At 70.7% G+C, this 42237-nt stretch carries 40 protein-coding genes; 24 read left to right on the top strand and 16 right to left on the bottom strand.

Annotated features, from left to right (window positions below; translation table 11 throughout):
- The 4 genes from ABT08_RS01535 to ABT08_RS01520 form a co-directional block, all read right to left on the bottom strand.
- The coding region (locus tag ABT08_RS01535) for a phosphate ABC transporter substrate-binding protein PstS (protein WP_288113770.1) at nucleotides 1-953 on the bottom strand (953 nt) is incomplete at its 3' end.
- Between the two features lie 129 nt (nucleotides 954-1082).
- Nucleotides 1083-2018 carry an NUDIX hydrolase gene (locus ABT08_RS01530; RefSeq protein ID WP_056519162.1) on the bottom strand — a complete coding sequence of 312 codons (936 nt, stop codon included), beginning with the start codon at nucleotides 2016-2018 and terminating at the stop codon, nucleotides 1083-1085.
- The gene (locus tag ABT08_RS01525; RefSeq protein WP_048809303.1) at nucleotides 2015-4174 is read right to left on the bottom strand and encodes an RNA degradosome polyphosphate kinase; all 2160 of its coding nucleotides are present in this window, start codon (nucleotides 4172-4174) and stop codon (nucleotides 2015-2017) included. Before ABT08_RS01525 ends, ABT08_RS01530 begins: the two co-directional genes overlap by 4 nt.
- A 98-nt stretch (nucleotides 4175-4272) precedes the next feature.
- Entirely contained in the window at nucleotides 4273-4971 is a 699-nt protein-coding gene (locus ABT08_RS01520) for a response regulator transcription factor (protein WP_045246763.1), read from the bottom strand.
- Nucleotides 4972-5090: 119 nt separating this feature from the next.
- On the opposite strand from ABT08_RS01520, the gene ABT08_RS01515 reads away from it, so the two are divergent.
- The 4 genes from ABT08_RS01515 to ABT08_RS01500 all read left to right on the top strand — a co-directional run bounded on the left by ABT08_RS01515 (nucleotide 5091) and on the right by ABT08_RS01500 (nucleotide 8350).
- Nucleotides 5091-5378: a hypothetical protein gene (locus tag ABT08_RS01515; protein WP_045246762.1), complete on the top strand. Its 288-nt coding sequence runs from the start codon at nucleotides 5091-5093 to the stop codon at nucleotides 5376-5378.
- A gap of 169 nt (nucleotides 5379-5547) precedes the next feature.
- Nucleotides 5548-6150 (top strand): nitrobindin family protein, encoded by a 603-nt coding sequence (locus ABT08_RS01510; RefSeq protein ID WP_045246760.1) that lies wholly within the window; start codon nucleotides 5548-5550, stop codon nucleotides 6148-6150.
- The gene (gene ygfZ / locus ABT08_RS01505) at nucleotides 6147-7247 is read left to right on the top strand and encodes a CAF17-like 4Fe-4S cluster assembly/insertion protein YgfZ (RefSeq protein WP_056210290.1); all 1101 of its coding nucleotides are present in this window, start codon (nucleotides 6147-6149) and stop codon (nucleotides 7245-7247) included. The genes ABT08_RS01510 and ygfZ overlap by 4 nt, the downstream gene beginning before the upstream one ends.
- Nucleotides 7244-8350, top strand: coding sequence for an FUSC family protein (locus tag ABT08_RS01500; RefSeq protein WP_288113769.1), 1107 nt, complete (start codon nucleotides 7244-7246; stop codon nucleotides 8348-8350). Before ygfZ ends, ABT08_RS01500 begins: the two co-directional genes overlap by 4 nt.
- A 5-nt stretch (nucleotides 8351-8355) precedes the next feature.
- On the opposite strand, the gene ABT08_RS01495 is transcribed toward ABT08_RS01500, so the two are convergent.
- Nucleotides 8356-9186 carry a class I SAM-dependent methyltransferase gene (locus ABT08_RS01495; RefSeq protein WP_045246758.1) on the bottom strand — a complete coding sequence of 277 codons (831 nt, stop codon included), beginning with the start codon at nucleotides 9184-9186 and terminating at the stop codon, nucleotides 8356-8358.
- Between the two features lie 53 nt (nucleotides 9187-9239).
- Here ABT08_RS01495 and ABT08_RS01490 point away from each other — a divergent pair, with 53 nt between their 5' ends.
- Nucleotides 9240-9989, top strand: a complete 750-nt coding sequence (locus ABT08_RS01490) for a phosphoglyceromutase (protein ID WP_045246779.1) — start codon at nucleotides 9240-9242, stop codon at nucleotides 9987-9989.
- Between the two features lie 54 nt (nucleotides 9990-10043).
- On the opposite strand, the gene phoU is transcribed toward ABT08_RS01490, so the two are convergent.
- A complete protein-coding gene (phoU, locus tag ABT08_RS01485) occupies nucleotides 10044-10703 on the bottom strand; it encodes a phosphate signaling complex protein PhoU (RefSeq protein ID WP_045246757.1) in 660 nt (219 codons plus the stop codon).
- A gap of 169 nt (nucleotides 10704-10872) precedes the next feature.
- Between phoU and ABT08_RS01480 the strand changes: the two genes are divergently transcribed.
- Nucleotides 10873-12105, top strand: coding sequence for a sensor histidine kinase (locus ABT08_RS01480; protein WP_048809299.1), 1233 nt, complete (start codon nucleotides 10873-10875; stop codon nucleotides 12103-12105).
- A complete protein-coding gene (locus ABT08_RS01475) occupies nucleotides 12102-12785 on the top strand; it encodes a response regulator (RefSeq protein ID WP_045246756.1) in 684 nt (227 codons plus the stop codon). Before ABT08_RS01480 ends, ABT08_RS01475 begins: the two co-directional genes overlap by 4 nt.
- A 78-nt stretch (nucleotides 12786-12863) precedes the next feature.
- Here the strand turns inward: ABT08_RS01475 and ABT08_RS01470 are convergent, their stop codons facing one another.
- Complete coding sequence (locus tag ABT08_RS01470) at nucleotides 12864-13385, bottom strand: DNA modification methylase (RefSeq protein ID WP_288113766.1); 522 nt, start codon at nucleotides 13383-13385, stop codon at nucleotides 12864-12866.
- Between the two features lie 148 nt (nucleotides 13386-13533).
- On the opposite strand from ABT08_RS01470, the gene ABT08_RS01465 reads away from it, so the two are divergent.
- Both ABT08_RS01465 and ispD read left to right on the top strand, forming a co-directional pair.
- The gene (locus tag ABT08_RS01465) at nucleotides 13534-14016 is read left to right on the top strand and encodes a CarD family transcriptional regulator (protein ID WP_045246754.1); all 483 of its coding nucleotides are present in this window, start codon (nucleotides 13534-13536) and stop codon (nucleotides 14014-14016) included.
- Nucleotides 14017-14035: 19 nt separating this feature from the next.
- Nucleotides 14036-15223 (top strand): 2-C-methyl-D-erythritol 4-phosphate cytidylyltransferase, encoded by a 1188-nt coding sequence (gene ispD / locus ABT08_RS01460; protein WP_288113765.1) that lies wholly within the window; start codon nucleotides 14036-14038, stop codon nucleotides 15221-15223.
- 16 nt (nucleotides 15224-15239) lie between these two features.
- Here ispD and ABT08_RS01455 read toward each other — a convergent pair whose 3' ends face one another.
- Both ABT08_RS01455 and ABT08_RS01450 read right to left on the bottom strand, forming a co-directional pair.
- Nucleotides 15240-15704 carry a GNAT family N-acetyltransferase gene (locus tag ABT08_RS01455; RefSeq protein ID WP_048809297.1) on the bottom strand — a complete coding sequence of 155 codons (465 nt, stop codon included), beginning with the start codon at nucleotides 15702-15704 and terminating at the stop codon, nucleotides 15240-15242.
- 2 nt (nucleotides 15705-15706) lie between these two features.
- The gene (locus ABT08_RS01450; RefSeq protein ID WP_288113763.1) at nucleotides 15707-16627 is read right to left on the bottom strand and encodes a DMT family transporter; all 921 of its coding nucleotides are present in this window, start codon (nucleotides 16625-16627) and stop codon (nucleotides 15707-15709) included.
- 55 nt (nucleotides 16628-16682) lie between these two features.
- Between ABT08_RS01450 and cysS the strand changes: the two genes are divergently transcribed.
- On the top strand, nucleotides 16683-18071 hold the full coding sequence (cysS, locus tag ABT08_RS01445) for a cysteine--tRNA ligase (RefSeq protein ID WP_056210285.1): 1389 nt from the start codon (nucleotides 16683-16685) through the stop codon (nucleotides 18069-18071).
- Nucleotides 18068-19072: a 23S rRNA (guanosine(2251)-2'-O)-methyltransferase RlmB gene (gene rlmB, locus ABT08_RS01440; RefSeq protein ID WP_045246749.1), complete on the top strand. Its 1005-nt coding sequence runs from the start codon at nucleotides 18068-18070 to the stop codon at nucleotides 19070-19072. Before cysS ends, rlmB begins: the two co-directional genes overlap by 4 nt.
- A gap of 75 nt (nucleotides 19073-19147) precedes the next feature.
- On the opposite strand, the gene ABT08_RS01435 is transcribed toward rlmB, so the two are convergent.
- Entirely contained in the window at nucleotides 19148-20182 is a 1035-nt protein-coding gene (locus tag ABT08_RS01435) for a ketopantoate reductase family protein (RefSeq protein WP_056210283.1), read from the bottom strand.
- Nucleotides 20183-20223: 41 nt separating this feature from the next.
- Nucleotides 20224-21243, bottom strand: a complete 1020-nt coding sequence (locus tag ABT08_RS01430) for a ketopantoate reductase family protein (RefSeq protein WP_288113762.1) — start codon at nucleotides 21241-21243, stop codon at nucleotides 20224-20226.
- A 126-nt stretch (nucleotides 21244-21369) separates the two neighbouring features.
- On the opposite strand from ABT08_RS01430, the gene ABT08_RS01425 reads away from it, so the two are divergent.
- The 8 genes from ABT08_RS01425 to ABT08_RS01390 all read left to right on the top strand — a co-directional run bounded on the left by ABT08_RS01425 (nucleotide 21370) and on the right by ABT08_RS01390 (nucleotide 31923).
- Nucleotides 21370-22800: an amidohydrolase family protein gene (locus ABT08_RS01425; RefSeq protein WP_056210279.1), complete on the top strand. Its 1431-nt coding sequence runs from the start codon at nucleotides 21370-21372 to the stop codon at nucleotides 22798-22800.
- A 9-nt stretch (nucleotides 22801-22809) separates the two neighbouring features.
- The gene (locus ABT08_RS01420; protein ID WP_056210277.1) at nucleotides 22810-23121 is read left to right on the top strand and encodes a Dabb family protein; all 312 of its coding nucleotides are present in this window, start codon (nucleotides 22810-22812) and stop codon (nucleotides 23119-23121) included.
- Between the two features lie 5 nt (nucleotides 23122-23126).
- A complete protein-coding gene (locus ABT08_RS01415) occupies nucleotides 23127-24185 on the top strand; it encodes a zinc-dependent alcohol dehydrogenase (protein WP_249352719.1) in 1059 nt (352 codons plus the stop codon).
- Nucleotides 24182-25618 (top strand): amidohydrolase family protein, encoded by a 1437-nt coding sequence (locus ABT08_RS01410; RefSeq protein ID WP_056210275.1) that lies wholly within the window; start codon nucleotides 24182-24184, stop codon nucleotides 25616-25618. Before ABT08_RS01415 ends, ABT08_RS01410 begins: the two co-directional genes overlap by 4 nt.
- Before the next feature lie 154 nt (nucleotides 25619-25772).
- On the top strand, nucleotides 25773-27161 hold the full coding sequence (locus ABT08_RS01405; RefSeq protein WP_056210273.1) for an amidohydrolase family protein: 1389 nt from the start codon (nucleotides 25773-25775) through the stop codon (nucleotides 27159-27161).
- Complete coding sequence (locus ABT08_RS01400; RefSeq protein WP_056210271.1) at nucleotides 27158-28183, top strand: ABC transporter permease; 1026 nt, start codon at nucleotides 27158-27160, stop codon at nucleotides 28181-28183. The genes ABT08_RS01405 and ABT08_RS01400 overlap by 4 nt, the downstream gene beginning before the upstream one ends.
- Nucleotides 28184-28231: 48 nt before the next feature.
- Complete coding sequence (locus ABT08_RS01395; protein ID WP_056210269.1) at nucleotides 28232-29416, top strand: substrate-binding domain-containing protein; 1185 nt, start codon at nucleotides 28232-28234, stop codon at nucleotides 29414-29416.
- 20 nt (nucleotides 29417-29436) lie between these two features.
- Nucleotides 29437-31923 carry an ATP-binding cassette domain-containing protein gene (locus ABT08_RS01390; protein ID WP_056210267.1) on the top strand — a complete coding sequence of 829 codons (2487 nt, stop codon included), beginning with the start codon at nucleotides 29437-29439 and terminating at the stop codon, nucleotides 31921-31923.
- A gap of 14 nt (nucleotides 31924-31937) precedes the next feature.
- Here ABT08_RS01390 and ABT08_RS01385 read toward each other — a convergent pair whose 3' ends face one another.
- Nucleotides 31938-32639, bottom strand: coding sequence for a helix-turn-helix domain-containing protein (locus tag ABT08_RS01385; RefSeq protein WP_082483256.1), 702 nt, complete (start codon nucleotides 32637-32639; stop codon nucleotides 31938-31940).
- A gap of 163 nt (nucleotides 32640-32802) precedes the next feature.
- On the opposite strand from ABT08_RS01385, the gene ABT08_RS01380 reads away from it, so the two are divergent.
- Together ABT08_RS01380 and ABT08_RS01375 are read left to right on the top strand one after the other, a co-directional pair.
- Nucleotides 32803-34185: a M24 family metallopeptidase gene (locus ABT08_RS01380; RefSeq protein WP_056519155.1), complete on the top strand. Its 1383-nt coding sequence runs from the start codon at nucleotides 32803-32805 to the stop codon at nucleotides 34183-34185.
- A gap of 3 nt (nucleotides 34186-34188) precedes the next feature.
- The gene (locus tag ABT08_RS01375; protein ID WP_056210265.1) at nucleotides 34189-34896 is read left to right on the top strand and encodes an SDR family NAD(P)-dependent oxidoreductase; all 708 of its coding nucleotides are present in this window, start codon (nucleotides 34189-34191) and stop codon (nucleotides 34894-34896) included.
- Between the two features lie 9 nt (nucleotides 34897-34905).
- On the opposite strand, the gene ABT08_RS01370 is transcribed toward ABT08_RS01375, so the two are convergent.
- From ABT08_RS01370 to ABT08_RS01360, 3 genes are read right to left on the bottom strand one after another with little or no spacing between them, the layout of a single operon-like run.
- Complete coding sequence (locus tag ABT08_RS01370; protein ID WP_137878487.1) at nucleotides 34906-35769, bottom strand: NAD(P)-dependent oxidoreductase; 864 nt, start codon at nucleotides 35767-35769, stop codon at nucleotides 34906-34908.
- A gap of 57 nt (nucleotides 35770-35826) precedes the next feature.
- Complete coding sequence (locus tag ABT08_RS01365) at nucleotides 35827-36531, bottom strand: GntR family transcriptional regulator (protein WP_056519153.1); 705 nt, start codon at nucleotides 36529-36531, stop codon at nucleotides 35827-35829.
- A 22-nt stretch (nucleotides 36532-36553) separates the two neighbouring features.
- The gene (locus ABT08_RS01360; RefSeq protein WP_288113756.1) at nucleotides 36554-37081 is read right to left on the bottom strand and encodes a VOC family protein; all 528 of its coding nucleotides are present in this window, start codon (nucleotides 37079-37081) and stop codon (nucleotides 36554-36556) included.
- Nucleotides 37082-37228: 147 nt separating this feature from the next.
- On the opposite strand from ABT08_RS01360, the gene ABT08_RS01355 reads away from it, so the two are divergent.
- The 3 genes from ABT08_RS01355 (at nucleotide 37229) to ABT08_RS01345 (ending at nucleotide 41536) form a co-directional block, all read left to right on the top strand.
- On the top strand, nucleotides 37229-39418 hold the full coding sequence (locus ABT08_RS01355) for an alpha-ketoacid dehydrogenase subunit alpha/beta (RefSeq protein WP_056210259.1): 2190 nt from the start codon (nucleotides 37229-37231) through the stop codon (nucleotides 39416-39418).
- Nucleotides 39418-40815, top strand: coding sequence for a 2-oxo acid dehydrogenase subunit E2 (locus ABT08_RS01350; RefSeq protein WP_288113754.1), 1398 nt, complete (start codon nucleotides 39418-39420; stop codon nucleotides 40813-40815). Before ABT08_RS01355 ends, ABT08_RS01350 begins: the two co-directional genes overlap by 1 nt.
- Nucleotides 40816-40897: 82 nt before the next feature.
- The gene (locus ABT08_RS01345; RefSeq protein ID WP_045246748.1) at nucleotides 40898-41536 is read left to right on the top strand and encodes an NAD(P)-dependent oxidoreductase; all 639 of its coding nucleotides are present in this window, start codon (nucleotides 40898-40900) and stop codon (nucleotides 41534-41536) included.
- Nucleotides 41537-41550: 14 nt separating this feature from the next.
- Here ABT08_RS01345 and ABT08_RS01340 read toward each other — a convergent pair.
- A partial coding sequence (locus ABT08_RS01340; RefSeq protein ID WP_288113752.1) for a DUF4032 domain-containing protein occupies nucleotides 41551-42237 on the bottom strand: 687 nt, incomplete at its 5' end.

Raw genomic sequence — 42237 nt, 5'->3', positions numbered from 1 at the left:
GTGATCGCGTAGGAGAGCAGCGGGATCGGGTAGGTGTCGGCGGTGAGCTTCGAGTAGTCGAAGACCTGCGACAGGTCGCCGGCCACACCGTTGGACTTGGTGGTCGCCGCGACCGCGAAGGTCTTGGAGACGGCCTCGGCCGAGTACGAGATGGCGGTGCCGCTCTGGATGATCGAGGCGGCGGTCAGCGAGCCGATGCCCGAGTGGTCGGCGTAACCGATGGTGCCGTTGCCCGACTTGACGGCGCCGACGACGCCCGAGGTGCCCTTCTGGAGCGACACGTTGCCGGTGATCGGCCATGCCGAGCCCGCCTTGTGCGTCCACACCGACGGTGCGGTGCCCACGAGGTAGTTGGTGAAGTTCTGGGTGGTGCCGGAGCCGTCCGAGCGCGCGACCGTCGTGATCGGGCCGGCGGGGAGGGCGGTGCCGTTGTCGGCGGTGATGGCCGGGTCGGACCAGTCGGTGATCTCCAGCGCGAAGATCTTGGCGATGGTGGTCGCGCTGAGCTTGAGGCTGGTGACGCCCGAGATGTTGAAGATGATCGCGACACCGTCGAGGTAGATCGGCAGGTTCACGCCGCCCTCGGTGCACAGGGCAGCCGACTTGGTGGTCTCGTCGGCCGACAGCGGAGCGTCGGAACCGGCGAAGTCGTAGGCGCCGTTGAGCCAGTTGGTGCGGCCGCCACCGGAGCCCTGCGACTTGTCGTAGTTGATCGTGACGTTCTTGTTGGTGGCGTTGTAGGCGGTGATCCAGGCGGTCTCCGCGTTGGCCTGCGCGCTCGAGCCACCGGCGGTGATGGTGCCGGAGAGCGTCGTGTCGATGGTCGAGGTCACGCCGGCGGCCGAGGCCGACGCCGAAGCGCCGCCGTTCGAGCCCGACGACGAGCAGCCTGCGAGTGCGATCGCGGCAACGGCGGCGAAGGCGCCGACCTGCGCAATGCGGGTGATCTTCACTGTGGAATCCTCACGTTTATCGGGTGTGCCCGGTGCATGGGCACGCCTGACGGTAAACGTCGGCCCTTAAGCGACGGCGGTGCACAGGTGAACAACGGGTGAACGTGGCCTGTGCGCCCGCCGCCCGCATCAGAGTGCGGGGGTGTGCGTCTCGATCGCCGCGATGCCGGCGCCGGGGTTCGTCGCGGACAGGTGCACGACCGAGAATCCGCCCACGGGGAGCGCCGATGCGCTGCCGAGGTAGGCGCCCCGCAGCGTGCCCGTCGCGAGTGCGAGCTCGGCGAGAATGTCGGGGAGCACGGGGCCGTGGCTGCAGAGCACCGCGGGCTTGCGGGAGCGCACCCGCTTGCCGATGACCGTGCGGGCGTCGCTGCGCCCCTCCTCCCAGAGGTCTTGGCTGATGAGGGGCGTCGTGCGCACGTCGCGCTCGAGGGCGGCGGCGAGCGGCGCGACGGTCGCGAGGCAGCGCACCGCCGGACTCGAGACGATCCGTCGCACCCCAAAGCTGCGCAGCGGCCCCACGAGCGCCTCGGCCTGGCGCGCGCCGCGGTCGGTGAGGGGTCGGTCGGCGTCCTCGCCCTTCCAGCTCTCGCGAGCGACGGCCTTCGCGTGGCGCAGGGCGATGACGGGGAAGGTCTGCAGCACGCCGCGATCGACGAAGTCGAGGAACTTCGTGACGATCTCGACGTCGACCGGGTAGCTGAGGTATCCGAGCGCGCGCTTCGGGGTGACCCACTCGAGCGCCGCGATCTCCTTGTTGGGCACGAACGCGCTCGCGCGGATCGCGGCATCCGTCGCCTCTGCCGCCCAGTAGTGCACGACCTTCTCGCGCCGGCTCGGCAGGTGGTAGCGCGAGACGCCGACGGGCACGCCGAGCGCGACCTTGATGCCGGTCTCCTCGAAGATCTCGCGCACGGCCGTCTCCAGCAGGCTCTCTCCGGGGTCGAGCTTGCCCTTGGGCAGGGTCACGTCGCGGTACTGCGTGCGATGGATGAGCAGGATGTGCAGGCGCCCCTCGACGAGGCGCCACACCACGCCGCCGGCCGCGTAGACGGTCGTCGTCATCGGGTCGCGCGCGGACGACGTCGCTTCTGCACGGCGGTCATCGTCGCCTCTTGGAGATCGAGCAGGGGCTTGCCCTCGGCGTCGCGGCTGCGCCGCGTCCAAACGCCGTCCCCGCCGAGCCACCAGGAGCTGGTCGACTCGCTCATGGCGAGGTCGAACAGGTCGGTGAGCTCGGTGAGCTGGGCGGGCGCCGTGACGCGCACGAGCGCTTCGACCCGGCGATCGAGGTTGCGGTGCATCATGTCGGCGCTGCCGATGTACACCTGCGGGTCGCCGCCGTTCGCGAACGCGAAGATGCGGGAGTGCTCGAGGTAACGCCCCAGGATCGATCGGACCGTGATGTTCTCGCTCATCCCCTCGACGCCCGGCTTGATGCTGCAGATGCCGCGCACCCACACCTCCACCGTCACGCCCGCGTTGCTGGCCTGGTAGAGCGCATCGATGATCTGCTCATCGACCATCGAGTTGACCTTGATGCGCACCGACGCGGGCTTGCCCGCGAGGGCGTGCCGACGCTCGCGGTCGATGAGGCGCAGCAGCCCCTTGCGAAGGTGCAGGGGTGCGACGAGCAGGCGCTTGAACTTCTTCTCGATCGCGTACCCGCTGAGCTCGTTGAACAGACGCGTGAGGTCGCCGCCGACCTCGTCGCTCGCGGTGAACAGGCCGAAGTCCTCGTAGATGCGGCTGGTCTTCGGGTTGTAGTTGCCGGTGCCGACGTGGCTGTAGCTGCGAAGCACCCCGCCCTCCTCGCGGATGACGTGCACCAGCTTGCTGTGGGTCTTCAGCCCGACGAGACCGTAGACGACGTGCACGCCGGCCTTCTCGAGCTTGCGCGCCCAGATGATGTTGTTCGCCTCGTCGAAGCGCGCCTTCACCTCGACGAGCGCGAGCACCTGCTTGCCCGCCTCCGCCGCGTCGATGAGCGCCTGCACGATGGGGCTGTCGCCCGAGGTGCGGTAGAGCGTCTGCTTGATGGCGAGCACCTGGGGGTCTTTCGCCGCCTGCTCGAGGAAGGCCTGCACGCTCGTCGCGAACGACTCGTAGGGGTGGTGCACCAGCACGTCGCCCTTGCGGATCGCCGCGAAGATGTCGGGGCGCTCGTTGTTGTCACCGGGCTGGAACGCGATCGCGGTCGTCGGCACGTGGGGTGCGTATTTGAGGTCGGGGCGGTCGATCTTGGACAGGTCGAACAGGCCGCGAAGATCGAGCGGCGCGGGCAGCCGGTAGACCTCCTGCTCGGTGATGTCGAGCTCGCGCAGCAGCAGGTCGAGCGTGACCTCGTCCATGTCGTCGGCGATCTCGAGGCGGATCGGCGGGCCGAAGCGGCGCCGCATCAGCTCGGCCTCGAGGGCCTGGATGAGGTTCTCGGTCTCGTCCTCCTCGATCACCACGTCCTCGTTGCGGGTGAGTCGGAAGGCATGGTGGTCGACGATCTCCATGCCCGGGAAGAGGTCGGCGAGGTGGTTGGCGATGAGGTCTTCGAGAGTGAGGTAGCGCACGCGCTCACCCGGCACCTCGACGAAGCGCGGCAGCATCGGCGGCACCTTCAAGCGCGCGAACTCCTGGCGTCCGGTGCGGGCGTTGCGCACCCGGATGGCGAGGTTGAGGCTGAGGCCGGAGATGTAGGGGAACGGATGCGCCGGGTCGACGGCGAGCGGCATGAGCACCGGGAACACGTGGGCCTGGAAGTACCCGTAGAGCCGGCCCTTGTCGGCGTCGCTGAGATCGTCCCAGCTGACGATGTCGATGCCCGACTCGCTGAGGGCGGGCTTGACGTGGTCGTTCCAGGCGCGTGCGTGCCGCACCTGCAGCGCGTGGGCGGCGGCGGAGATGTCGGCGAGCACGTCGATGGGCGCGCGTCCGACGTTCGTCGGCACGGCGAGCCCGGTCATGATGCGTCGCTTGAGCCCGGCGACGCGCACCATGAAGAACTCGTCGAGGTTCGAGCCGAAGATCGCGAGGAAGTTGCTGCGCTCGAGCACGGGCAGCGCCGGGTCCTCGGCGAGCTCGAGCACACGCTGGTTGAACGAGAGCCAGCTCAGCTCGCGGTCGAGGTAGCGGCCCTCCGGAAGCTCGGCGACGGACTCCTCGACGATCTCGTCGAAGTCGTCGTCATCCGAGTCGCCCAGACCAGCGTCGAGCACATCCTGATCCATCACCTCTTCATCATGTCAGCAGGAGGTGACGCCCGTGTGAACGGTTTTCCGACGGGCCGTCCGAGCGGGACGCGGCGGATCGTGAGCGGATGCCGCGGCTACGCGCGGGCGCCCGGCGCCGTCGCGGGCAGCTGGTCGTCTTCGTACACGTTGAAGCGGTACCCGACGTTGCGCACCGTGCCGATGAGCTGTTCGAGGTCGCCGAGCTTCGCGCGCAGACGCCTCACGTGCACGTCGACGGTGCGGGTGCCGCCGAAATAGTCGTAGCCCCAGACTTCGCTGAGCAGCTGCTCGCGCGTGAACACCCGCGACGGGTGGGTCGCGAAGAAGTGCAGCAGCTGGAACTCCTTGTAGGTGAGATCGAGCGGCTTGCCGTGCACCTTCGCCGAGTAGGAGGATTCGTCGATCGTGATGCCGGAGGTCTGGATGCGCGAGGAGACCTGATCCTTGGAGAGCCGGCCGATCGCGAGGCGGATGCGCGCATCGACCTCGGCGGGTCCGGCGGTCACGAGGATCACATCATCCACTCCCCAGTCCGTCGAGACGGCGGTGAGTCCGCCCTCGGTCACGATGAGGATGAGCGGAGCGTCGAGTCCGGTCGTCGTCAGGATCTTGCACAGCGACTTCGCGCCGACGAGGTCGGATCGCGCGTCGACGAACACCACGTCCGCGCTCGGCGCGTTCACGAGCTGGGCGGGCTCGGCGGGGATCTGCCGGGTGCGGTGGCTCAGCAGCTCGAGGGACGGCAAGATGGGCGTACTGCCCTGCGCCGAACTCAAGATGAGCAGCTGTGCCATGCAACCTCCCGGCCCTGCGGCCACGTGTGCCCCAATCCTAGGCGCTTCGAGGGCGCGGCTCGCGCGGGCGTCCGCCGTGCGGGATGCGCGCGTGAGCGCGCGTGGGTGAGAATGATCGCGTGAGCTCTCCCGAACTGGCGCCGCCCCGCTCGACCGCGGGCATCGTGACCGTGTGGGTCGTGGCCCTCGTGGCGGGCATCGTGGTGTCCGTCCTCGCGCCGGACGGCTGGCGTTCCGCGGGGATCGCGTTGGTGCTGGCCGGATGCCTCGTGCTGTCGTTCGTCGTGCAGCTCGTCGGCGGACGTCCGCACCGGTTCATCCAGCGCATGGCGATCAGCGTCGCCGGGAGCTTCCTCATCCTGGGCGCGGTAAGCCTGGTCGTCGCGATCGTCGCCGTCTTCCCGTAACCAGGGCGCGGCCGGGTGCGAAGGGGGCGACTAGACTGGGCGGCATGGATCTCGTCGCGCTCGAACTGTTCTTCGTGGGCCTTCTCGGACTCGCGTCGCTGGCCATCGTCTTCGTGTCGGGCGTGGTGCTGAAGAACCTCTTCCGCGGCCAGCGCTGACGGAGTCGGTCGTGATCGACATCCCGACCGAGCTCCCCGCCGACCTGGTGCCATTGTCGTGGCTCATCGGAGCCTGGCAGGGCACGGGTGTCATCGACTACGAGGCATCCGGTCATCGTTTCGAGGGCGAGTTCGAGCATCGCGTGACGTTCGCCCATGACGGCGGCGATGCGCTGACTTACACCGCGCACGCGTGGCTTCTGCAGGGCGAGACCCGCGTGCCGCTCGTGGCCGAGACCGGGTTCTGGCGGCTCTCGCGACCCGCGACCGACGGCGACGCCGGGCCGGGGCTGCTGCCGCCGACCGCGCTCACCGAGCCCCGAACGGCCGACGACGTGGAGGTCCTGCGCACCCCCGAAGGCGGGTTCCCGATCGAGGTGGTGCTCGCGCACGCCGACGGCATCAGCGAGCTGTACCTCGGACAGATCCGCGGACCGCGCATCGACATCGCGACCGACGCTGTCGTGCGCGGAGCGGGCGCGAAGCACTACGCCGCCGCGACCCGCATGTACGGGCTCGTCGACGGCCACCTGCTGTGGGCATGGGATGTCGCGGCCCTGGGCACCGAGCTGTCCTCGCACGCGTCGGCGCGGCTCGCCAAGGCCGACGCATGAGCGCCGACTGGTCGCAGGTGCCGGCGGCGGTGCTCGACGAGGCGGGCGTGCTGCAGCACGTCGGCAGCCCCCTGCGGGAGCAGCGCACCCTGCGCGACGGCCTCGCCATCGTCCCTCGTGCCGACCGTCGGGTGCTCGCCGTTCCCGGTGAGGACCGACTCAGCTGGCTCGACTCGATCTCGACGCAGGCGTTGAAGACCCTCGCGCCGGGTGAGAGCAGCGAGCTGCTCGTGCTCGACCCGCAGGGGCACGTGGAGCACGCGGCATCCGTTCTCGACGACGGCGAGACCACGTGGCTCATCGTCGACGCGGCCGATGCCGAGCCCCTGCTGACGTTCCTGCTGCGCATGCGGTTCCGGCTGCGCGTCGCGCCCCGTGATGCGAGCGACGAGTTCGCCGTGATCGGATGCCGCGCCCCCGCGCTCGCGCACCTCGAAGCCGCGTCGCCGGCGGGCGTGCGTCTCGTGTGGCGCGATCTGTGGCCGGAGATCGGCATCGGCGGTGTCGGCTACGCGGCCGACGAGGATCATCCGGGCCACGGCTACGGCGCGATCGAGGTGCTCGTCACCCGGGAGACCGAGGCCGCGCTCGTTCGCGCTGCGGCGGCCGGCGAGATCGCCGTCGCGGGCGTGCTCGCCGCCGAGGCGCTGCGCATCGCCGCCTGGCGGCCCCGGTGGGCGGCCGAGATCGACGAGCGCACGATTCCGCACGAGCTCGACTGGCTGCGCACCGCGGTGCATCTCGACAAGGGCTGCTACCGCGGGCAGGAGACGGTCGCGAAGGTGCACAACCTGGGGCATCCTCCCCGCCGGCTCGTCTCCGTGCAGCTCGACGGCAGCGACGCCGTGCTTCCCGCGGCGGGAGCGGAGGTGCGCGTCGGTGACGCCGTCGTCGGGCGTCTCACCTCGGTGGCACAGCACGTCGACGACGGTCCGATCGGGCTCGCGGTGGTGAGCCGTCGCGCCGACGTCGCCACCCCGGCGACGGTGGACACCCCCGACGGACCCGTCGCCGCCGCACTCATCGAGATCGTCCCGCGGGACGCGGGGGCCGCGGCATCCGTGCCCCGCCTCACCCGGCTCTCGCGCCGCACGTGAGCGGCGAGCCGCCGTCGATCACCGCACCGATCGCGGTGGGCTGGCGGGCCCGACTCGATCCCGCTCCCGCGCTTCACCGCGTGCGCGGCTCCCTCGTGCCGATCACCCAGATCGTGGTCGCTGTCGTGGTGTCGTTCTCGGTCGCGCATTTCGGCATCGGGCATGCCGCGCCGCTCCTGGCGGCGACGGTGCCGATCTCGAGCCTCGGCCTCGTGCGCGACGCGCGCCCGCGGCTCGTGCTCGAGACGGTCGTGGGGATGCTGTTCGGCATCCTGGTGTCCGAGCTCATCGTGCTCGTGGCCGGGATCGGCTGGTGGCAGCTGGCGATCGCGATGTTCGTCGCCATGGCGATCGCGCGCTTCATCTCACCGCGGCCGGGGTTCGCGATCGCGGCGGCGACGCAGTCGGCGATCGTGATGATCCTGCCGATCACGGTGCCGTTCACCCGGCTGCTCGATGCGGCGGTCGGCGGCGCGGTGGCGCTGCTCGTGACCGCGCTCGTGCCGCGCAGCACCCGCCGCACCGAGCTCGCCGACGCGCAGGCGACGTTCGCGGGGTTCACCGCGGCCGTCGACACGGTCGTCGCGGGACTTCGCGCCGGCAGCCGTGAGCGCGCCGACCGTGGGCTCGAGAAGGCGCGCGCGTTGGGCGGCGCGATCTCCGCCTGGGGCGCCGCACTCGAGTCGAGCGCGGAGATCGCCCGGATCTCGCCGTTCCTGCGACGCCAGCGGGAGGAGATCGCCCGCCATGCGCGGGTGCAGCGCGCCATGGACCTCGCGATCCGCAACCTCCGCGTCGTCGCCCGGCGCTCCGCCTACCTCGTCGACGACGGGATGCCGCGCCCGCTGGCCGCGGACGTGCTCGCCGAGATCTCGACGGCGGCGGGGCTGGTGCGCCTCGCGCTCGACGACATCTCGTACGAGCCGGCCGCGCGCGACGTGCTGCGGGCGGTCGCGGGGCGCCTCGACCCCGCCGCGCTGCTGCCCGACGCGGCCCTGGGCGACCACAACCTGCTGGCGTCGCTGCGCCCGCTGCTGGTCGACCTGCTCGTCGCGACCGGCATGCCCGAGGCCGACGCCCGCGGCGCGATCCCGCGCATCTGACGTCGTCAGCGAGCGGATGCCGCGGGCGCCACAGCCGACCACGGCACCGTGACCTCGCCCAGCCGCCAGCGCGAACGCGCGAGCAGGGGAGTGCCCGAGCGCGCGAGCGCGTCGAGCGCGGCCCGCCAGCGCTGCTCGGCGCTGAAGGTCGCGAGCGGTGCCGCACGCGTCCACTCGCGGTCGAGCGCGGCGAACAGGGCGTGCACCGCCTCGCCGGGAACGTTGTGGTGGATCAGCGCCTTCGGCAGGCGCTCGGCGGCGATCGACGGTGCCTCGAGTCCGGCGAGGCGCAGCGAGATCGTGAGGGTGCGGGGGACGGCGTCCGCGCCGAGCTCGACCCACGTGCACACCCGGCCGATCTCGTCGCACGTGCCGTCGACGACGACGCCGCGCGGGTCGAGCCGGGACGCCATGAGCGACCAGGCGGCCGCGACATCCGCCTCGTCGTACTGCCGCAGCACGTTGAACGCGCGGATGACCGCGGGCGGCCGCGGGGCCCGCGCCTCGAAGCCGCCACGGGCGAACGAGACCCGCGCATCGGCGGGGAACGAGGTGCGTCCCGCCCGCACCGCGGCGAGCTGCGCGTCGGCGCGCGCCACGCGCTCCGGATCGATCTCGATGCCGAGCACCTCGACACCCGGATGCGCCCGCCGCAGCCGCGACTCCAGCTCGAACGCGGTCACCCCGCTCGCCCCGAAGCCGAGGTCGACGACCAGGGGTTCCTCGACCTGCCGCAGCGCCGGATGCCCCGCGATCCAGCGGTCGACGCGCCGCAGCCGGTTCGTGCCGGTCGTGCCGCGCGTCGCGTGCCCCACGGGCTTCGCGGACGGGCTCATCCGACCATGATCGCAGGCCGGGGAGGGGCATCCGCGCTCGATATCATGGGGGCATGACCGCGCCTTACACGCTGATCCTGCTCCGCCACGGGCAGAGCGAATGGAACGAACTGAACCTCTTCACCGGCTGGGTCGATGTGCGCCTGACCGACCAGGGCAAGGCCGAGGCCGCGCGCGGCGGGCGACTCCTCGCCGAGGCCGGCATCCTCCCCGACGTGCTGCACACGTCGCTGCTGAGCCGCGCCATCCAGACCGCGAACATCGCCCTCGACGCCGCCGACCGCCTCTGGATCCCGGTGACCCGCTCGTGGCGCCTCAACGAGCGTCACTACGGCGCCCTGCAGGGCAAGGACAAGGCCGCGACGCTCGCCGAATACGGCCAGGAGCAGTTCATGCTGTGGCGCCGCTCGTTCGACGTGCCGCCGCCCCCGCTCGCCGACGACGACGAGTTCAGCCAGGTTGACGACCCGCGCTACGCCGGTATCGACGGCGACGTGCCCCGCACCGAGTCGCTCAAGCTCGTCATCGACCGCCTGCTGCCGTATTGGCACGAGGCGATCGTCCCCGACCTCCGCGCCGGCAAGACGGTGCTCGTCACCGCCCACGGCAACTCGCTGCGCGGACTCGTGAAGCACCTCGACGGCATCAGCGACGCCGACATCGCCGAGCTCAACATCCCCACCGGCATCCCGCTGGTCTACCGCCTCGACGAGAACCTCGTGCCCCTCGGCCCGGGCGAGTACCTCGACCCCGAGGCTGCCGCCGCCGGTGCCGCCGCGGTCGCGAACCAGGGCAACAAGTAAGCGACACGAAGGGGGCGGATGCCGCGGCATCCGCCCCCTTCGTCGTGTTCGCGCTCAGTCCTCGATGGAGTCGGCGGTCCAGTCGCCCGTGGCGAGGTAGACCATCTTCTTCGCGATCGAGACCGCGTGGTCGCCGAAGCGCTCGTGGTAGCGGCTCGCGAGCGTGGCGTCGATCGTCGCCGACGCCTCGCCCTTCCACGAGTCGCTGAGCACCTTCTCGAAGACGCTGACGTGCAGCTCGTCGAGCTTGTCGTCCTCGTTGCGGATGGCCTCCGCGAGGGCGAGGTCGCGCGTCTCGAGCAGGGTGGTGAGCTTGCGCGCCAGGTCGACGTCGATCTCGCCCATCTTGGTGAACGTGCTCTTCAGGCCCTTGGGGATCGCACGGTCGGGGAAGCGCATGCGGGTCAGCTGCGCGATGTGCTCGGCGATGTCGCCCATGCGCTCGAGCGACGCGCTGATGCGCAATGCCGAGACGACCATGCGCAGGTCGGTGGCGACCGGCTGCTGGCGGGCGAGGATGTCGATCGCGAGCTCGTCGAGCGCGACCGCCTTCTCGTCGATGATGGTGTCGTTGTCGATGACCTCTTCGGCCAGGGCGACGTCGCTCGTGCCGAACGCCGTCGTGGCCTTCTCGATGGCTTCGCCGACAAGGCCGGAGATCTCGACGAGACGCTCACGCACCTCATCGAGCGACTGCTGGAATACCTCGCGCATGGATGTTGACCTTCCTGTCGGGGAGGGGCGGCGCGGGGCCGCAACCCGCCCGATTGTCGTCACCGAAGGTTAACGATCGGTTCCCGACGCATGAATAATCCCATGTCCTCGCCCGGGACGGCGCGAGACGGGCCGGTGGGATGTTTCCGAGCGTTCTACTCTGGGACACATGCAGGACACGCCGCTGGCGCTGCTCGCGCTCGCCACCGGAGTGGTCATCGGGGGCGTGATCGCCGCGCTCATCGCCGTCGCCATCAGCGCACGTCGCCGTGCGTTCGAACAGGCGTCGCTCGACGTGCCGCCCGGTATCTCCGACGTGCTGGCCGCCATGGACGACGCCGCCGTCGTGGTCGACGGCGGCGGCACCGTGCGCGCTGCGTCGCTCGCGGCCGCGGCGTTCGGCATGCGGGTGGACGACCACCTGGTCGATGAGACCCTCCGCCGCCTCGCGCGCTCGGCCCGCGAGGCCGGGGCGTCCGCGGCATCCACCCTCACGATCCGCCGTGCGGCGCCGCCCGCTGAGGAGCGCCTGGTGTCGGCCCGTGCCACGCAGGTATCGCCCCGGCTCGTGCTGATGGTGATCCGCGACATCACCGAGCGCGAGCGCGTCGAGCAGATGCGCCGCGATTTCGTCGCCAACACGAGTCACGAGCTGAAGACGCCGGTCGGCGCTGTCACGCTGCTCGCAGAGGCCATCGAATCCGCCGCGGAGGACCCGGACCAGGTGCGCAACTTCGCGGGCCGGCTCTCGGCGGAGGCCGCCCGGCTCGCCTCGCTCACCTCGCGCGTCATGAACCTCTCGCGCCTGCAGTCGGCGGACGAACTCAGCGAGCGGCGCGACAGCTCGGTCGACAGCATCATCACCTCGGCGATCGAGGCCAACGCGACGTCGGCGGATGCCGCCAAGGTGACCCTCGTCCGCGGGGGCGAGCGTGGCATCTACGTGCACGGCGACTCGCAGGTGCTCGCCGAGGCCGTCAGCAACCTGATCTCCAATGCGATCGCCTACTCACCGGCCGGGTCGAGCGTGGGCATCGGCGTCAAACGCGTCGAGGGAACGGTCGAGATCGCCGTCGCCGACCGCGGCATCGGGATGTCGCCCGAGGACCAGGAGCGCATCTTCGAGCGCTTCTTCCGCAGCGACCAGGCGCGCTCCCGCCGCACCGGCGGCTCAGGGCTCGGCCTCGCGATCGTCAAGCACGCCGTGCAGCGCCACGGCGGCGAGGTGCGCGTGTGGTCGCGTCTCGGTCGCGGTTCGACCTTCACCATTCAGCTGCCTGCTGTCGCCCCGCCCGCCGATGCCCCTCTCGATCGCGGAGCGGGCGTCGCCGGGGTGCGCACGCCCGCACGCCCCGAGCCGGTGGCCGCCTGGACACCCCCGTCGAACGGAAAGAAGAAATGACCCACGTGCTTCTCGTCGAGGACGAGCCCGACCTCGCCGACCCGCTCGCGTACCTGCTGCGACGGGAGGGCTTCGAGGTGGAGATCGCCGAGGACGGCCAGGCCGCGCTCACCGCGTTCCGCGAGCGCGCCGCCGACATCGTGCTGCTCGACCTGATGCTGCCGGGCATCCCCGGTACCGAGGTGTGCCGTCAGCTACGCGCGACGACGCAGGTGCCGATCATCATGCTGACCGCGAAGGACAGCGAGGTGGACATCGTCGTGGGGCTCGAGCTCGGCGCGGACGACTACGTCACCAAGCCCTACTCGACGCGCGAGCTGCTCGCCCGCATGCGGGCGGTGCTGCGCCGCTTCGCCCACCTGGAGGCGGACCTCGACGAGCACGTCCTGAGCGGGGGTCGGGTGACCCTCGACATCGACCGGCATACCGTGGCCGTCGACGGGCGGGAGATCGCGATGCCCCTCAAGGAGTTCGAACTCCTCGAGGTGCTGATGCGCAATGCCGGCCGTGTCATGACCCGCGGCCAGCTCATCGACCGGGTGTGGGGCACCGACTACTTCGGTGACACCAAGACGCTCGATGTGCACATCAAGCGCATCCGTTCGCGCATCGAGGCGGCCCCCGGCGACCCGGAGATGCTCGTCACCGTGCGCGGGCTCGGCTACCGATTCGAGGCGTGACAGACCCGGCGCCGCACGTCTGTCGGAACGAGGAAGGCCGGGGAGCTCACGCTCCCCGGCCTTCCTCGTCGTGAGGGCTCAGTTGCTCGCCGACGGCGTCGGAGCCGGGGTCGGCACGAGCGTCGAGAGGTAGCTCAGCTGTCCGGTCAGCACAGGGGTCTCCACGCGGGCGCCCTCGCCCGTGCCGGACTGGAAGTAGATGGACACCGTCGACCCGGGGGCGGAGTCGAGCGGGGAGATCGGCAGCGGCGCGGTCGAGCCGGTGACGAGGCTGAGGGTGGATCCGGCCGAGACCAGGATGGCCGTCTTCACCGCGCTCGAGCCGTCGCCGACGGTGACGTTCAGCACCTCACCGCTGTCGGTCGGGTTCACGACGGTGGCGACCAGGTTGCCGTTCGCGCCCGACGAGTCGGCGACGACCAGCACGTTGCGCACAGCGAGGGGTCCGCTCGACGCGGGGACGTTCACGCCGCCCGACGGGGCGTAGTCCTTGTCCATCGACTGATTGGTCGTCTCCTGGGGAGTCAGGAACGTGCATCCCGTCGTTCCGAGGACGACGAGTGCGCCCACTGCCAGCGACGCGATCAGGCGCGTTTTCACGGTACCTCCCAGGGTGAAGACAGACGTCAGCATTCTATGCGGTGCGGCGCGTAGCTCCCGACCGTGAGGCGGCGCGCGATACGCGGCGGCGAACCTTAGCGCACGATCCCGTGTGGTAGACTGGCCGACGCCGAAAGGACATAACTCCATGCTTTTTGAGGTTGGCGAGACGGTCGTTTACCCCCACCACGGTGCGGCGACGATCGCGGAAGTGAAGACCCGAGTCATCAAAGGCGAAGAAAAGGTCTATCTCAAACTCCGAGTCACCCAGGGCGATCTGACCATCGAGGTTCCGGCCGACAACGTCGACCTCGTCGGCGTTCGCGACGTGATCGGCAAGGAAGGCCTCGAGCGCGTCTTCGACGTGCTGCGTGCCCCCTTCACCGAGGAGCCCACGAACTGGTCCCGCCGTTACAAGGCCAACCTCGAGAAGCTCGCCTCCGGCGACGTCATCAAGGTGAGCGAGGTCGTGCGCGACCTGTGGCGTCGCGACCAGGACCGCGGTCTCTCGGCCGGCGAGAAGCGCATGCTCGCAAAGGCGAAGCAGATCCTCGTCTCCGAGCTCGCGCTCGCCGAGAAGACCGACGAGGAGAAGGCCAGCGTCCTCCTCGAAGAGGTCCTCGCCTCCTGACCCCCGCATCGGGACGCTCGTGATCCATCCTGCGCCCCGTCGGGCGATCATCGTGGTCGCCGCCGGCTCCGGAACGCGGCTCGCCGCAGGCGCTCCGAAGGCCTTCGTGGGCCTCGGTGCGCACACGATCCTCCGACACGCCCTCGACGGGGTGTTCCATGCCCCCGAAGCGCAGGTCGTCGTCGTCGCCCCGGCAGATCGTGTCGGCGAAGCCGAGACCGATGCCCGCCTGGCGGCAGGCGACCGGTCCGATCTCGTGACGGTCGTCGCGGGGGGCGCCACCCGCCAGCAGTCGGTCGCCGCGGGCCTCGCGGCCCTCTGGGGCGATGTGGAGGTCGTGCTCGTGCACGATGCGGCCCGCGCCCTCACGCCGCCCGAGGTGTTCGCCCGCGTGTTCGCCGCGGTGGATGAGACCGGCTGGGGGATCGTTCCCGTGCTTCCGGTCATCGACACGATCAAGCGCGTCGACGGCCCGCACATCACGGGCGGAGTCGATCGTGCCGAGCTCGCGGCCGCGCAGACGCCGCAGGGGTTCCGACGCGACATCCTCACTCAGGCCTACGCCCTGGCCGACCGCGACCACACCGACGACGCCGCGGTGGTCGCCCAGGCCGGCCACCAGGTCGGCGTCGTCGACGGCGACGCGGCGTCGTTCAAGATCACGACGCCCGAAGACCTCGCGCGCGCCGAGCACCTTCTCCGGAGCGCACCGGGGCCCGCGGCGACCGACCTTCCCCGAATCGGACTCGGCACCGACGTGCACGCGTTCGGGGGCGACGGCGAACTTTGGCTCGGCGGCATCGCGTGGCCGGGTGAGCAGGCGCTCGCGGGGCATTCCGACGGCGACGCGGTCGCGCACGCGATCGTCGACGCCCTGCTGGGCGCCGCGGGACTCGGTGACATCGGCACGCACTTCGGCACGTCGCATCCCGAGTACGCGGGCGCCCACGCCGACGTCTTCCTCGCGCGCACCCGTGCCCTGATCGGCGAGGCGGGCTGGCGGGTCGGCAATGTGTCGGTGCAGCTGCAGGCCAACCGCCCGCGCATCGGTGCCCGCCGAGCGGAGGCCGAGACGGCGCTGTCGGCGGCGCTCGGCGGCGCGCCGGTGACGCTGTCGGCAACCACGACCGACGGGCTGGGGTTCCCCGGGCGCGGTGAGGGCGTGCAAGCGATCGCCGTCGCGCTGATCGTGCCGGCGCGCTTCTGAGCGCGCCCACCGGGCGTCAGAGCGTGCGTGTCATGAAGATCGAGAACGGGTCCTCGCGGTAGTCGCCGAACGGCCCGGTGACAGCGAAGCCTTCGCTCTCATAGAGCCGCACCGCCGGGAGGAAGTCCGGGGTGCTTCCGGTCTCGAGCCACAGCGAGGAGAAGCCCCGGCTGCGCGACTCGGCGATCAGGTGCTGCAGCAGCGCGCGCCCGATGCCACGCCCCAGGAACGCGGGCGCGACCCGCATCGACTTCAGCTCGCCCGAGACGTGGTCGATCGTGCGCAGCGCGCCGATGCCGGCGAGCTCGCCGTCGACGCGCGCCGCGAAGAACGAGATCGACGGATGCCGCAGCGCGCCCAGGTCGAGAGCGTGCACGCTCTCCGCGGGCGAGGTCGCGTGCATACCGTCCAGGTGCGCGACGATGAGCGCCTGCACGTCGGGCGAGGACAGGTCGTCGGGGAGGATGCTCAACGTGGTCACCGTCACGCCTCCGCTGCGAAAGGACGCGGTTCGCGACGGGCGCGCGATCCGGCGCTGAGCAGCACGAGTCCCGCCGCCAGCACGCACAGCCCGATCACGCCGCCGAGCGTGAGGTGCTCGCCGAGTACGAGGATGCCGAGAAGCGTCGCCGTGAGGGGCTCGGCGAGTGTCAGGGTCGCGGCGGTGGCCGCCGACATCCGCTCGAGACCCCAGGTGAACAGCACGTATGCCACCGCGATCGTCGCCACCCCGAGCCAGAGGGCCATCGCGGCGCCCCGGGGATCGGCGAGCCACGCGAACGAGGCGAACGGCACCATCGCGAGAGCCGCGAGCGCCGAGGTGAGTCCCATGGCGCCCGCGACGGTGAACGGATCCCAGCCGTCGTCCATGAGCCGCCGCTGCGCGTTCGCGTACATCGCGAACGCGGCCCCGGCGCCGACGGATCCCACGACGCCGAGCGGGTCGACGGCCCCGGTGCCCTCGCCGCCGAGCGTGATGATCGCGACCCCCGCGAGCGCGAGCACCGTCGCCACCAGCCACACCGGTCGCGGGGCGCGTCGGCGCAGCATCCATTCGAGCAATCCCGCGAGGACGGGGGCGGACCCGAGGGCGACGACCGTGCCGATCGCGACGCCGTTGCGCGAGGTGCCGAGGAAGAACAGCGGCTGATAGCCGGCGAGGCAGACGCCCGTGACCACCATGAGCAGGACCGCGCGCCGCGAGAGCCGGGGATTGCGGATGCCGCGGCGCGCCCGCGCCCGCGCCGCCAGCGCGAAGCCGGCCACCGCCAGCACGGTGCCGCCGACGAGCAGGCGCATCGCGCCGACGCCGAGCGGGGTGGTCCCCGCCGGGCCGAGCGCCTGCGATGTGCCGGTCGTGCCGAACAGAACGGCGGCGGCGAGGACGGCGAGAATGGCGGGCACGTCATCAGTTCTACCGGCTCCGGGGCGCGCGCCCGTGCGCCGGTAGGCTGGGACGGTGACTGTGAGGCTCTACGACACCAAGGCGCAGGCGTTGCGCGACTTCGTGCCGATCGACCCCTCCCACGTCACGATGTACGTCTGCGGCCCGACCGTGCAGTCCGGCCCCCACATCGGTCACGTGCGCGCGGCGCTGAGCTTCGACATCCTCCGTCGCTGGCTCGCGCACCGCTACGGCCGCGTCACCTTCGTGCGCAACGTCACCGACATCGACGACAAGGTGATCGCCAACGCGTCGGCTGCCGAACCCTGGTGGGCGCTGGCGTACCGCATGGAGCAGGAGTTCGCGGCCGCGTATGCCGCGGTCGGCATCCTCGCACCGACGTACGAGCCGCGTGCGACCGGCTCGATTCCGCAGATGATCGAGCTCATCGAGACGCTGATCGCGCGGGGGCACGCCTACGTGGCCCCCGACGGCTCAGGCGACGTCTACTTCGACGTGCGCTCGTGGCCGTCGTACGGCAGCCTCACCCGGCAGGGCCTCGACGCGATGGAGGCGGCCGCCGACGCCGACCCGCGCGGCAAGCGCGATCCGCACGACTTCGCTCTGTGGAAGGGCGCGAAGCCCGACGAGCCCGCCGACGCCACCTGGGGTGCGCCCTGGGGTGCGGGTCGCCCCGGGTGGCATATCGAGTGCTCGGCGATGTCGCGCCGCTACCTGGGCGGCGCCTTCGACATCCACGGCGGCGGACTCGACCTGCGCTTCCCCCATCACGAGAACGAACTCGCCCAGTCGACGGCCGCAGGCGACGCGTTCGCGACCTACTGGGTGCACAACGGCCTGGTGACTGTCGAGGGCCAGAAGATGTCGAAGTCGCTCGGCAACTTCGTGCTCGCCGCCGACGTGCTCGCCGAGCGTCCCTCGCTCGTCGTGCGCTACGCGCTCGCCGCCGCGCACTACCGCTCGAGCCTCGACATCTCCGACCGTGCGTTCGACGAGGCCGCCGCCGCGCTCGACCGCATCGCCGCCTTCCGCACGCGGGCGCTGCGCACCCTCGGCGAGGTGCCCGACGCCGTGCTGCCCGCCGCCTTCGGCGCGGCCCTCGACGACGACCTCGGCGTGCCGCAGGCGCTCGCCGTGCTGCACGAGACCGTCCGGACCGGCAACGCCGCACTCGACGAGGGCGATCGGGATGCCGCGGCCACCGCGGCCGGCGCCGTGCTCGCGATGACCGCGGTGCTCGGCCTCGACGCGCCCGCCCCCGGCGCCGGGCAGGGGGCCGCGGCATCCGCTCTCGACGTGCTCGTGCGTCAGCTCATCGACCAGCGCGCCCAGGCGCGCACCGACAAGGACTGGGCGGCCGCCGACCGCATCCGCGACGCGATCGCGGGAGCCGGCATCGCCCTCGAAGACACTCCCGACGGAACCCACTGGAGCATCGAATGACCAAGCCAGCAGGACGACCCGGCGCACGCAAGTCGCTGAAGAAGGGCGCCGTCAAGGGATCGGGCGGCCAAGGCCGCAAGGCTCTCGAGGGCAAAGGCCCCACCCCCAAGGCCGAGGACCGCGCCTGGCACGTCGCCGGCAAGCGCAAGGCGGCGCAGGAGCGCTACGCCGCCGCGGGCGGCAAGGGCAAGCCCGGCCAGCGGATCGCCGGCTCGAACCCCAACCGCGGCGGGCGCCCGAAGCAGAGCGACGACACCGAGACCGTCACCGGCCGCAATTCGGTGCTCGAGGCGCTGCGCGCACGCATCCCGGCGACCGCGTTCTACATCGCGCAGCGCGTCGAGATGGACGACCGCGTCAAGGAGATGCTGTCGATCGTGTCGCACCGCGGTATCCCCGTGCTCGAGGTCACCCGGCCCGAGCTCGACCGCATGGCGGGCTTCGACGGCGTGCACCAGGGCGTCGCGCTCAAGGTTCCGCCGTACGAGTACGCGCACCCGCAGGACCTCCTCGAGCAGGTCGTCGGCCGCGGCCAGACGCCGCTGTTCGTCGCGCTCGACGGCGTGACCGACCCGCGCAATCTGGGTGCCATCATCCGCTCGACGGCCGCCTTCGGCGGGCACGGCGTCATCATCCCGCAGCGCCGCAGCGCGGGCGTCAACTCGGCCGCCTGGAAGACGAGCGCCGGCGCCGCCGCCCGGGTGCCGGTGGCGCTCGCCGGCAACCTGACCGCCACGCTCAAGGAGCTCAAGAAGCAGGGCGTGTTCGTGCTCGGTCTCGACGGGGGCGGCGATGTGGCGCTTCCCGCGCTCGAGCTCGCCGACCGTCCCGTCGTGATCGTCATCGGCTCCGAGGGGGAGGGGCTGTCCCGGCTCGTCACCGAGACCTGCGACCAGATCGTGTCGATCCCGATCTCGGCGGCGACCGAGTCGCTGAACGCCGGCATCGCGGCATCCGTCGCGCTCTACCAGATCGCGACGATGCGGGGCGGGGCGGCCTGACACGGCAGGCGGCCCGCGCGGCCGGCGGCCTGACGCAGCCGACGGCCTGGCGGCCCGCCGCGGCCGGCGCGCGCCTCAGACGTGGACGCCGACGCGCAGCAGCAGGTCGAGGTTGTGGCGGCCGCGCTCGAGCTCGCCCGCCTCGATGCGCCGGGCGATCTCGACGACGTGGGCGTTGACCGGGGCGGCCTCGCCCACCCGCTCGAGCACGTCGACGACGAGGCCGTTGACCTCTCGGTACTCCGAGTGGCGGCCCTTCATCCAGTCGTGCAGCACCGTGGTGCGGGTGTCGGGCAGCGAGTACTTGTCGAGCACCTCGCCGAGCAGGTCGGCCGCGTACTGATCGGGACCGGTGACCTGGTCGTGCGTGAGGCCGAAGATGGGCACGAGCGTCGACCCGTCGGCCACGGCGGCCCGCGCCGCCTCCTTGCCGCACTCGATCATGAACTCGTGCACGCCGGGCATCCGCACGGCGTCGAACAGAGTCTCGTCGAGGATGGCCGACGGCACGAGCTCGCCGGCGTTGGCGACGAGCTTCATCCACTTCGACGAGCGGATGTCGGCGGACACCTCCACGACCCCCGCGTGCCGCAGCACCGCCTGCACCTCGTGCGCGCGTGCCTGGGCGGAGGGCACGATGCCGCCCACCGCGAACCACGAGTTCTCGGGCGCGTTCTGGCGGGTCACGACACCGGGCTCGAACATGTTCGAGGCCATCTCGATGACCGCGCCGATCGTGCGCTCGGCGCCCACGATCTCGGCGATGTCGTCGAGCGACATGCCGTTCTGCAGCCCCACCACGAGGCCGTCGGGGGCGAGGTGCGGGGCGATGAGCTCGACGGCCCATCGGGTGTCGTACGCCTTGACCAGCACGAACACGATGTCGAACGGCGCGCGCAGCGTCGCGACCTCGCACAGGTGGAGGGCGTCGACGGGCGTGTTCTGCGTCTCGGTCGGCAGGTGCACGGTGATGCCGTTCGCGCGCATCGCCTCGACGTGGGCGGGCCACTGCTCGATGAAGGTCACGTCGAGGCCGGCACGGATCAGATCGGCGCCGATACCGGCGCCCTGAGCGCCGGTTCCGACGAAGGCGATGCGGGGAGAGGACATGCGTGCTCCTTTGCGACGGGTCAGCTTGACTGTACAGGGTGTTAAGCAATACGCAACAGCGTGAGATTGTCGGGATGCGCCTCGCGCACCCCCTGCTCGATCTCGTGCGCGACGGCGACGATGCGCGCATTGACCGGCGTCGCGACGCCGACGCGCGCGCCCTCGGCGACGACCGTGCCGTTGATGTCGTCGACCTCGCTGTGACGGCCCTTGGTCCAGTCCTGCAGCACCGTGGTCGTGGCCCCGGGGCGCACGAACCCGGTGTAGAGCGTGTCGAGCAGGGTCGAGACGACAGCGTCGGGCCGGCCGAGGTCATCGGCGCTCAGGCCGAAGATCGGCAGGACGTCGCGCCCCGCCGCCGCCCCCACGAGACGCGCCTCCTCGCCCGCGGCGAGCATGACCTCCCGCATGCCCTCCACCAGGACGGCGTCGGCCATGGGGAGCCCGAGGATCGCGGTCGGCACGAGCACCGTCGCATTGCTGATGAGCTTCATCCACTTCGTCGAGAGGATGTCCTCGACCACCTCGACGCGGCCGGCCTCACGCAGCAGCGCGGCGACCTCCTCCTCCCGCCCTGACGCGGCGGAGCGCGGGAGCGCGCCGACCGCGAACCACGACTGGTCGGTGTCGGAATAGCGCGTCACCCGTCCGGGCTCCGTCATCGCCGAGGACACCTCGATGACCGTCCCCATCGTGCGGTCCGCTCCCACCACGTCGGCGATCGCCGCCGTGGACATGCCGTTCTGCACCCCTGCGACGAGGCTCGTCGGCCGCAGGTGGGGACGGATGAGCTGCGCCGCCCAGCGCGAGTCGTAGGCCTTCACGAGCATCAGGACCACATCGAACGGATGCCGCTGCTCCGCGAGTTCGCACAGGTGCAGCACCGGCGGATCGACGTGCACGGTGCGGTGCGGCGTCTCGATCGTCAGGCCGTCGGCGCGCATCGCCTCGACGTGCGCCGGCCACTGCTCGACGAGCGTGACATCGTGTCCGGAGAGCAGCAGGTCGGCACCGATGGAGGCGCCGTTCGCTCCGGAGCCGAGGATGGCGATGCGGGTCATGGGGGTCTCCTTCGACGGCTTCGGCACTGAAGTCTGAATGAACACTCGGGCCCGAGTACTGGACAAATGCCCACATTCGTGGTCAAAGTGTAAATCAACGCTGAACATTCTCGAAGAGGAGAACTCATGAGCGACCCGACCGCCCATGCCGAGGACTTCACGCCCGGCCGGCCTCTCGTCATCCGCAACACCACCGTCATCACCGTCGACACGCCCGGCGTCATCCGCGACGGCGACGTGCTCGTCGTCGATGACCGCATCGCCGCCGTCGGCCCTCGCCTCGAGGTGCCCGACGGCACCGTCGAGATCGACGGCAGCGGCGGCATCCTCATGCCCGGGATGGTGGACACCCACCGCCACATGTGGCAGACGGCGCTGCGCGGCTACGGCGGCGACTGGGCGCTGAGCCAGTACTTCGTCTTCTACTACCTGCAGCACGGCGAGGTGTTCCGTCCCGAGGACATCTACGCCGGCAACCTGCTCAGCGCCCTCGAGTCGGTGGACGTCGGCGTCACCACGACCCTCGACTGGTCGCACGCTCTGCGCACCCCCGACTACGCGGATGCCGCGGTCGCGGCATTCCGGGAGATCCCGGGCAGGTTCGTGCTCGGTTACGGCAACTACCTCGGGGCGCCGTGGGAGTGGAGCGCGGATCCGGCCGTGCGTCGGTGGATCGACGACCTCCCGCGCACCGACCTGCTCGGGCTCGAGCTCGCCTTCGACGTGCCCGACTCCGACGACTTCCCCGAGCGAGCCGCGTTCGACTTCGCGCGCGACCTCGGCATCCGGGTCACCACCCACGCCGGAGTGTGGGGCGCGACCGGAGACGTGGGCATCCGCAACATGTACGACGCGGGCGTCATGACCGATCAGATCACCTACGTGCACTCCGCCAGCCTCGGCGCCGAGAGCTACCAGAAGATCGCCGCGACCGGCGGCACGGTCTCGGTCGCCACCGAGTCGGAGCAGAGCGCGGGCCAGGGGTATCCCTCGACCTGGGAGATCCGCAAGTACGGCATCCCGGCCTCCCTCTCGATGGACACGAGTGTCTGGTGGAGCGCCGACTTCTTCTCGGCCATGCGCGCCACGCTCAGCTCCGACCGCTCCCGCGACCACCTCGAAGCCCACCGCCGCGGTGAGACGGTCAACGTCAACCGGTTGCGCGCCGAGGACGTCGTGTGGATGGCGACCATGGGCGGCGCGCTCTCGCTCGGAATGTCCGACCTGATCGGCTCGATCACGCCGGGCAAGAAGGCCGACCTCGTGCTGCTGAAGAACGATCAGTCGCCCACGATGACGCCGATCCTCAACCCGCACGCGCACGTCGTCTACCAGGCCGGCACCGCCGACATCCACACGGTCGTGATCGACGGCCGTGTCGTGAAGTACCGGGGAACGCGCATCGACCTCGACATCGCGCCCGCCCGCGACGCCGTCGCCGCGTCGGTCGACTACGTGCGCTCCCAGCTCGGCGAGGCCGCCTGGGAGGAAGGGATGCACCCGCCGCTCGACCCCGAAGCCCCCATCGACAACCCCTACCAGTACCAAGAGGACTGACCGCCCGACATGATCCTGCATCTCGCCACCTTCCACTGGAACGACGACGTCACCGACGACGACGTGACCGCGCTCACCGATGCCCTCGCCGGGATGGCGCAGGGCATTCCCGAGCTGCGGGGCTATCGCTGCGGGCCGAACCTGCATCTGCGTCCGCAGGGCGCCGACTACGGCGTCGCCGCTCTCGTCGACGATGCCGCCGGCCTCGACGCGTACCTCGACTCCCATGCGCACGGCGAGGTGTACCGCACCCTGCTCGGACGCATGATCGCCTCGCGCGGCGCCGTGCAGCTCGAGGTGCCCGCCGGGGCGCGACTGTGACCTCGATGCGCGCGGGCGTGCTGCACGCCGCCGGCGATCTGCGCATCGAGGATCGGACCGTGCCCGACCCGGGCCCGGGGGAGGTCCTCGTGCGCGTCTCGGTGTGCGGGGTGTGCGGCAGCGATGCGACGGAGTACGACCGGGGGCCGCAGCTCACCGAGCTGCCCGTCACCCTCGGGCACGAGTTCGCGGGCACGGTGGAGCAGGTGGGCGCCGGTGTCGACCTCGCCGTCGGCGCGCGGGTCGTCTGCGGTGCCGGCATCTCGTGCGGCACCTGCAAGCCGTGCCGCGCCGGCCGCACGAATCTGTGCCGGTCGTACCGCACGGCCGGGCTGCAGCGTGACGGCGGTCTCGCCCAGTACGCGGTCGTGCCCGCCGGCATCCTGCTCGACGTCAGCGCCTCGCCACTCGCGTCCGACACGCTCGGGCTCGCGCAGCCGATGGCGATCGCCGTGCACGCGGTGCGGCGCAGTGGACTCTCGGCCGGCGACGATGCCGTGATCGTCGGAGTCGGAGGGATCGGCGCCTTCCTCACGGTCGCCGCCGCGGCCACCGGCGCGAGGGTGCTCGTGGTCGACCTCAACGCCGACCGTCTCGAGCTCGCCGTGCGCCTGGGCGCACAGGAGACGCTCGTCGCCGGCACCGCCACCCTCGCCGACCGTGTCGCCGAGCTCGGGATGGACGTCGATGTGTTCTTCGAGGTCAGTGGCTCGAAGGCCGGCTGGGAGTCCGTCATCGATGCGGCGCACCCGGGCGCGACGATCGTCCCGGTCGGCATTCAGAAGGGCGAGCCGCCCGCGGCGCTCGCGCACTGGACGCTCGCCGAGCTCACCATCGTCGGCACTGTCGCCCACGTGATGGCCGCCGACCTCCCCGACGCTGTGCGCCTGCTCGAATCCCGCGCCGACTGGAGCGACATCGCCGAGACCGTGCTGCCGCTCGACGAGGTCGTCAGCGGCGGCCTCGTGCCGCTCATCGCCGGTGCGCCCCTCCAGACCAAGACCCTGATCGACCCGTGGATCGACGCGCCCCGCACGGCACGTCACGAAAGGACCCCCGCATGACCGCCCGCACACTGATCCGAGGCGCCGCCGTGGTCTCGATGGACGACTCCATCGGCGACCTCCCCCGTGGCGACATCCTCATCGAGGACGGCACGATCGTCGCCGTCGGACAGGGCCTTGATCAGGTCGACGCGGACATCATCGAGGCCGGGCACATGATCGCGATGCCGGGCATGGTCGACACCCACCGGCACACCTGGCAGACGGCGCTGCGCGGCATCCTCGCCGACGGCAACATCCCCGACTACCTCAGGGGCATCCGCCTGCAGATGGCACCGCGCTATCGCGCCGAGGACATGTACGTCGGCAACTACCTGGGTGCGCTCGACTGCCTGAACGCGGGGGTGACGAGTCTCGTCGACTACTGCCACAACATCCTCGACCCGGACGGCGCGCACGCCGCTGTCACGGGGCTTCTCGACGCCGGCATCCGTGGCCTGTACGGGCACGGCATGACCCCCGTCGTCGAGAACACCTGGTCGGAGAGCCGCGGCGGCGCCGAGTCGGGGGAGGAGTCGGGGAGCTATCCGGCGCGTGCGGCGCTCGCGCGCGAGATCAAGTCGACCTACTTCTCGTCCGACGGCGTGCTGCGGTTCGGCCTCGTGCCCCAGGAGCTCGCGATCACGCCCGCCGCCGAGGTGGTGCGCGAGTTCGCGTTCGCCCGCGAGCTCGGCGCTCGGATGACGCAGCATGCGAACCAGGTGATCGTGCGGCAGCTGTTCTCGGATGTCGCGGTGATGCACCGCCACGATCTGCTCGGCGACGATCTGCTGCTCGTGCACTGCACGTTCAACACGCCCGAGGAGTGGAAACTGCTCGAGGGCACCGGCACGATGGTCTCGGTCTGCGCCGAGACCGAGATGCAGATGGGCATGGGCTATCCGCGTATCGCCGAGGCGACGCGCCATACGCCGGGGCCGAGCCTCGGCATCGACTGCGTGAGCGGCGACGCCGGCGACATGATCTCGCACGCCCGTCTCGTGCTGCAGGCGACGCGGTACCGATCAGATGAGCCCGGCTACGAGCGGATGGTGGCCCCGCAGCAGATGCTGTGGACCACCCGCGACGCGCTGCGCTGGCTGACGATCAACGGTGCGAAGGCGGCCGGCGTGGACGACGTTGTGGGGTCGCTCAGCCCCGGCAAGCGCGCCGACGTGGTGCTGCTCGACATGAGCGGGGTCAGCCAGGCGGGCTGGAACCGGCGGGACCCCGCGGGGGCGATCATCTCGCAGGCCCACGCCGGGCTCGTCGCCACGGTGCTCGTCGACGGTCGCGTCGTCAAGCGCGACGGGCGCCTCGTGCACGTCGACCTCCCGGCGGCGATGCGCCGAATGGATGCCTCGCAGGGCTACCTCTACGACCAGATGGATGCGAACGGCGGCTTCATCCCGCAGCCGCCCATCGACATCCCGCTGTATCGCGAACGCGCCTGACGCCCTCAACTGCGCCAGTTTCAAGGCTCACTGAACATTAGTGTTCAGTGAGCCTTGACACTGTGCAGTGAGGCTATTAGCGTGGCGACAGCACACTCACACGTGAGCCGACCAAGGGGGATCGGCGCACCGGCACCTGGAGTCAATGAAGACTATGAGCACCCGCACCCTGCTCCGCGGCGGAACCGTCATCACCTCGGCCCGCGCGGGAGAAGTCCTTCCCGACACGGACATCCTGATCTCCGCGGACGGCACGATCGAGGCCATCGGCCACGGGCTGTCCGTGGACGACGCCGAGGTGATCGACGTCACCGGACGCATCGTCCTGCCCGGCTTCGTCGACACCCACCGCCACACCTGGCAGTCGGTCGTGCGGAACGTGGCATCCGACTGGTCACTCACCGAGTACCTCGCCGGACTCCACACCGGGCTCTCGAAGTTCTTCCGGCCCGAGGACACCTACACGGGCAACTACCTCGGTGCCCTCGAAGCGCTCGACGCCGGCATCACGACCCTCGTCGACTGGTCGCACAACCTCGCGACCCCGGCCCACGCGGATGCCGCGGTGCAGGCCCTCACCGACACCGGCATGCGCGCCGTGTTCGCGCACGGCGGCGGCAACAAGCAGTGGGGCGCCCCGCTCCCGTCGCCCAACAACCACCCGGCCGAGGACGCCCGGCGCCTGCGGGAGACGGTGTTCAGCAGCAACACGGGACTCGTCACGATGGCCCTCGCCCTGCGCGGCCCGCAGTTCGTGACCCCCGAGGTCAACCGGCACGACTTCGCGCTCGCCGACGAACTCGACCTGCGCGTGACCGTGCACGTCGGCGACGGCTACTGGGGGAAGTCCGGCCCCATCCGCAAGCTGAAGGACGACGGGCTGCTCTCGGACCGCATCACCTACGTGCACTGCTGCACACTCGGCGACGACGAGCTGCAGATGATCGCCGACAGCGGCGGCACCGCCTCCTGCGCCCCCGACGTCGAGATGCAGATGGGACACGGATACCCCGCCACCGGACGTCTGCTGCAGCACGGCATCCGCCCCACCTTCTCCATCGACGTCTGCTCGAGCAACGGCGGAGACATGTTCGGCACGATGCGCACCGCCATCGGCATGCAGCGCGCCCTCGACAACGCCCCCGCCGTCGAGACCGGCGAGGTCGTCGAGCGCATCGGCCTCAGCGTCAACGACGTGCTGCAGTTCGCCACGATCGACGGCGCGCACGCCGCGGGCCTCGACCACCTCACCGGATCGCTCGTCGTCGGAAAGGCCGCTGACATCGTCGTGCTCGACGACCGGGCTCTTGCGATGACCCCGATGAACAACCCCATCGGCGCCGTCGTCTACAACGCCCACCCCGGGCTCGTGCGCGACGTGTTCGTGCAGGGCCGGCGCGTGAAGAAGGACGGTCAGCTCGTCGGTGTCGACTACGCGGCGCTGCGCTCCCGCGCCGAGGCCTCGCGCGACTACATCGTCGGCGAATGGCCCGAGGCGCACCTCGACGGCTCGTGGCACCCCGACCTCACCGTGCAGTCATGACCACCGTGAACGAACCGGCGGAGGTGCGCACGCGCACGGCGCCGGTGGACCGCCGACCCCTCCTCGCCGAGGTGCTGTCGTGGCCGGGCACCCGCGCGTTCATCGCCGTGGCGCTGCTCTTCGCGATCAGCCCGCTCATCGCCCCCGGCAGCGTGGGCACGACAGCGATCGTCTCGATGCTCCCCTTCGCCGCGCTCACGGCGATCGTGGCCATCGGCCAGACCCTCGTCATCCAGCAGGGCGGGCTCGACCTGTCGATCCCCGGCGCCGTGACTCTCGGTGCGCTCATCGCGGCCAAGTTCGGGGCCGACTGGGGGCTCACCACCGCGGTCATCGTCGCGATCGTCGCGACCTCGCTGTTCGGCCTGCTCAGCGGAGTGGTGATCACCGTCTTCGGTCTTCCGCCTCTCGTCGTCACGATCGCCAGCAACGCCCTCATGATCGGCGCCGTCCAGGCGGTCTCGGGCGGATTCGGCGCCCAGTCGGTTCTGGAGCTCAGCAACTTCGCGCTCAGCCGACTCTGGGGCATCCCGGTGCTGACCTTCTTCGCCGTCGCGATCGTCGTGATCATCCACCTCGTCGTCAAGGGCACGCGCGTCGGGCGCCGGTTCGAACTCGTCGGCGAGAACCCGCGCAGCGCCGCGAACATCGGGATCGCGACGCGGGCCTACACGATCAGCGCCTACTGGCTCGCCGCCGCCCTCGCGGCCGGTGCCGGGGTGCTGCTCGCCGGTCTGCTGCGCTCGCCGACCCTGACAGCCGGCAACGACTACCTCCTGCCCTCGATCGCCGCCGTCGTGCTCGGCGGTACCGCCCTCACGGGCGGGAAGGGGAGCTTCATCGGCACCGCGCTGGGTGCGCTCTTCCTCGCCCAGCTCGGCCAGCTCGTGCAGACCTTCACGCAGGCAACCGCCGTGCAGAACATCGTCCAGGCGCTGATCATCGGCGTCGGGATCGTCGCCCAGCTCGAGCTGGGCGGCACGTCGGCGAGGCTGCGACGCCTCGTCCGGCGTCAGAAGTGACCCGTCGCACCCACCCCCACCACCAGTGAACTCAATGAGGAGTGTGCAGTGAATCGCATCATCAAGCGACGTCGCGTCGCCGCAGCAGCGGCCGCGTCACTCGCGATCGTCGCCACAGCGCTCGCGGGCTGTTCGTCCACGAACGCCAGTTCGACCAACGCCACGGCCGGGAACCTCCAGGCCAACATCGCCGCCGGCTCGGTCGGCACCGTGTCCCAGTTCGCCGACATGTCGAGCATCTGCACCGCCAACGCGAAGCCGATGACCGTCGGTGTCGTCGACGGCGGCGGCACGAACAGCTGGTCGAAGACCGTTCTCGCCGAGATCAAGTCCGAAGCCGCGAAGTGCAAGGCGATCACCAGCGTCGACTACGTCGCGGGATCGTTCGATCTCGAGAAGACGACGTCCGGCATCACGAGCCTCGCATCGAAGGGCACGAACATCATCCTCGTGATCCCCGACGCCGGGCCCGGCGACGCCCACCTGCCGGCCATGCGCCAGGCGACCCAGGCCGGATCCTACGTCGTGGCGTTCGCCTCGGACCCGAACGGCAAAGCCGGCACCGACTACCTCGACTACACCGACCAGTCCCCGCAGTTCGTCGGCAAGTCGTGGGCGCAGTGGGTCGTCGACCGTCTCGGCTCAGCCGGCGGCAACGTCGTCTTCCTCGGCGGACCCTCCGGCGTGGCGGTGTCCTCGCAGGAGTTCGAGGGTGTCAAGGAGGTCGTCGCGGCCAACCCGCAGATCAAGCTCCTCAACTCCGAGCCCGTCGTCACCAACTGGGACCCGGCTCAGGCGCAGCAGGCCATGGCGGGACTTCTCGCCCAGTACCCGAAGATCGACGCGGTCATCGCCGACTACGGCGCATCCGCGGCAGGTGTCATCCGCGCCTACCAGGCCGCGGGCATCTCGGTGCCGCTGCTGACCTCGACCGACGACAACTCGCTCTCGTGCGGCTACGACGCGCTGAAGAAGACCAACCCGAGCTACGAGCTGGCGACCGTGTCGTCGCGCACGTGGATCGGCCGCGTCGCCCTTCGCAAGGCCGTCGCCGCCTTCCAGGGGACGAGCGACACCGAGCCCTCGATCTACCAGCTCGCGCTCTATGAGGACTCGACCGGCCAGACGTCGGGATCGATCGCGCCCGACAAGGCGTGCCTCGCGTCGGCGCCGCCGGACGCGACGCCGTCCACGCTCCTGACCCCTGCTGAGATCACGCAGCTGTTCGGCTGACGACACGAAGGATTCCGACGATGACTGAACCCGCCCTCGTTCTCACGGGGATCACCAAGTCCTATCCCGGCGTGCGCGCCCTCGACGATGTGAGCGTCGAGATCGCACCGGGGAGGGTCCACGCGATCCTCGGCGAGAACGGGGCGGGCAAGTCGACCCTCGTCGGAGTCGCCGCGGGGTCGGTCGTGCCGGACACCGGCACGATCGGCCTCGCCGGCCGGGAGTTCTCCCGGATCCAGACCGCGGATGCGCGGGAGAACGGTCTCGCGATCGTCTACCAGATCCCCGCGCTCGCCCCCTCCCTCACGGTGGTCGACGCCGTGCTCCTGCTCCTCCCCGCTTCGAAGCGCCCCCGACGCCGGGGCGCGGCGGCGTGGCTCAAGGCCCACTTCGAGAAGCTCGGTCTCGAGATCGATCCTCAGGCGACGATCTCGACCCTCTCGCTGCGCGAGGCGCACCTCATCGAGATCGCCGCCGCGCTCGCATCCGACCCCCGCATCCTCGTGCTCGACGAGCCGACCGAAGCACTCGGTCCCGACGAGACCCGCTGGCTGTTCGACCGTGTGAGCGAGTTGCTCGCCGACGGTGTCGCGGTCGTCTACATCACCCACCGCATCCCCGAGGTCATCGAGATCGCGACCGATCTGACGGTGCTGCGCGACGGCCGCGTCGTCGGACGCGGCAGCGTCTCCGACTACAGCGCGGACGAGATCGTCGAGCTCATCGTCGGACGCTCGCTGGAGACGACCTTCCCCGACAAGGCGGGGCCGGATGCCGACGGCACTCCGCTCCTCGAGGTGCTCGGCCTCGGTGGCCCGGGCTATCGAGACATCTCGTTCGCCGCGATGCCCGGACAGATCGTCGGACTCGCCGGCGTCGAGGGCAACGGCCAGCGCGCCGTGTTGCGCGGCCTCGCCGGCCTGGGATCGACCGCCGGCCGTGTGCTCCTGTCCGGCCGGCCGCTCGATGTGCGCTCCGCCCGCACCGCGGTGCGCGACGGCGTCGTGTTCCTTCCCGGCGATCGCATCGGCGAGGCGATGTTCGGCAAGATGTCGGTGCGCGAGAACGTCATCGCCCCCTCGATCGCCGAGGCGATGCCCACCGGCTTCGTCGACCGTCGTCGTGAGTACGCGCTCACCCGCACGGCGATCGCCGGTCTCGCCGTGAAGACCCCCACCCTCGAGACTCCTGTCGCCAGCCTCTCCGGCGGCAGTCAGCAGAAGGTGCTTCTGGCCCGCGCGCGCCTCGGCGAACCGAAAGTGCTCCTCGTCGAGGACCCGACGCAGGGCGTCGACGCCGGGGCGCGCGTGGAGATCTACGCCGTGCTGCGCTCGATGGCGGCGGATGGAGTCGCGGTGGTCGTGCTCTCGACCGACGCGGTCGAGCTCGAGGGTCTCTGCGACCGGGTCGTCGTGTTCTCCCGTGGCCAGGTGCAGGACACCTTCACGGGTGCCGCCGTCACCGAGCGCGCGATCACGGGCGCTGCGGTGATGTCCGAGACCGGTTCGGTCGCGACGGTCAGCGCGGTCCCGCGGCGTCGCCGCATCCCTCTGGCGGTGCGCGGCGAGCTGCAGGCCGGCGCCCTGCTGGTTCTGACGGTGCTGCTGGGAATGGCGACGACGTTCTTCTCGACGGCGTTCCTCAGCCCTCTCAACATGTCCCAGCTGCTCGCCAGCTCCTCGGTGCTGATCCTCGTGGGCCTCGCTCAGCTGGTCGTGGTCATGACCGGTGGCATCGATCTGTCGATCGGATCGGTGCTCGCTCTCTCGACCGTCGTCATCTCGTTCTTCGGCGGAGGCGGAATCGGGCTGTTCCTCTTCGGAGTGGTGCTCGCGCTCGTCGCGGGGCTCGCCGTCGGCCTCGTCAACGGTCTGCTCGTGACGCGACTGAACCTGCCGCCGGTCATCGCGACCCTCGTCACCTCGATCGCCGTCGTCGGCGCCGCGCAGGTGCTGCGTCCGAGTCCGGGCGGATCGGCGTCGAACGACATCATGGTGCTGATCGGCACCGCAGTGGCGGGCATCCCGCTCGTGCTCGCGATCGCGATCGTGCTCGCCGTCGTCATGTGGTTCGTGATCCAGCGCACACGTCTGGGGCGCGGTTTCCGCGCCGCGGGATCCGACGCGGTGAAGGCGAACCGCATGGGAGTGAACGTGCGGTCGATGCGGCTGCTGGCCGCGACATCCGCCGGCGTCATCGCGGCCATCGCCGGGCTCGCGCTGTACTCGAAGACCGGCATCGGTGACGCCAACACCGGTCAGGCCCTCACCCTCACCTCGGTGACGGCGATCGTCATCGCCGGGGCGAGCATCTTCGGCGGGTCGGGCTCGGCGCTGGCCGTCGCGGCGGCAGGTCTGCTGCTGCAGACGATCACGAACGCGCTGGCCTACCTCTCGCTGGGCCTCGCCTGGCAGTACTGGGTGCAGGGCGTGTTCGTGCTGATCGCGGCGATCCTGCCGATGATCGCGCAGCTGCGCCGCCGGTCCGCCCCGCCACGGGGACTGTGATGGATGCCGCGGGCTCAGCCGTGCAGGTCGTCCATCGCCCGCAGCACGTCGACGGCCGACGCCAGCTGCTCGCCGCGCCCGGCCTCTCCGGGAGCGGTCGGCATGGCCTGGTTCTGCTGGCGTCGGCCGACGACGAACCAGATGCCGCGGGCGGGGACGTCGCCGCGGTTCGAGTAGAGGTGCGGGCGCACCGAGTCGAACTGCAACGAGTCGCCGGCGTGCAGCGTGAAGGTGTCGAAGTCGAGCTGCAGGGTGAGCTCTCCCTCGATGAGGTAGGCGTACTCGATGCCCGAGTGGCGCATCAGTTTGCCCTCGATGGAGCTGGTCGCGCCGGGTGCGTAGGTCACGAGCAGCGCGTCGGCGGGCCCGCCCTCGCCGACGGCGAGTCGCTCCCAGATGACGCCGTTCTCCATCTCGAGCACGGGGTTCTCGTCACCGCGCTGCACGGCGGGCTTGACGGTGCCGGACGGCCGGAAGATCGGCGTGACCGGAGCCTCGTCGACGGCGGTCGCGCTCACGCCGAGCAGCTCGTCCATCGAGACGCCCAGGTGGCTCACGATCGCGTAGAGGGTGGACACGCTGGGCTGGGTCTTGCCCGTCTCGACCTGCGAGATGAGAGATGCCGAGACGCCGAGGGCCTGGGCCACGCTGCGCAGGCTGAGGCCTCGTTCGAGTCGGGCGTCGCGGATCCGCGCGCCGATGTCCTCGGTGGTCATACGTCCTCCAGGGGGTGCTCATCGCGTCGGCGGTGGCCGCGGCATCCAGTCATGGCGTACACGAGCCGATGCGCCCGACAATACACCGCATAAGCGTTAACTTAAACTGCACAATGTACACTTTTACTAAACACTGTGTGTTTGCAACTGACAGGAGAACTCGATGAAGAGTACGGGCACGACGGGCACCAACGCCGTCGACTGGGAGCAGCGCGTGGACTTCGATCGGCTTCGCGACGCGCGACTCGCGCGTCTGCGCGCCGAACTCGACCGCAGCGACGTGGGTGCGGTGCTGGCGTTCGACTTCTCCAACATCCGATACATGACCGCGACCCACATCGGCACCTGGGCCATGGACAAGCTCATCCGCTTCTCGTTGCTGACCCGCCGCACCGACCCCATCTCGTGGGACTTCGGCTCCGCCGCCAAGCACCACCAGCTCTACAACCCCTGGCTCGACGTCACGAGCATGGAGATGGACGCCGACCCCAATGCCCCGCACGAGGGTGCGAAGCGCCCGCGACTGGAGTCCGGCGCGCGCGCCGGCATCTCGACCCTGCGTGGCGCGTTCAGCCCCGATGCGGAGATCGCCGAGAAGGTCGCGAAGAAGATCAAGCGCGAGTTGGAGAAGTTCGGTCTCGCCCACGAGCCGCTCGGCGTCGACGTGATCGAGCTGCCGATCCTCTTCGCCCTCCAGCGCGAGGGCATCCAGGTCGTCGACGGGCAGCAGATCTTCATGGAGGCCCGACGGGTCAAGACGGGAGACGAGATCCGGCTCCTCACCCAGGCCGCCTCGATGGTGGATGCGGCCTACGACGAGCTGTACCGGTTCCTGCGGCCGGGCGTGCGCGAGAACGAGGCCGTCGGGCTCGTGGCGAAGACCCTCTACGACCTCGGCTCCGAGTACGTCGAGGGAGTGAACGCGATCTCGGGCGAGCGCTGCTCGCCGCACCCGCACGTCTTCTCCGACCGCATCATCCGGCCGGGCGACCCCGCCTTCTTCGACATCCTGCACAGCTTCAACGGCTACCGCACCTGCTACTACCGCACCTTCGCGGTCGGGTCGGCCTCGTCGGCGCAGCGGGATGCTTACACGCGTGCCCGGGAGTACATGGATCGCGCGATCGCCCTCGTGCGCCCGGGCGCGACCACCGCCGACATCGTGTCGGTGTGGCCGACCGCGCAGGAGTTCGGCTTCCCCGACGAAGAGGCGGCCTTCGCGCTGCAGTACGGACACGGCGTGGGGCTCTCGATCTGGGAGAAGCCGATCTTCAGCCGTCTCGTGTCGCTCGATCACCCGGAGGTGCTCGAGGAGGGGATGGTCTTCGCCCTCGAGACCTATTGGCCCTCTGCCGACGGCTGGGGTGCGGCCCGCATCGAGGAGGAGGTCGTCGTCACGGCCACCGGCTGCGAGGTCATCACGAAGTTCCCCGCGGAGGAGCTCATCGTCGCGGGCAAGCGCTACTACTCCGTCGACGGCATCCTGCCGACCGTGCGCGACCCGCAGTCGCACCTCAACACGGTATGGGGTCGGGGAGAGGCGTAGGCGATGTCGCAGCGCACCATCCTCGTCGTCGGCGGCACCTCGGGCATCGGCCTCGAGCTCGCGCGCACCCTCCTCGCCCGCGGCGATCGCGTGATCATCACGGGGCGTGATGCGGCCCGGGCGGCCGAGATCGCCGAGGGTCTTGGACAGGATGCCTCGTCCCTCGCCCTCGACATCTCGGAGCCCGAGCAGATCGCGCCCGCGCTCGCCGGAGTCAGTGCGATCGACGGGCTCGTGCTCGCCGCGATCGAGCGCGACGCGAACACCATCGCGGACTACGACATCGCGCGGGCGCGACGCCTCGTGACCCTCAAGCTCGTCGGCTACGCGGAGACCGTGCACGCGCTGCTGGATCGGCTGACCCCGAGCGTCGGCACCGGCATCGTGCTCTTCGGCGGTCGCGCGAAGGACCTGCCCTATCCCGGCTCGACCACGGTGTCGACGATCAACGGCGGCGTCGAGGGACTCACGCACACCCTCGCTCTCGAGCTCGCCCCGATCCGTGTGAACGCGCTGCACCCGGGGATCATCGGCGACAGCCCGTTCTGGGCGGGCAAGCCCGACGGCGTGCTGGACGCCTACCGGTCACGCACGCCGGGCGGCGAGCTCGCCACGGTGGCCGACGTGGTCGGCACCGTCGAGTTCCTGCTCGACAACCGCGGGGTCTCCGGTACCAGCCTTTACGTCGATCGGGGCTGGACCCTCACCTGAACCGGGAGGTCACGCCGAGCGCGTGACCTCCGCGATCGCCGACCAGTCGAGGTCTCGCAGCGACGGGTCGGCGATCGCGCGTTCGAACACTCCGTGCAGCGCGGCCGCGGTCGGCATCTCTAACCCGACGGATGCGGCGGCGGCCTCCGCCAGGCGCAGGTCCTTGAATCCGAGCGACATGTGGAAGCCGGGCGGGGAGTAGCGGCGCTGGGCGATCACGTCGCCGTAGATCGAGTACGCGGGCGCGGCGAACAGCGAGTGGGTGAGCAGGTCGACGAACGCGGATGCCTCGACCCCGTGCCGTTCGACGAGTGCGACGGATTCGCCGATGGCCTGCATCGCATGGATGAGGTCGTAGTTGACGGCGATCTTGACGATGTTGGCGGTGCGCGGCACGGCTCCGAACTCCCAGATGCGGGCCGCGAGAGATGCGAGCGCGGGGCGGGCGGTCTCGATCGCCGCGGGATCGCCGGCCGCGAGGATGTTGAGCTGTCCCGCCGCGGCCACCGGGTAGCGTCCGAGCACGGGCGCCGACACGTAGCCGGCGCCGGCCGCTGCCGCCCGCGCCGCGAGCAGGTCGGCCGTGTCGGGGCTCAGCGAGGCGGCGTTCACGTGCACGTGGCCTCGTGCGGCGCCGAGGGCGTCCTCGGTGAGCACGGCCTCGGCGGCCGCGTCGTCGGCGAGCATCGAGATCGACACGGGTGCCCCGAGCGCATCTGCAGGGGATGCCGCGGCCACCGCTCCGGCGGCGACGAGCTCGGCCACCGGGGCATCCGATCTGTTCCAGACGGTCACGCGGTGCCCGGTCTCGAGGAGGCGGCCGGCCATCGCGCGGCCCATCGTGCCGAGTCCGAGGAATCCGATGTCGGTCATGGTGTGCGTCTCCGTGGGCGTCGGGCGGGCGGCGCGCGACTGCGCGACCGGCCGCGGTCAGGGGGTGGGTCGGAAGATGTCGGGGGTGCGGGCGAGCTGGCGACGGGTGCGGCGGATGTGACCCGCGAGCACACGTTCGGCCTCTTCGATGTCGTCGTCGCGCAGGGCCGCCACGATCAGGTGGTGCTCCTCGTAGGCGATGCGGCGTGACTCGGGCTCCCACGACGTGACGTACGCGCGGCGGTACGGCGCCGTGGTGTTCCAGAGCTTCTGGATGAGGGCGCCGAGCTGCACGGTGTCGGCGGCCGCGTAGGTGCCGAGGTGAAAGGCGCGATCGAGTTCGAGGAACGCGTCGGTGTCGGCGCCGACCACACTGATGCGGTGGGCGAGGGCGGAGAGCTCCTCGATGGCGCCGGCGTCGAGTCGGGGCGCCGAGTACCGCAGCAGGAGGGGTTCGAGCCGCTCGCGCATCTCGTACACCTCCTCGCATTCGGCGAGGGAGAGGTGGGAGACCCACGCGCCGGCGTTCGCGACGACCGTGACGAGCCCCTCGTACTCGAGCTGCTGCAGCGCCTGCCGCACCGGCACACGGCTCGCACCGAAGCGGGCGGCGAGATCCTCCTGGCGGATACGCATGCCCGGCGGATAGTCGCCGCCGACGATGCCGCCGCGGATGCTGTCGGCGATGCGCGGTCCGGCGTCTCCGTCGCGGGGGCGGGCGTGCGTGTCGTCGGCATGCGTCGACGCGGTCTGTGCGGTCATCGATGATCCCCTCGGCTCGCCTTCATTCTGCCGGGCGGGCCGGATGCCACAGGATGACGGGGGAGTCGGCCTCGTAGGCCTTGCCGTCGGGGTAGCTGACCAGTTCGAACTGCATGCCCCAGGGGGCTCGGAAGTACAGCCATCGCTGACCGGCGGCGGCACCGGCGCTCGCGATCGGGTCGCCCATGATCTCGACGTCGTACGCGCGCAGGTGGGCGATCGCGGCATCCATGTCGTCGACGTAGAGCGCGAGGTGGTGTCCGCCGATGTCGCTGTTGCGCGGGGGAGGGGACTGCCCGTCGGGCGTCGCATAGGCGAAGACCTCGAGATTGGTGCCGTTGCCGAGACGGTAGAAGCGGATCTCGGTGATCACGGCCCGGGGGTGAACCCCGAGCTGGCGCGACATCCAGTCGTCGTCGGCGCGCTTCGCGCCCAGCGTGTAGACGGGCACGGCGCCGAGCACGTCCACCAGGAAGCGCTCGGCCTCCTCGAGGTCGGGCACGGTGATGCCGAGGTGGTCGGAGCCGCGCAGACCGGGGATTCCTGTCATCGATCGACCTCCTCGTCGTCTGGATCCAGTTTCGGCTCCAGTGTGCGTCAATTCCCGGTTTGAACGCAAGAAGTTCTTGAAATTGGATCCAAACGTGCGTTACCGTGAGTGAGCGCTGACGAGCGGCGCACTGTCGAAGGAGATGGGATGCCCCAACGTCGTCGTCTGCAGACGGGAGTCGACTGGATCTCGCTGTCGACCACCGCCGCCGACTGGAAAGCCGCCGACCCGGAGCTGCTGACAGCCATGTACGGCGAGCTCCACCTCATCCGTGCCTTCGAGGAGGCCGTGCTCGACCTCGCCGCCGCCGGCCTCGTGCACGGTCCCGCGCACTCGAGCATCGGTCAGGAGGGCGGCGCCGTCGGCTCGATCATCGGCCTGCGTCCCACCGATGCCGTCAACGGCTCCCACCGCGGACACCACCAGTTCCTCGCGAAGGCGATCACCTACGTCGCCGGCGGCCGGCTCGACCTCGGTGCCCTCGTCGACCCGGCGCTGAACGCGCTGCTCCAGCGCACGCTCGCCGAGATCCTCGGCCTCGCACCGGGGTTCTCGGGCGGACGCGGCGGGTCGATGCACCTGCAGTGGCTCGAGGCGGGCGCGCTCGGAACGAACGCCATCGTCGGCGGCGGCGCCCCCATCGCCGCCGGCCACGCGTGGGCGCAGAAGCACGCCGGCACGACGGATGTCTCGGTCAACTACTTCGGCGACGGCTCGAGCCAGATCGGCTCGGTGCTCGAGTCGTTCAACCTCGCCGCGACCTGGCACCTCCCGGTCGCGTTCTTCATCGAGAACAACCTCTACGCGGTCTCGACCCATGCCTCGGAGGCCAGCGCCGACGCCCGCTTCTCGGTGCGCGGGCAGGGGTTCTCCATCCCGTCGTGGCGGGTCGACGGCATGGACCCCCTCGCCGTGCACCTCGCGATGACCGAGGCGACCGAGCGGATGCGCGCGGGCGACGGTCCTGCGATCGTCGAGGCGGAGGTCTACCGCTTCTTCCACCAGAACGGCCCCTACCCCGGGAGCGCCTTCGGCTACCGCACGAAGGACGAGGAGGCCAGCTGGCGCGAGCGCGATCCGATCGCCCTCCTCGGCGGCAGGCTCCGTTCGCTCGGCATCGCCTCCGACGCCGAGCTCGAAGCCGTGCGCGACCAGGCCGTCGCGGCGATGGTCGACGCCGTCGCGGCGCTCGTCGAGGACGACCCCGACAACGCCGGTCGTCGTCGCATCCGCCCCGAGCTCTGGCCCGACCCGGCAGTGGTCGACACCGGCATCCGCGGCGACGAGTCCGAACTCGCGGATGCCGCGGCATCCGACCCGATCGTGTTCGACGGGCCGTGGCGGGACATCCGCTTCGTCGACGCCGTCGCCGCGGTGATGGACCGGCGCATGTCCGAGGACGAGCGCATCGTCGTGCTCGGCGAGGACGTCCACCGACTCAACGGCGGTACGAACGGCGCCACGAAGGGGCTCGCGAAGGCATATGGACCCGAGCGGGTCATCGGCACCCCCATCAGCGAGAACGGGTTCTTCGGGCTCGCCGGAGGCATCGCGCTCGACGGCAGGTTCCGGCCGGTCGTCGAGTTCATGTACCCCGACTTCATGTGGGTCGCGGCCGACCAGGTGTTCAACCAGGTCGGTAAGGCCCGCCACATGTTCGGCGACAACAACACGGTGCCGCTCGTGCTGCGCACCAAGGTCGCCATGGGATCCGGCTACGGATCGCAGCACCTGATGGACCCCGCCGGCATCTTCGCGACCCAGCCCGGCTGGCGCATCGTCGCCGCCTCGACCGCGGCGGACTACGTGGGCCTCATGAACGCGGCGCTGCAACTCGATGACCCCGTGCTCGTGATCGAGCACGTCGATCTCTATGGCCAGGCCGACCGTGTGCCCGATGCGCCGCTCGACTACGTCATCCCGCCTCGCAGCGCAGCCGTGCGCCGGGAGGGCGCGGAGCTCACCGTGCTCACCTACCTCTCCATGGTGCAGTCCTCGCTCGACGCCGTCGCCGAGACCGGCGTCGATGCGGAGGTGATCGATCTGCGCTGGCTCGACCGGGCCTCCTTCGACTGGGACACCGTGGGGGAGAGCATCCGCAAGACCAACAACGTGCTCATCGTCGAGCAGGGCTCGCGCGGCCCGTCGTATGGCGCGTGGCTCGCCGACGAGATCCAGCGGCGGTTCTTCGACTGGCTGGACCAGCCCGTCGAGCGGGTCACCGGCGGCGAGGCGAGCCCGAGCATCTCCCGCATCCTCGAACGCGCCGCGATCGCGGGGACCCCCGAGATCGTCACCGAGATCGACGCCATGCGTCGCGCCTGGGGCGGTCGCTGATGGCCGCCGTGATCCGCATGCCGGAGGTCGCCACGGGCACCGGCGAGGCGGCGATTCAGACGTGGCTCGTCGAGATCGGGACGGCCGTCGCCGCCGGCCAGCCGATCGTCGAGATCGAGACCGAGAAGGCCGTCGTCGAGTACGAGACCGAGGTCGCCGGCGAGCTCGCCGCGATCCTCCTCCCGGCCGGGGAAGCGGGCGCCGTCGGTGCGCCGATCGCCGTCGTCGCCGAGGCTGGCGAGTCCCGCGCCGATGCCCTTGCCGCCGCGGAGGCGGAGGGTGTCGTCGTCGGTGGCCCGCCCGCCGACGCGGTTCCCCCTGCGCCTGCACCGACGCCGACGCCGACGACGGCGGCCGCATCCGTCACGGCGTCCGAGCCCGTGCCGACGGCGGTCACCGAGCCCGTGCCGACACCGGAATCGGCTGCCGAATCGGTGCCCGCACCGCCTGCGCCCGATGCGCCGGCGGACGATGACGCAGGCCCCGATTCCTCGGCTGGGCGCGTGTTCGCCTCCCCGCTCGTGCGTCGACTCGCGGGCGAGCGCGGCATCGATCTCGCCGCCGTGCGCGGCTCGGGCCCGCGCGGTCGCGTCGTGCGGCGCGACCTCGACGATCTGCCCGCGCCGGCGCCCGTGGCCCCGGCGGCGACGGCCCCTGTCTCGACGCCCGTGCCGCCCGCCCCCGCGGGAGCTCAGGCTCCCGCACCGGCCGGCGCTGAGGACATCCCGCACACCGGCATGCGTCGCGCCATCGCGCGTCGGCTCACCGAGGCGAAGACCGAGATCCCCCACATCTACCTGCGGGCGGACTGCCGGGTGGACGCCCTCCTCGATCTGCGCGCACGCATCAACGAGGGTCGTGCCGCCGATGCGCGCGTGTCGGTCAACGACCTCGTCGTCAAGGCGGTCGCCGCCGCGCTCCTCGATGTGCCCGAGGCCAACGCCATCTGGCTCCCGGAGGTCACCCGGCGCTTCTCCGGCGTCGATCTCGCGATCGCAGTCTCGATCCCGGGCGGACTCGTGACCCCGGTCGTCCGCGGGGTCGACACGCTTCCGGTCGGGCGTCTCGGCGCGGTCATCCGCGAACTCGCCGAGCGGGCGCGGGCGGGGCGCCTCAAGCAGAGCGAGCTCGAGGGCGGATCGTTCTCGGTCTCGAACCTCGGCATGTACGGCACCGCAGAGTTCGCGGCCATCATCAATCCGCCGCACTCGGGCATCCTCGCCGTCGGCGCCGCGACGCGGCGGCCGGTCATCGACGATGACGGCGAGCTCTCGGTGGCGACGGTCATGACCGTGACGCTGTCCGCCGATCATCGCGTGCTCGACGGGGCGCTCGCCGCCCAGTGGCTCGCCGCATTCGTCCGGAGGATCGAGCACCCGCTGTCGCTGCTCGTGTGACACGCCGACGGATGCCGCGGCCCCCGGAATGATGGATCCCGCGGGCGCGTTGCGCCTGTCGAACCACACCGAAAGGAACGTCATGGCCCGCATCGCCGTCATCGGAGGAACCGGCTACGCCGGAAGTCACATCGTGCGCGAGGCGGTGAGCCGTGGACACACCGTCATCTCCGTGGCCCGCTCCGTGCCGGCCGAGCGCGTCGAGGGCGCGACCTACGTCGAAGGGACGTTGCTCGACGTGCCGTCGCTCGTCGCCGAGCTGCAGGGCGTCGACGTGGTCGTGTCGGCCGCGGCGCCGCGCGGCGACATGGCGGGCAAGCTCCGGCCCGCGACGGCCGAGCTGCTCGCGGCGCTGCCGGACTCCGTGCGGCTGGGCGTCATCGGCGGCGCGGGCGGCAGCCTCGTCGCCCCGGGTGGCCCGCGCCTGATCGACAGCGGGTTCCCCGAGGAGTACAAGGCGGAGGCGTTCGAGGCGATCGGCATCCTCGAGGACCTCCAGGCGACGGATGCCGCGAAGGACTGGTTCTTCGTGCACCCGGCTGCAGAGTTCGGCGCGTGGGCGCCGGGCGAGCGCACGGGGGCCTACCGCGACGGCGACGACGTGCTCGTCTCGGACGAGAACGGCAAGTCGTACATCTCCGGCGCCGACCTGGGTGTCGCGGTGGTCGATGAGATCGAGACGCCGGCGCACCACCGCGGGCGCTTCACGATCGGGTACTGACCGACGCCTCCGGGTCAGACGAGGTCGCGCCAGTCGATCTCGTCTGACCCGTCGTCATCCTCATCGTCGTCGTTGAGACGGATGACGGGAAGCGACATCGTCTCGGTCGGCGGACCCATCACGGTGGCCTCGTCGCGGCGATGACGCAGCACGTCGTCGATGTACGACGACACGACCTCCGCGAGGGGGACCGACGCCCCCCGTGCCTGCGACATGTACCAGCGATGCTCGAGCACCTGGTGGAACACCTCGGCGGGCTCGAGCTTCGCGCGCAGATCGAACGGGATCGAGGTCACGACCGGCTCGAAGATGCGGGTCAGCCATTCGTGGGCGACCATGTCTTCGTCCTGCCCGGGGCGGGCGGCCCGCGCGCGGAACTCGTCGAGGTCGTTCAGGAGTCGCCGTGCCTGGTTCTCCTCGACGTCGAGGCCCGTCAGGCGCAGCAGACGCCGCTGATGGTGTCCCGCGTCCACGACCTTCGGACGGATCGCCACGCGAGTGCCGTCGCCGGTGGTCGAGATCGACATCTCTCCGATGTCGAAGCCGAGCGCGTTGAGCTTGTGCACCCGCTCGGTGATGCGCCAGGACTCGCTCGCGCTGAAGCTCTCCTGATCGGTGAGGGCGGCCCACAGCGACCGGTACGACGAGAGGATGCCATCGGCCACCGCGACCGCGTCGATGCCGCCCTCGAGCCGCCCGCC

Source organism: Microbacterium sp. SCN 71-21, assembly GCF_001725695.1.
Classification (GTDB): domain Bacteria; phylum Actinomycetota; class Actinomycetes; order Actinomycetales; family Microbacteriaceae; genus Microbacterium; species Microbacterium ginsengisoli.
This window is presented reverse-complemented; position numbering and strand designations above follow the sequence as displayed.

What these genes read in the sequence shown, in the direction of transcription:
- ABT08_RS01530 (WP_056519162.1), bottom strand. Translation starts at nt 2,018, where the DNA reads ATGACGACGACCGTCTACGCGGCCGGCGGCGTGGTGTGGCGCCTCGTC.
- ABT08_RS01525 (WP_048809303.1), bottom strand. Translation starts at nt 4,174, where the DNA reads ATGGATCAGGATGTGCTCGACGCTGGTCTGGGCGACTCGGATGACGAC.
- ABT08_RS01520 (WP_045246763.1), bottom strand. Translation starts at nt 4,971, where the DNA reads ATGGCACAGCTGCTCATCTTGAGTTCGGCGCAGGGCAGTACGCCCATC.
- ygfZ (WP_056210290.1), top strand. Translation starts at nt 6,147, where the DNA reads ATGAGCGCCGACTGGTCGCAGGTGCCGGCGGCGGTGCTCGACGAGGCG.
- ABT08_RS01495 (WP_045246758.1), bottom strand. Translation starts at nt 9,186, where the DNA reads ATGAGCCCGTCCGCGAAGCCCGTGGGGCACGCGACGCGCGGCACGACC.
- ABT08_RS01490 (WP_045246779.1), top strand. Translation starts at nt 9,240, where the DNA reads ATGACCGCGCCTTACACGCTGATCCTGCTCCGCCACGGGCAGAGCGAA.
- phoU (WP_045246757.1), bottom strand. Translation starts at nt 10,703, where the DNA reads ATGCGCGAGGTATTCCAGCAGTCGCTCGATGAGGTGCGTGAGCGTCTC.
- ABT08_RS01480 (WP_048809299.1), top strand. Translation starts at nt 10,873, where the DNA reads ATGCAGGACACGCCGCTGGCGCTGCTCGCGCTCGCCACCGGAGTGGTC.
- ABT08_RS01475 (WP_045246756.1), top strand. Translation starts at nt 12,102, where the DNA reads ATGACCCACGTGCTTCTCGTCGAGGACGAGCCCGACCTCGCCGACCCG.
- ABT08_RS01465 (WP_045246754.1), top strand. Translation starts at nt 13,534, where the DNA reads ATGCTTTTTGAGGTTGGCGAGACGGTCGTTTACCCCCACCACGGTGCG.
- rlmB (WP_045246749.1), top strand. Translation starts at nt 18,068, where the DNA reads ATGACCAAGCCAGCAGGACGACCCGGCGCACGCAAGTCGCTGAAGAAG.
- ABT08_RS01435 (WP_056210283.1), bottom strand. Translation starts at nt 20,182, where the DNA reads ATGTCCTCTCCCCGCATCGCCTTCGTCGGAACCGGCGCTCAGGGCGCC.
- ABT08_RS01430 (WP_288113762.1), bottom strand. Translation starts at nt 21,243, where the DNA reads ATGACCCGCATCGCCATCCTCGGCTCCGGAGCGAACGGCGCCTCCATC.
- ABT08_RS01425 (WP_056210279.1), top strand. Translation starts at nt 21,370, where the DNA reads ATGAGCGACCCGACCGCCCATGCCGAGGACTTCACGCCCGGCCGGCCT.
- ABT08_RS01420 (WP_056210277.1), top strand. Translation starts at nt 22,810, where the DNA reads ATGATCCTGCATCTCGCCACCTTCCACTGGAACGACGACGTCACCGAC.
- ABT08_RS01415 (WP_249352719.1), top strand. Translation starts at nt 23,127, where the DNA reads ATGCGCGCGGGCGTGCTGCACGCCGCCGGCGATCTGCGCATCGAGGAT.
- ABT08_RS01410 (WP_056210275.1), top strand. Translation starts at nt 24,182, where the DNA reads ATGACCGCCCGCACACTGATCCGAGGCGCCGCCGTGGTCTCGATGGAC.
- ABT08_RS01405 (WP_056210273.1), top strand. Translation starts at nt 25,773, where the DNA reads ATGAGCACCCGCACCCTGCTCCGCGGCGGAACCGTCATCACCTCGGCC.
- ABT08_RS01400 (WP_056210271.1), top strand. Translation starts at nt 27,158, where the DNA reads ATGACCACCGTGAACGAACCGGCGGAGGTGCGCACGCGCACGGCGCCG.
- ABT08_RS01390 (WP_056210267.1), top strand. Translation starts at nt 29,437, where the DNA reads ATGACTGAACCCGCCCTCGTTCTCACGGGGATCACCAAGTCCTATCCC.
- ABT08_RS01385 (WP_082483256.1), bottom strand. Translation starts at nt 32,639, where the DNA reads ATGACCACCGAGGACATCGGCGCGCGGATCCGCGACGCCCGACTCGAA.
- ABT08_RS01380 (WP_056519155.1), top strand. Translation starts at nt 32,803, where the DNA reads ATGAAGAGTACGGGCACGACGGGCACCAACGCCGTCGACTGGGAGCAG.
- ABT08_RS01375 (WP_056210265.1), top strand. Translation starts at nt 34,189, where the DNA reads ATGTCGCAGCGCACCATCCTCGTCGTCGGCGGCACCTCGGGCATCGGC.
- ABT08_RS01370 (WP_137878487.1), bottom strand. Translation starts at nt 35,769, where the DNA reads ATGACCGACATCGGATTCCTCGGACTCGGCACGATGGGCCGCGCGATG.
- ABT08_RS01365 (WP_056519153.1), bottom strand. Translation starts at nt 36,531, where the DNA reads ATGACCGCACAGACCGCGTCGACGCATGCCGACGACACGCACGCCCGC.
- ABT08_RS01360 (WP_288113756.1), bottom strand. Translation starts at nt 37,081, where the DNA reads ATGACAGGAATCCCCGGTCTGCGCGGCTCCGACCACCTCGGCATCACC.
- ABT08_RS01355 (WP_056210259.1), top strand. Translation starts at nt 37,229, where the DNA reads ATGCCCCAACGTCGTCGTCTGCAGACGGGAGTCGACTGGATCTCGCTG.
- ABT08_RS01350 (WP_288113754.1), top strand. Translation starts at nt 39,418, where the DNA reads ATGGCCGCCGTGATCCGCATGCCGGAGGTCGCCACGGGCACCGGCGAG.
- ABT08_RS01345 (WP_045246748.1), top strand. Translation starts at nt 40,898, where the DNA reads ATGGCCCGCATCGCCGTCATCGGAGGAACCGGCTACGCCGGAAGTCAC.